The following is a 45,303-nucleotide window of genomic DNA, read 5'->3' as shown; positions in this document are numbered from 1 at the left end:
TGTGGGCACTATTGACTCATGCACGCGAGTTCCGAAGTGACTACATGGCGAGCGCGAGTGCGGCATAAACTTCGATGCACCTATAAATTGTAACGAACAGCAGGAGACTTCAGCCGATTGCACAGGCTATCAAGATGTGATGGCGAGATAGGTAAGACCGTGGTCAAGAAAATCTGATTGATCCAGTGTGCGCGAGAGCACGCCAAACTGATGAGACCTTGACCAGCAAATTCCATCAGGGACCGCCGGCGAGTGCCGTGCGAAGTCCGAATGCATGGCTGCAATCTTGACCTATAACCTGTCACAAACTGAGCGCTTGGCAAACTGGGGGCGTCCATGCATGGATCAAGGACGCGAAGAATCGCGACCGGTTCCTGATTTACAAATAGATCACCTCGGCGGGCATCGATAACAATTGCATGCCCGCGGCCAATACTTGAATAAAAGCCATTCCTGTTTGCGGGCCCACCCGCCACGATTCGGAAAGATATGAGACGCATATTCGAGTTGCTCGGTGCAGGAATTTAGTCTCATTAATGTCAGTGGGAGCAAAGCGCCCTGGCATGTCCGTATGGCGCTTCCCCGCGTCCCGGGCGCCTGATCAAGTGTGACGGACAGGGCCGCGTCGCTTCATCCCCATGGCAGACCCTTGCACGCAGCGCAGCCATTCGTTATTATTTTTATAACGAATGGAGATCAGCATGGCTACGCTGCACCCGGGCCTTCCGGAATTGAATCTGCCTTCGCGTCAGGGTGGCAGTCCGTCAGTCAGTTCATGGCTGCTGTCCTACCCGATGTTTCGCGACGCCCTGCAACGCGAGGAAACGGATTTTGTCGCACTGCCGTCGTACGTCAGGCTTCCCGTTCCGAGAAGGATGACGGAGCCGACGGATGCGTCGTCTGCCCGGTGGGCAGATCTGGGTGGGGTGCGCGTCTCCTATATCGAGCTCTGTACATCCTGTGTTGCGGACGTCGTGCGGGATCACCTGTTGGCCGGTGCAAACAAACCGGAGACTGCCAATGAAGCCGCGGACGAACTTGAAACGCTCTGTTCGATATTTCCTGCGGCCCGGGTGCCTCTTGTGGCGAGACCTCCGTGCCTGCTCAGTCCCGGCGTGGGCTTTTTCCTCGAGGGTTGGGCGCGCTTTCTCGCGTACTGGTCCCGCAATGACAGGACGATCCCGTTGCTTGCCGTCGACTGGCAGGCCCTGTATGGGCGCCTGACTGACGATCCGCCCAACGGCGCCAAAGCCGCGGCGAAAATCCGGCCATCGCTTTTCTGCATGGCGTGAGGCGACGTAACTACGTCTGGTCCGCGGCGGTGGGCGCTCCTGCAGGCGTTACATCGGGTCTGGATGTTCTGGAACCTGCTTTTGTCGAAACCAGATGCACTTGCTGGCGGCTCACCGCAGCCTCGAGACGGTAGCGGGGCCCTTTTTGTGACAGGCGCAAAAATACCGAACTGAGCTTCCCCTGGGCGTTGTTTTAAGCCACTGCCAGGTTGCCTTGGCCTCGCAAACCCGGTATGTTTACTGTTCCAAAAGTTATGACGGTTTGTGAAAACCCGAGCTTTTGGCGTGTGTTTGCGAACCCACTGCCCGATATGGTCCGTGGGTTCTTTTTTGGTTACTTCGGATCGCGAACGATTTCTGTGCGATTGGGAAGGCCGCTCGCAATCACGCAGCACGGCTGAACGGGGACAACTGCCTTGATTAGCCGATCCGGGCAGAACGCCCTCTATTGGCGGGCTCGGGATCGCGGGGTATGCCGCCGGCTCAGGTGCCCTTCGCTGCCTTCGAGAGCGCTTCGGCGAGCTTGTCGAAGTAGCGCAGCGCGGCAGGCGTGAGTTCGATCTGCTTGCGCCGGGTGTCCTCGGTGTCGGAGAGGGTGAGCCATCCTTTCTCGCGCATGGACGCGATGCGACCGTGAAGTGTCGCAGGAGAGCCCAGTTCACCGTGTCCAATCATGTCCCGGACCGACAACCGGTCCTTGTTCTGTGACGCGCGAGCCACGAACTCGAGAATCTTCTCTTCAAGCGGATCAAGCGCTGGCAGCGTGGGCAAGCCACGAATGGCTTCAGTCAGTTGCAGGAAACGAAGATAGATGTCTGCAGGTCGTTTCATTGCTTTCGCCCATACGCGATGGGTGCGCACGCCGCGAAGGCGCGGGTCAGCTATGATTGGGGAAGGAAAAGCGAATGGAACAATTATACCGTCGTGGGAAGCTTGCGCTTACATTTCTGGTCCATAGCTGGCGGCTGGCCGCACTGTCGCGAAACAGGCGGGCAGCGATGACGCCAGTGACCAGTCCGGGCATCACGAGATCGCTCAGGCATCGCTGCAAATCCAGCAGTGAATCAGCTGCATGCTGTTGCTGAACCAGCAACACGCATGCGGTTTTCCCGACCTGCGCACACCTGATCCCCGGCCAACGATTGGCATGGCTTCTGCTTTATCGGTAAGGAACGAGGCCCGAACACGGGCCACCCATCAAGCCGGTACCTGGAGCCCCTATTACCGCATTGAATCTCGCCAGCACGGTGGCACTTGCTCCCGTTCTTTCTCCCGGTACGGATTACGAGCGTCTCGCTTCACGTTTTCGACCCGTTTTCGCCCGCATCGCAGAGGGCGTGCTCGAGCGTGAGCGCGATCGCAGCCTGCCCTATGAGCAGATCGAATGGCTCAAGGCCGCCGGATTCGGCGCCGTTCGCGTGCCGGTCGAGCATGGTGGCGCGGGGGCTTCGCTGCCGCAACTGATTCAGCTGCTGATCGAACTGGCCGAGGCGGACTCGAATCTGCCGCAGGCACTGCGCGGCCACTTCGCGTTCGTCGAGGACCGGCTCAACGCGGAGCCAGGCCCGGCGCGCGACGTCTGGTTCAGGCGATTTGTCGACGGCGAACTGGTGGGAAACGCCTGGACCGAAGTCGGCAGCGTGGCGATCGGCGACGTGATCACGCGCGTGTCACGTGATGGCGCACGCTGGGTGGTGAACGGAGAGAAGTACTACAGCACGGGCAGCATCTTCGCTGACTGGATTGACGTGTTTGCGCGCCGCGACGACACGGGCGAAGACGTGATCGCGGCCGTGCGCGCGAGGCAGCCCGGCGTGACACATCACGACGACTGGGATGGCTTTGGCCAGCGCACGACGGGCAGCGGCACGACCACGTTTGTCGCCGCCGAGGTGGACGAGATCGACATCATCGATTTTTCGACGCGCTTCAAATACCAGACCGCGTTCTACCAGCTGGTGCTGCTCGCCGTGCTCGCGGGCACGGGCCGCGCCGCGCTGCGCGACATCTCGCAGGAGGTGCGTTCGCGCCGGCGCATCTTTAGTCATGGCAATGCGCCTTCGTTCGCGCAAGATCCGCAGGTCCAGCCACGAGGCGAACGTCGACGCCGAACTGGATTCCGCACGCGGCCAGAGCGCGATTGCCGAGGTCGCTGCGGAAATGCCCGGCCGCCACCGCGTGCTGCAGGTGGACATTCGTCGCCGCCACCACGCGCACGTCGATCGGAATACCGTGCTGGGATCCAAGCCGCACGACCTCGCGCTCCTGCATCACGCGCAGCAGCTTGACCTGCATCGACAGCGGCAGGTCGCCGATCTCGTCGAGGAAGAGCGTGCCGCCGTTGGCCGCCTCGAACCAGCCCGGCTTGGCGTTGAACGCCCCCGTGAAGGCGCCTTTCTCGTGGCCGAACAGTTCGCTTTCGACCAGCGTTTCAGAAAACGCGCCGCAGTTGACCGCGACAAACGGCTTGTCGCGCCGCCCGCTCAGGCTGTGGACGTGGCGCGCGATCAGTTCCTTGCCCGTGCCGGTCTCGCCGATGATCAGGATATTTGCGTCGCTGGGCGCGACCAGCTGGATCCGCTCAAGCAGTTCGATCGAGCGGGGATCGACGAAGACCTGCGCGCGTGCACGGATCGAGGCTGATGCCCAGCAGACGCGGCGTGCCGCCCTACGAATGCTGACGCGGCACCAAACCCAGCCATGCAGCAAGTTCGCGGCCGCTGCGAAAAGATCCGGCGTTGCCGATCGAGGCTGCGAGGGCCGACGCGGTAAGTGGCCCGATCCCGGGTATTGTTTCGAGAAGCCGACCGGGCGCATCCGTGCGATGGATCGCGCGGATACGACCTTTGAGCTCAGCCACCTTGCTGCCAAGTTCGCGCAAGTGCTCGACGAGCATTTGGATTAACGCCCGGAACGGCTGAGAATGTCCATCATCACGTGTGGAAGGAGCGGCCATGGCCCGTTGGCCACGCAGTTGGATACCCTGTGGCAGCACGATGCCGAATTCGCCAAGAAGCCCGCGTATTTGGTTGGCAAGTGCTGTGCGTGATTTGACTAGGCCGGCGCGTGCGCGATGCAGCGACAGCACTGTCTGTTGCGCCTGCGTCTTGAGCGGTACAAAGCGCATGTTTGGTCGCGTTATCGCCTCGCAGATTGCTTCGGCGTCGGCCGCGTCGGTCTTGTTGCTCTTTACGTAAGGCCGGACGAACTGCGGGGCGATCAGTCGAACGGTGTGTCCGAGCTTGGTGAGCTCAAGGCCCCAGTAGTGCGACGAGGCGCACGCTTCCATGCCGATTACACACGGTTCGAGCGTAGCAAAATACCGAAGTACATTCGCGCGTCTTAGCTGTTTGCGTACAACGATTTCGCCTTGCGAATTCACTGCGTGAGCCTGCATCACGCTCTTGGCCAGATCCAGTCCAACAGTCGCTATATTCATGATGAACGCTCCTTTGCCGTGAACGTCACGACTTCTCCACTTTGGCATAAACCCCTCGCTGGGTAGCGGGGGTCGTCCATCACATCAGAGCCGACGGCTGGCCTGCCGGTAGGGCTTATCGACGCCCGGACTGCGCGAGAAGGGCTTCCACCACGTTGAAGCCGACGCAGTCGGCCGGATCCAGCCGGCGCAGCTTCGCAAGGAGCCTCAGGGCAACCGCGCGTTCGCAGCGGCGAACGCTGATAAAGGCCAGCGCCTTCAGCGTGAAGAGCCAAAAGCGTGCCGGTCCAGGAATCGTGAAATCTGTGTCGCCTGGCTGTACGGCACACCAGTCAATGTCAATTGACGCTTCCCGGGCTGCAGCTGTCAAAGCCTTGGTTGCAACTTCCTTCGCCTCGCCAAGTTCGCCCCGGTTCGCGTGAAACTTGTATAGCAGATAGTAGGGTGGCAGGCAGCGCGGGTGAGAAAGAACGGCGGTCCACAATGCAGCGGTCACATCGTCCCAGCGGCCGCCACGTGTGTCCTCGATTAAGCGCAATACGGAAGGAGGCACGGCGCCGCCAAACAGATCTGCCGACTCAATGCCAGTAAGGATATTCATTGATTTGCTCCGAAGCGATAAGCCTTCTGCACCTTCCTGTGGTAGGCGGAAGCCGAAATGACGAGGTCGTTTTCGTCTATCCGAACTTGAACTGGATTCCGTGACCACCCCTCGGATACTCCCAGGAAAGGTTGTGGTGTTCCCCGCATAGAATGCGACAACTGCCGCATTCAAGGCAACCGTCGGTAATTAGTGTCACGGCGCCGTTGTTCTCATTCCGATAACAGGAAGCGGGGCAGACGAACGTACAGCTTTTATCGCTACATTCATTAATGCAGGTTTCGGGATTTCTTATTTGGACGTGTGGCCGGCCAACGTCAACGCGGTAACGGTTTTGGAATAGCTTCTCGTCGATGTTCACAGTAAGTCTGGTCATCGGAAGGCCCTCCAGAGTTTGTATGCGTCGCCCACCAGGCCTGTTAGTGAGCGACTTTTGCGGAAGCTCGCCATGACATCCACTTTCTTTGTCTGCTTGTCCACGCCGTCGACCGTAATCATTGTCCGAGCCGCTTTAGCGACTAGATCAGGATATGTCGTGAAAAACTGCGGATTGTGATGCAAGATCTTCGGCATGTCTCGGTACTTGAACAGGTCCTTCATCACGAAACTCTTGTCGAGCGCGGCCTTGTACCCGGAGAGGGCGCTAGCCCGATAGCTGTGGCCTCCGGAGGCTTTTGTGGCTATCGCGGTCTCCGCGGCGAGACGTCCTGTCGTCATGGCAAGATTAGAACCTTCGCGATGTACGGAATTGACGAAGCCACCGGAATCGCCGACGATCATCCAGCCGTTCCCGTACACTTCCGGGATTGCATTGAAGCCCCCCTCGGGGATCAGATGCGCACAGTACTCCTTCATTTCACCGCCGGCGATGAGCGGGGCGATGGACGGATGACGCTTCATTTTTTCAAGTAACACATATGGGCTTGTACGGTTCGAGTTGTTTTTGAAGTCGCTCAGCATACAGCCGACGCCGATTGTCAGCGACTCCTTGTTAGTGTACAAGAAGCCGGTTCCAGCCATGCCATCGGTGATTCGGCCGACCATCTCAATGACGACGCCTTCGTTATCGGCAACATTAAACCGCTGGCAAATTGTTTCCTCAGGCATAAAGAGAATCTCCTTCACAGCCAGCGCGACATTGCCCGCCTTGATTTCGCCGTGAAAACCTGCCTTACGCGCCAATGTCGAATTGACGCCGTCCGCGAGGACCACGATGTCCGCATAAACTTCACCGTGTTGGCGGTCGCATTGCACGCCGACAACCTGGTCTCCGTCCATTATCAGGCGATTCACGGTGGTCTCGCAGATCAGCAAAGCGCCTGCTTCACGTACTTTCGACGAAAACCACTTGTCGAACTGTGCCCGTATGATCGTGTAACGGTTATATGGGGGATTGTTGTAGTCTTCGCTGCGCGCGTGCGTGCCCACAAACGAGGTATCGTCGAGCATCCACAGGCGTTGCTCGATGATGTGGCGCTCGAGAGGGGCATCGTCACGGAAGTCCGGAATGATCTGTTCCAGTGCATTGGCGTAAAGGATCGCGCCCTGAACGTTTTTGCTTCCGGGATACTCGCCGCGTTCAATCTGAAGCACTTTCAGGCCGCCTTTCGCCATAACGTAGGCTGCGGCGTTGCCTGATGGTCCAGCTCCGACCACAATGGCGTCGAATTTGGGGGAGGTTATCATGTTTGTTTTCCTTACGAGTCTAGCCGCTGCGGTATCAGGTGCTGCTTAAAGGCCTGTGTTAGTTCCGGTAGTACGCGCATTGCGTCCCCCACAACGCCGTAGTGTGCGTAATCAAAAATCGGTGCGTTTGGGTCGGTGTTGATCGCGACGATGACGTCAGAGCTTTCCATTCCGACCCGATGCTGGATCGCACCAGAGATTCCCGCGGCGATATAAAGCTTGGGCCTGACAGTTTTGCCGGTCTGTCCGATCTGGCGTTCGGCTCGGACCCAACCCGCCTGAACGCATGGGCGGCTCGCGCCGACTTCGCCACCGAGCACCTGCGCCAGCTCGAATAGCAGCATGAAGTTCTCGCGATTCTTGAGTCCCTTGCCGCCGCTCACGATCACGTCCGCGTAGGCAAGGTTGATTTGATCACTTGTCTCGTCAGGGATGAAGTCAAGCAATTTGGTTACTATATTGGCCTCGATCATCCCGAGCGTTTCCTGCACGATCTCGCCACTGCGGCCTTGCTGCGCCGGCGGCATGGGCATGACTCGTGGACGCACAGTCGCCATCTGCGGGCGGGATTCGAGCGTCATGATCGTACAAAGCAGAGAGCCGCCGAAGGTCGGCCGCGTCGCAGCTAGTACACGCGAGGCGGGATCGATATTCAACTCAGTGCAGTCGGCTGTAAGGCCAGTCAGAAGCCGTGTTGCGACAGAGCCCGCGAGATCTCGGCCCATTGAAGTCGCACCGAGCAACAGTATCTCGGGGCAGTACTTGCTAGCCAGATCTGACAGGCCTTTCGTGAACGGTTCGTTGCGATAACCGCGCAACACCGGATCGTGGATGACATACGCTTTGTCCGCACCCAAGGTGAACGCCTCAGCGGCAAACTGCTCGAGTGGCTCTTCAGTACCACCGAGTACCGCGACAGCGACGTCGCTGCCGAGTTTATCGGCGAGCTTGCGAGCCTCACCGACCAGTTCCCACGATACGCTGTGCGCACGGCCACGATCGTGCTCGATGAAGACCCACACGCCCCGATAGTCTTTCATACGGTCGCGGAGTTCTACGTTGCAGCCGTTAGCGTGTGCGATCGGCTCGGCCGGTTTTTGTTTCCAAGCAACAAGCGAATTCATGCATTCCTCTCCGTGAGCCGCAGGTCCATCTCTAGCGTCGGATGGCGAGTAAAGATCTTACGCACAAGTTGAGCCGCCGCGTCCTGGAGACTCGACTCGTCGAATTCGATCATCTCGGTATCTTCTGCACGCGGCGTTGCGCCGAACACCTTACGTACGACGGTAGGTGAACCCTTCAGCCCGATCTTGCTGGCGTCATCGATCCCGGCCTGCTGGCGGTTCCACTTGCGCACGGGGAAGCCAGCGGCATGGATTACTCTGGGCAGTGTTGCGAAACGCAGATCGTTCGTGTTCTCAAGCATCGTGACAAGGCACGGCAACGCCGTCTCGAGTACCTGAACGCCCCCTTCAGCACGGCGTTCGGCCATGATCGTGCGTCTGCCGAGGTCGATCTCGAGGATTCTCGACACGTAGGTAAGCAGTTGGATGTCCATGCGCGTCGCGATGCCCGGGCCGACTTGGGCTGTATCACCGTCGATCGTTTGTTTGCCTGCAAAGATCATATCCACTGAGCGTTCACTCGCGATCTGGCGGATCGCGGCGGCCAACGCATAAGAAGTGGCGAGCGTGTCGGCGCCGGCGAACGACCGGTCGGTGATGAGCACGGCGTCGTCTGCACCGTAGCTGATGCATCTACGCAGTGCGTCCTCGGCCTGTGGTGGTCCCATAGAAAGTATCGTGACCCATGCGTCGAAGCGGTCTTTTAGCCGTAACGCTTCTTCTAGCGAGAAGAGATCGTAAGGATTGACGATTGCCGGCACGCCTTGCCGCATGATGGTGTTGGTCACAGGGTGAACCCGAATCTGGGCAGAATCCGGTACTTGCTTGATGCAAACGACAATATGCATTGAGATTCTCCTAATCAGACGCCGCTGGGTGCCGACTGCGACGCGCACAGGCTTTTCAGGAAGACGACATGGCGGTCGGCGGCCTTCTAAAGACTTTAAACACTCGTTGTTTAGGGGGCGCGGATACAACGAAGTCGTCGCAGGCCTTCCGCAGCAAGCCGTGATAGATCAGCCGTCGTGGAGGGCGGCGCGTCGTCCTGTTGTTCGATGTACCGAAAGAAACGTTTCATGATGTGCAGGCGGTTCAACTTCACTATCCTTTTGTCGAGGGCAATGCAAAAGAGACGCGGAAATCCTCCATAGATGAAAACGGACGAAGTCTCGGATAAGTCCTTCCATGGGTTTGCTCCTCCTAAGTCCGTTTCTCGCTATGAGCGGCCTCCAGGACGCTCTGACTCGCGTGCTCCGTACCTCACTCAAAAAGCGGCGGAGATCGATTGCGCTAGGCGCCTTCTTATGTCGCGTGGCGAAGGCGCGGATGTGCGGCGGCAGTAGCGGCACAAGCCGCTCCGATACCTTCAGGCCCGAAGCGTCATATGCGTCACGTTCGCCTTGAGACCCAGAATGGTTGCCTAGCACTGTAGACCGTTGCCGGCAGACCTCTGCAGGATCGAATCCTTCGTAGGTTGCGACGTGTTTGGAAAGGCCGTCTGTGTGAATTCCCGCTTCGTGAGTAAAAATGCCTCGACCGATGATGCTTTTTCCAAAGGAGACGGCTCGGCCCGACGCATGTTCGACCAGCAACGAAATACCGGGCGGCGCGTTAGTGTCGACGCCGGTATCTCGTCGCAGAAGATGACGTGCTCCCATCACGACTTCCTCTAGCGCCGCGTTGCCGGCTCGCTTGCCTAGACCGTTGACGGTGGTGCTGGCATGTGTTGCGCCTGCCGCAAGGGCCGTTAACGTGTTGGCTGTGGCAAGCCCGAGATCGTCGTGCGCGTGGATTTCGATCTCGAGGTCCACGGCAACGCGCAGCGCCGCAATCGCCTGGTATGTCTTAAACGGATCCAGCACGCCGACCGTGTCTGCGAAACGCAAGCGCTGAACCCCTTGCTGCTGTGCGCATTGAGCCACTTCGATGACAAAGGAAGGATCCGCGCGCGAGGCGTCTTCCATGCCGAGAGAAATGGTTGCGCGACTTCCGATTGCTATGTCGACTATGCGGTCAATTTGACGCAGAACGCACGTACGGGACTGCTGCAGCTTGTGGCGCAGATGAATATCCGAAACAGGGATGGAGAGGTGAGCGATATCGGCATTGCAACGCAATGCCGCCGCGAGGTCGCCTTCGGTGAGGCGTCCCCAAACGACTATACGAGAGTCGAGACTTAAGCCGGAAATTTCCGCTATGCACGCCATTCCCTCGTCGCCCATTGCGGGAACCCCGACTTCGAGTTCCGTCACGCCGGCCTGAGACACGGCGCTCGCGATCGCGCATTTTTTCTCGGCGCGAAATGCGACTCCTGCAGTCTGCTCATCATCGCGGAGCGTCGTGTCATTGATAATTGGAAGATGCATGTCAAGTCTCTCCAGAGGTGTCGATTGCGCCGCAAACATCGTGCCAATGGGACGTTCCGGCCGGAGTATGGTTCTGTTTGAACCTGAAAGGCATCATGTCGGGATTCGGAGTACTTGGTGTGATAAGTCGCGTCGGGAATGTGCCATTCCCAACAGTGTCGCGCTTGAATCTGGCCGATCGGGTTATCGGCGAACGCGAAAGCGGTTGCTTTGATCGCGAGTAATTCAAATGAATAAGAACTGAGACACAGCGCCAGCGTGGCTGGACTACCCATGTGTCATGGTGACGGAGCACACGGCGATGCTCTCGGCTTCAAGTATCGTCCACTCGCACATCGTGCGTTTTCGCGATGGCATGGATTTCGCTGGGAGCAATGGCACACCCACCGTTCATTGCGGAGAGATACCATGCACGACTGCGCGAATGCCGGCGCTCTGATCTTGGCCGACGGCGCCAGAGTCACACACATCATGCCATCGGTGTCGGCCGCGGATCCACTTGCCGGATACGGCCGCCCCGATTCAAATGGCGCACCAGCCGGGTCAAGTTGCTGTTCGACCGACGCACCAGAGAACATCAATGCGGAGGTGTGGGAAAGGATCAGAGATCACCCGTGTTATTCGGAGGAAGCGCATCGCCATTATGCGCGCATGCATGTCGCAGTGGCGCCCGCCTGCAATATCCAATGCAACTACTGCAACCGAAAGTATGATTGCTCGAACGAGTCGCGGCCTGGTGTGGTATCAGAGAAGCTCGCGCCGGATCAGGCCGTGAAAAAGGTGATGACCGTCGCCTCGAGGATTCCGCAATTGACTGTCGTCGGGATCGCGGGCCCGGGGGATGCACTGGCCAATCCGAACAAAACGTTCGACACCTTTCGTATGCTTCGCGAACTCGCGCCGAAAATTAAGCTATGTCTTTCGACGAACGGCCTTTCTCTGCCTGACTATGTCGACGAAATTTGCGATTACGGCATTGATCACGTGACGATCACTATCAACATGGTCGACCCTGTCATCGGCGAAAAGATCTATCCATGGATCTTTTGGGATCACAGCAGAGTCACGGGCGAAGAGGCCGCGCGAATTCTGCACGAGCGGCAGATGCTAGGGCTCGACATGTTGAGCGCGCGTGGCGTACTTACGAAGATCAACTCGGTACTCATCCCTGGCATCAATGACGAGCACCTGGTCGAAGTGAATCGTGAAGTAAAGCGGCGGGGTGCGTTTTTGCACAACATCATGCCGCTGATCTCGGATCCTACGCACGGCACGTATTTCGGTGGCCGTGGCCAGCGCGAGCCTACCGCTCGCGAGTTGAAGGCCGTGCAGGACGCCTGCATGGGCGGCGCGGCCCTAATGCGCCATTGCCGGCAATGTCGTGCAGATGCCGTAGGCCTTCTGGGCGAAGACCGCCATCACGAGTTTTCGCTTGCAAGCATCGAACACATGGACGCCGTGGACAAGCTTGATCTTGGCAGTACACGTCAACGCCGCGTGGACGCCGCAAGCGATGGAGAGCGCGAAATGAAACATAAGACACGAAGCTTGTCAGGAGCGACCCAGGTGCTAGGCGATGTCGAGGTGCGGATTGCCGTTGCGACGAAGGGAGATGGACTCGTCAACGCACATTTCGGCCACGCTTCCGAGTTCCAGATTTTCCAGGTCAGCGCCGCTGGAGCCCTCTTTGTCGCGCACCGCCGCGTGGGCGCCTATTGCCGCGGCGGCGATGGCGATGAGGATGACTTGCGGCCGATCGTACACGCGATCAACGATTGCCATGCTGTGCTGGTTGCAAAGATTGGCTTGTGCCCACGGAAGTCGCTATTAGAAGCGGGAATCGAACCCGTGGATATGTACGCCCACGAACCAATCGAAAAAGCCGCGCTTGCATGGCTCACCGATTATTGTGGCCGTCTCACGACTGGCGAAATTGACCACGCGGACCGCGGCGACGCGACAATCCCACAGATCGGGTTGACTAGGGTGGGAGAAGACGCCCCTGTTTGAGCGGCAGGTAGCGCAGTCGTCCTGACGTGCTCGGTTACACCGAAAATCATCACAAGGAGTGCATGGTATGGCCCTAAAGATCATTTCCTCCGCCTGCACTGGCTGCTCGGCTTGCGAGCCACAATGCCCAAACGTCGCCATCATCGAGAAAGGCGGCGTCTTCGCAATTGATCCGAGAAAATGTACCGTGTGCGAGGGGCAATTCGATAGTCCGCAATGCGTGGCGGCGTGCCCTGTGGACGGGTGCATCGTGCCGGCCTAGCGCTCTGTTCCGCTTGCCTTGCGCAGTGTACCCGACGATTGTTCAATTCGACGATTTTTAAATCATGTTGCCAAATTTTGCAGTGACACCCGCCGCCGAAGAGTTCCTTCACCGTATCGTGCGCTTTTCCGGTCTGCCATCCGGTGCGGGCGTTCGTATTTGTGTGAGTACTTGCGGTTGCTCCAGATACGAAGCCGGACTGAGCGCCACGGCCGATGCGCAGCCCGGTGATGAGACTACGGAGATCAATGGACTGCGGATTCTCTTGCCGGCAGAAACTCGGCTGTTGCTCGACGGCTTTACCGTCGACTTCGTCGAAACACAAGACAGGTGTGGCCTTGCATTCAAGAGTGGCAATCATGCATTTGGCGCCGCCGCGCGCGCGCGGCGGCGCAGGCGAGTTGAGCGTCTCGCGCATCGATCGGACGCCGACGTAACTCATTGCCACGGGAGGTGTCATGAAGCGTGCATCCCGGTATTTAAATGAGCTGGGCGTGAGGGACGTCGAGAGCGACGATGCAGTCGAACTTGCTTTTCCACCACGGTTCGCCGTTGGCGAGCGAGTGATTGCACGTGCCGTGATTCGTAACGACGGTACATACAACGGTAAGGCTATGGGGGAGCTGCTCGTGAGCCAGGGCGATGCCGGTTATGTCACTGCAATCGGCACGTTTCTGCAGCGGTTCTACGTCTATGCGGTTCACTTTTTCGAAGGAGACCGCCGCGTTGGAATGCGCGCGAAGGAGCTCTGCACGCTCGATCGCCTGCCGCAGGACGTGCTCGCCCAACTGGGGAGGCGCGCCGACGCGCTTCGCTGGATCGGTTCGTGGCACGCCGATATGGAGAAGGAGAACTGCGCGCAGATGCCGACGCTAAGCGCTGAGCGCATTAGCGAGCCGTTCGATGATGGTGGACTCCCTTAACTCAGCCAGTTTGTGTGGGATAAGGCGGGATCGTACTGCGCACGTGCGGCATGTCCGCCGGTTGTTGCAGCCATACGTCTGGTGGCGCGAATCGCTTAACCAACCCGGGAGATATCAACGTGAAGGTCACAATCCGAAAGGATGACAATGGCGTATTCAGGGCCTATGTTCCGAAGAAGGATGTCGAGGAGCCAATCGTCTACATCGATGGAGCGCAGCTTTGGGGTGGACGTATTACGCTTGCTAACGGCTGGGAGTTTCAGTTGCCCGAACTTGCGAGCGACACCTCGCTTCCGGTAACTGTCGAGGCGCGGCGGGTGTCAGGCGGGTGGGAATGACATGGGCCTTACTGTGGAACAGATTCATGCGATAACTGAGCTGGTTTGTACCGAACCGACGCTGCAGGAAGCCGCGGTAATTTGGCGAAAGCGCTATCCCGATGTGCGTATCATTCGGATCACCGCAGTCGAGCTAAGCGATGAGAAGCCCTTCCTCGAGTTCCGTGGTCGCCGGGTCTATCTAGCGACATGGACCGGCTTTTGCATTAATGTGACCACGGAGGCAGCGCAAGCGGATATGCTAATATTGGCAGAAGAGGCGTTTTGCGATGGCGACTGAAGAATTCGCACTTTGCGAGCTTGCATACCACACTACGGCGATCTAGTGTTTTCCCGGGCTTTTGAGTCGTTGGAGCGGTGGTCCGACGCTCGATTCGTTCGAGCTTACGGTCGCTCGGCGCAGCGATGCCGTTGTCGCGGTGAATCGACGCTCGGCAGCTCGATGACCCTGCGTGTGCTGGGCATCGGGCTGGGTGACGCAATTACCAGCGCACCCTGCACATCTCATCCCATAGATTGCACATGGATTATCTTGGCCGGCTTAGGGCCTCGCATGTATTTGCCGATATCAACTGCCTCGACGTGAGGAGGACAGTGCAGAATATCGGTGAGCGGACGTACGCAATTAGTCAGTGACGGCGAACGCTTGGCCTACGAATTGCAATACCGGTTTTCGGTCACGGGAAGGTGGGTTGACCGTCGGTGTCTCGCGGTTTTCGTGTGCCGTTTAAGGCTGGCTCCGGGTCAGCTCGCCGCCTCGTTCGGCATCGCGCACGTAGGATGCCTCGATGAACCAACTGCCAAACGCAACATGTGGAAACCTCGCTAGCGCGAGGCGTCGGGATGTTAGGCGGGGCTATGCATCATAGAACAATAGGAATCACGCGCTCTATGCCGTCTTCACCTGCACTGTGTTCCGCCTGGGCCGCCAACGAAGACGTATCGGGTCCACCAACTTGGATTGTGGTTATCGGCGGAAATATAACCGCCATCTCCGTTGCTGAATGGACCGGCCGCGTGGTAGCAGGTCGATCGCACCGACAAGTGCGGATCATCCCAGGCAGCAGTGTCAGCGAGGTTGTAGTAGTAGAGGTTGCGCTGATAAGCTGCGTGGCCATATAGTGGGCTGTCCCAATTACCACTACCGGCGCCTGGCCAAGACGTAAGCCCAGTTGTTTCTGTACCAAACGAAATCAAGGTCGCGTTATGACTGTTCTGTCCGCCTTGATAGAACTCCGCGGGGTAGTAACCAATCGCCACGCCGTCACGAAAGAGCCACCAGTTCCCGTGTGCGTCGCGATGATATCCGGCACTGAACTCGTGCTGTTGACCGCCGGGAGAACTGATGTCAACTAACGCGCCCCCGAGTACCGCTTTCTCCGAAACCTGCACGAAATCCCCGCAGCTGTTGTTCCAGCATCCGGTGTTCACGTAGTTATCGGCGGTGCTGTAGATGAAGAAGTGCGGCAGATTGTCCCCAAACTTGGAAGGCGAGACTACCCAGCCAGTCTCTTCTGACTGTAAAGGGTTTGCACCGCCGGCTCTGTCTCCACCAATAATCCAGATCTGGGACAAACTAAAGAACTGACCCGCCGCAGCATCCACTTTCGGATTCCAGACATTGAACGTGACGTTGCCCCCGAGATTCTCGACGTTTTGCTCGAATGTCGCATATTTGTGTGTATAGGTATCCGCGGAGAGTAATTGACTCGCGATAAAGGGTGCATTCGCTGATTCGCTGCTTGACGGGAGCCTGGTCATCGGTGGAGGCGCCTTTCTGTGATATGCATCTACTGTCGGAAATCGACTAAGCTCTTCCAGTGTGACTCTATTCAAGGGGACGCTGCCCGTACCACAGCTTGGCGTATTCACGCCGTTTTGCAACTGTTCCGACGACCCTACCGATCGGCTGGATAAGTCACCGTTGAGGTTTGTCGCTGACGCTAACTGTGGAGGTGTTGCGATTTTCCTTATTTGATATCTCCGGACAGCAGGTTGCTCCATCACCGGAACGCAGTCATAGGTTTGGCCGTTCGCAATAAAGCTCCCTGAGACGTGTACTCCGTTGTAACGTTCAATAATCGCTTGGCGCATCACTTCGAAAGCAGACGGATCATTGACTTTGTAGGTGCGCGATATTGGAGGCTGATTGTCTGACTCAAGATGCGCCCCGGACCCTCGCCAAGGGTGGCCAATAAAATCCTGAGCGGCGGCAGCTTTCGTGTCAGCCATGAATCTGTCAAATGATTCCATATGGGAATCCATGCTCTGCGAGTATGCGGGCATTGTCCATGTTGATATCCCGATCAGGAACGCAGAAGAGACATATTGAATTGTGTTTGCAAGTCTACCGAGTTGTTTCCCGTTGCGAGGATTTACAACGAGGAATTCTTGTGCACAGAGGTAAATAGACTGCGGCGACATATGATTTTCCTTGGACTTAACTTTTTTGCAAGCCAGATATGGAATGACAGGCGCCGGCTCATTGTGGCGTTTCAAGGTCGATTCAATAATTGCATGCGCTCAGCCGCGGAATAATTGCTCAAATGCCCTTCACGAGCGGCCTGGCGGCGTGCTGCCGTAATGAGTGCCTTGTTGCGTGGAGGGGCGGACGGTGCGCTGACCTGCTTATCCATCGCATTACTGCTACAGCGCGGACAAGACGCCAACGAATTGGTGCGTACAAGTGTCTCGAACCGAAAATTGCAGTTGCGGCATACATAGTCGTAAAGCGGCATGAGAAGTTTTCCTCAATGGGCAAGGTTGTGCGACGGAGCATCATCGGCGAAACGCGACGATTCGCACATGCCGTTTTTGAGTCGGTCTACCGTTAGCAGCAGCTGTAGTCCAAAATCCGTGGCCATGTCGAAAGCGGTTCGCCCATCTGGCGCGACCAAGCTGTTACTCGCACCAAGGGATATTAGCAACCACATGACGTCGACTCTGCCGTTGGCGGCTGCCTGCATCAGGTATGTGACGTCGTGCGCATTGGCATGATCGACATTAAGACCGGCACTGATCAACCGTAGAATCGGTCCGGGCGTTCCGCATAGACATGCGTACCATAGCGCATCGTTTCCGTTGTCGTCGAGCGCACTGACGGGTGCACCTTCGTCGAGCAACGCGGCGACGATACGGTCTTCCCCATGCATCGCTGCGAGCATCAGCGGCGTTATTCCGTCAACGCTGCAGGAATGGGCATCCGGAAAGTCGTGTGCCGACAGCCATCTAGCGACTGACGAACGTGCACGAGCTTGCAGACCCTCATCAGCGTGCGGGAGGCTTTGAGCGTTCCCTTTTCGACGTGCGGCATCATCGATTAGCAGTGCCATGGAAATTCTCCAGTTAGATTACGTGAGCGTTGTGATAGCTTGTGTGCATGGTGGATTCTTCATGAGGAAGCACCGCTGCGGAATGCAACCTAGACCGGTCTGTTTTCGTTAGGATCACGGACTGGGCCCATCAGTTCGAGTCCATGCGCGTAACTGATGGGATCGAAACACAAGTCGAACTTCGACCCGGCGTCGGCGACGGCGTCGAGTTTTCCCGCTGTGTCCTTTTTCTTCAGCTCTGCCTTGTCGAGATACAGGAGCTCAAGTATTTCGTTGTAGACCGTCGATTCCACGATAGGGAGGACATAGAATACTGCGCCCTGATAGTGCGCCTGATAGCGGCTCGAGAGATCGATGTTGTCGCAGAACAGAAAGTACTTTCCGTTGGGCGAGAGTGCGTCTCCCAACACTTCGGCGACGTCTTTCAGATGTTCGAAGCTCAATAACCACCCCGCGAAAAATATGAGATGCGGGTTGCCGACGTCGGCCACTGCCATGACCTGCTCGCAAGACAGCTCTGGCGGGCGCGCTTCATCAGCGAGTTGCGGTCCGAAGCGCAGCGCGAGTTCGCCGCGAAAACCGATGCGCCGAGGTGTACTGGTGGGACCCTTGAACACTGCATTGAGTAAACGGCCCTCGAGTTGCAAGCGGGCGAAAACGGTCTGGTCAAGTTCCTTGTCAATAGTCATATCGTTCATTAGGTTCTCCTCTTAAGTTTGAATAACTTGTGAATTGGCAGTGACAGTTCGCAATCGGTCAAGAAGGATGGAGTTTCACTTGCAACTTTCGTACCACCACATCCCTCCCTCCCTCCCTTTCTGGCCCACTGCCATTGAGCGAGGTGGGCCGAAAATGGTGGTGAAAATCTGGTTTGCGACAACAACGCACGATTTGTCAGGAAGCCGACGCTGCGAACGTCGGTAGGCGCCATGCCGACATGTTTTCTCAAAGCGCGATGTGCATGGCATTTCAACGATTCTGGAGTGTTGGCATAGAAACTGCACTATAGCGATCCGCGCGGACACCATCCGGCCAATGCGTGACTCCACAGAAGAAGATCATATGGACACTGCACGCTGAGGACATGATCGCGGCTTTGCAGCCTTGATTGGCAACCTTGGTTTAATCCTTCTATCTCAATGGAGTACCACGATGGCTCAACTTCGGCAGATCGCATTCTACGGAAAGGGCGGGATTGGAAAATCGACCACGTCGCAAAACACGCTCGCGGCGCTCAGCGACCTTGGGCAAAAGATCCTCATTGTCGGCTGCGATCCGAAGGCAGACTCGACACGGCTGATACTGCACGCGAAGGCGCAGGACACAATTCTCTCTCTCGCGGCGGAAGCCGGCTCTGTGGAGGACCTCGAACTCGAGGATGTCATGAAGATTGGCTACAAAGACATACGCTGTGTGGAGTCGGGCGGTCCCGAGCCGGGTGTCGGCTGCGCGGGTCGCGGTGTGATTACGTCGATCAATTTCCTGGAGGAGAATGGCGCCTACGACGGAGTGGACTACGTCTCATACGATGTGCTGGGCGACGTGGTGTGCGGAGGCTTTGCAATGCCAATTCGCGAGAACAAGGCACAGGAGATTTATATCGTGATGTCAGGCGAGATGATGGCTATGTACGCTGCGAACAATATCTCAAAAGGGATTCTCAAGTATGCCAACAGCGGTGGTGTGCGTTTGGGCGGCCTCATTTGCAACGAGCGCAAGACCGACAAGGAACTCGAGCTTGCGGAATCGCTCGCAGCGATGCTCGGCACACGTCTGATCCACTTCGTGCCGCGCGACAACGTCGTGCAACATGCGGAACTACGCCGCATGACTGTGATCGAGTACGCGCCAGAGAGCGCACAGGCCGGCCAGTATCGTGCGCTTGCAGAGAAGGTGCATAACAACGCCGGCAATGGCGTGATCCCAACGCCGATCACGATGGACGAACTCGAAGATCTCCTGATGGAAAAAGGAATCATGTCGCAGGTCGATGAGGCGAAGGTTGGCAAGACAGCGGCTGAGCTGACCGCTTGACGGCTGCGGGGATGACGGTTGCCGTGCGGCGTACGGCAACCGATCCCGGCGATCCCATTTCTCCACTTATGGATATGTAATGACCGAAACGGTTGAAGAACGTAAGGCCGCTCACAAGGCTCTCATTGACGAAGTGCTGCGAGCTTACCCGGAGAAGATGGCCAAGCGGCGGGCCAAGCATTTATGCACTTTCGAGCAGGGTAAGCCGGACTGTGGGGTGAAGTCCAACATTAAGTCGCTGCCTGGTGTGATGACGATTCGCGGCTGCGCATATGCCGGTTCGAAGGGCGTGGTCTGGGGGCCGATCAAGGACATGATTCACATCAGTCACGGACCAGTCGGCTGCGGCCAGTATTCGTGGGGTTCGCGCCGCAATTATTATGTCGGAACAACCGGAGTCGATACGTTTGTCACAATGCAATTTACTTCTGACTTTCAGGAGAAGGACATTGTGTTCGGTGGCGACAAGAAACTCGACAAAATCGTCGATGAGATTCAGGAGCTGTTTCCGCTCAACAGAGGCATATCAGTTCAAACCGAATGCCCGATCGGTCTGATCGGCGATGACATCGAGGCAGTTTCGAAGAAGAAGAGCGCACAGTATGGCGGGCACACAATCGTACCCGTACGCTGCGAGGGATTTCGCGGCGTATCGCAGTCGCTTGGGCATCATCTCGCAAACGATGCGATTCGCGATTGCGTGTTCGACCGTGTCGATCCGAATAAATATTCCGCGCTCGAGTCAACTCCGTACGACGTTGCGATCATCGGTGACTACAATATCGGTGGCGACGCATGGTCAAGCCGCATTCTCCTTGAGGAGATGGGTTTGCGCGTTATTGCGCAGTGGTCGGGCGACGGCACGCTCGCTGAACTGGAGAATACGCCGCGCTCAAAGCTTAACCTGCTCCACTGCTACCGGTCAATGAATTACATAAGCCGGCATATGGAAGAGAAGTATGGTGTCCCTTGGCTCGAATACAACTTTTTTGGTCCCACAATGATTGAAAGGAGCTTGAGAGAGATTGCGAGCCGATTTGACGACACGATCAAGACCAAGGCCGAGAAAGTGATCGCCAAATACCGTCTGCTCACGGATGCGGTAATCGCGAGATATAAGCCACGCCTCGAGGGTAAGAAAGTGATGCTTTTTGTAGGCGGCCTTCGCCCGCGCCACGTCATCGGGGCGTACGAAGACCTCGGCATGGAAGTCATTGGCACAGGCTACGAGTTTGCCCACAACGATGACTATCAGCGCACTACGCATCACATTCACGACGGCACGCTAATTTACGACGACGTGACCGGCTACGAATTCGAGCGGTTCGTCGAATGCATGCGGCCGGACCTCGTAGGTTCAGGAATCAAGGAAAAGTACGTCTTTCAGAAGATGGGTGTTCCTTTCCGCCAGATGCACAGTTGGGATTATTCAGGACCGTACCACGGCTACGACGGATTCGCGATCTTTGCGCGCGACATGGACATGGCAATTTCGAGTCCTGTCTGGAATCTCTCCAAGTCACCTTGGAAAAAGGCAGCGTGAGCCAGGTGGCCCCGTTGGCGGTACGGCCGTGTCGCCGGACGGCTCTTCAGGAAATCGATTCAGGAGCGAGTCATGCCCCAATCAAGCGACAAAATTCTCGATCACGAACTGCTCTTTCGCGAGCCGGAATATCAGGAGCTTTTGCGAAACAAGAAGCAACATTTTGAGTTTAACCATCCTGATGAGGCGGTGAGAGAGGTTGCCGAATGGACAAAGACTGAAGACTACAAGCAGAAAAACTTCGCGCGCGACTCGCTAACCATCAATCCAGCGAAGGCCTGCCAGCCTCTGGGGGCGGTATTTGTGGCAAACGGCTTTCATAAGACACTGCCGTTCGTGCACGGCTCTCAGGGCTGCGTGGCCTATTATCGCTCACACTTTTCGCGGCACTTCAAGGAGCCGACGTCGTGCGTGAGTTCGTCAATGACCGAAGACGCGGCGGTTTTCGGGGGTCTCAATAATATGATCGACGGTCTGGCGAATGCATACAACCTTTATAAGCCCGAGATGATCGCCGTATCGACGACCTGCATGGCAGAGGTCATCGGTGACGACCTCGATGCATTCATCAAGAATAGTAAGCAGAAGGGAAGCGTTCCGCAAGACTACGACGTGCCGTTCGCTCACACGCCCGCGTTTGTCGGCAGTCATGTGACGGGTTACGACAACGCTCTACTGGGCATTCTCAAACACTTCTGGGACGGCAAGACCGGTACCGCAACACCACTCATACGTGTGCAGGACGAGAGTGTAAACTTTATCGGTGGCTTTGACGGTTTCGTGGTGGGCAACATCAAGGAGGTTCGACGTATCTTCGATCTGTTCGGCGTGAACGTCAACATCATCTGCGATCCTTCCGACACATGGAACACACCAACGGATGGCGAATTCCGCATGTACGAGGGTGGGACCACGAAGGAAGAAGTTGAACGTGCCCTGAATGCGAAAGCAACGTTCATTTTTCAAGAATATTGCTGCGAAAAGACGGCGAAGTATATCGCGGAACACGGCCAAGAGGTAATTGTGCTTAATTCGCCAGTCGGCGTTTCTGGTACCGACCATTTCCTCATGGAGATATCGCGTGTCACGGGCCGACCGATTCCGCCTGAACTGGAAAGGGAGCGGGGGCAACTCGTTGATGCAATGGCGGACAGTCAGGCTATTCTCCATGGCAAACGCTATGCGCTCTACGGCGATCCCGATCAGATGCTAGGTTACACGCAATTCCTGCTCGAGCTCGGTGCAGAGCCGGTGCATATTGTGTCGACAAACGGTAACGACGGCTGGGCCGAGAAGGTCAAGGCGTTGTTGGACGCGTCGCCATACGGTGCGGGATGCAGCGCCTATCCGAAGCGCGATCTCTGGCATCTGCGCTCGCTGCTATTTACCGAACCAGTCGATTTCCTGATCGGCAACACTCATGGGAAATACTTGGAGCGTGATACGCGAACACCGCTAGTGCGACTCGTGTTTCCTATTTTTGACCGGCACCACTATCACCGTTTCCCGACGTGGGGATATGAGGGAGGATTGCGCGTTCTATTGGCACTACTTGACGAATTCTTCGAAAAGCTCGATGCAAGTACAATCGACATTGCAAAGACTGATTACAGTTATGACATTGTTCGCTGATGACAGAATGATTGTTGCCTAGACTTGGTTTGCCCAGGCCCTCGACGTGGGCGATCGTGCGCGGCCGCTCGGCGGATCGCGGTCCGCACGATTTTTTACTAGTTGTCCACAGCACGCGGGTATGGCCGCGCTCCGTAGTCCGATTAGCAACTATCCTCTAAAAGCCCCTGCTGGAAGTTGTAAATCTCGATGAATTGACTTGATGCAATGAAAGAGGGCAGGGGAAGTAAGCCCTGCTGGTGTAGAGCGGGATTCGCGCGCTCATCTTCTCCGAGGAGCACGCAAACGGACGCGTCTGACACAGCCCTCCGTGGACGAATACGACGCTAGGTGTCCGCCTGGACATGGTTCTTGAGCTGGGCGAGAAGAACTGGAAGCTCCGCCCGTTCGCCACGTCGATCCCGATCAATTTGATCGCCGTGAAGTTTGTTGCGATTTCGAACCGTCGTCCAGGACTGAGGTGCAGCTGCCTATTTCCGGCGAGTTGAGCGGCCGTTTTGGTGAAGTCGACCAGGCTAGGGGGAGTGCGGCGTAGAGTTCAATTCTACCGCGACTGTTCGAGATCGGACTAGGCGCGTCATTCTTGCACATCGAATCGCCTCTTCGCTGCAAGCTTGGGTGCTCAATGGATGCTCAATTCGTATCGGGAAGCGTGGGCGATTTGAGCCGGGCGCGCCAGTGCTTGGGGGAAATTGGTTGGTAATGATCGAGTACCGCGTGCCGGCGTGATTGTCGCTTCAATACCTCAAATAGCCGGGCGAAGCCCACGTAAAGCACGGAAAGGCACGTGTCGGCAAGTCTGCTGGCCGAAGGCGCAGGCAAGCAGTCTTTTCCGGCGCCAGTGGCCCTGTCAGGATCAGGTTCTGTGCATTGCGGATCCAATCAAAGCTGGCGAGCGACGAGACCCTTGTCGAGTCCGCGGCTCTTGCCGACAGCGTCTGGCATCGAGATTGAACCCGGTACGCGTGTGCGCGCCACGGTATGGCGTCAATCCAGCGCAGTTGCGACTGGTGCTCCGCAGGCTGATGCCAGCATGATTGCTTGCCCAGCGGTACTCACATATGGCTGGGCAACGGGTGTTAGGTGACTGAATGAACCCGTAAGTGCGTTCATTCTGGTACTGTTGATACCAGCGCGCAAACCAACCTAGGCTTGCACGACTCTCATTGCATTCGGTGGTCCGCGCGTCGCCGATTCACCATCTTGTTCTGCATCGAGACCACGTGCAAGCGGGATAAATATCAGGCTGCTACGATGTTAGCGCGGACATGAGGAAAATGATTCACTTCGGCCGCAGGATGTTGATGCGATCGGACTTTCAATCACGAAGCGCGGAAGCGGGGTATCTTCCTCATAGTCGATCTGCGTGCCGATAAAATAACGTAGGTTAGTCTCGTCCACGAACACAGTGAGGCCCTGTGTAAGCACCTTCGTGTCGGAATCGCTTACGGAGTCAACCAGGACAATAAAATATTCCGGCTGTCTTCCCGCATGAAATTCGGCACGCAGTCGAATATAAAGCGGCGCTTCGTGGCTCTGCGCGACAAGCTCGGCGGCTTCTTTTGCTGCTCGGGCCGTGAACGTAAAAAATTCACACGCGGGTTCTGTCGATATGCTTGATCGTTGGGAGATCATAGATTTTCCTGGAAAATTAATAGAGAACTATATCCGTCTCTACAATGTGAATCTGCACGAGGAAGGAAAGCAAGTACTGCGCCACATCGCTCGCAATACTATCGCTCAGATACGGAATTAGATTGCTGAGGTGAGTGTGCAAGAGTGAAGCAATGCGCGGAACGGCAAGGTGCAGATCTCCTTGCGCCATAGCAAACAAGTGAGCGAGATCCGGGGCGCGAGCCTTGCGACTCATCGCGAGTCGATACACGTCCTCTTTAACCAGTTGAAGTTTGCGATCTTGGACGTCTACATTCGACGTTAAACTAAGTTTATCCTATACACAGAGAAACTAGCGCCACGCTCGGGAAACGCAGGCGGAACAACGGCGCGAAGTTAGCAGAAATAGAATGGTTGGCGCAGGCGACTCTCGCTTGGGGAGAGCGAGTTGCACGGATAACGCATGAAACAACGATACATTTTTCGGATGACATCTAATTCTTCGGATGGGAGATGAGTGAAATGAAATTGATAGAGCATCCAGTCGTGGCCCAGAAGGGCATAGCCGTCTTGGATTCCGTAGACCGCGCGATCCTCAGACACTTGCAGCAAGACGCCTCGCTATCGATTGTCAGCCTTGCAGCGAAAGTGAAACGCAGTGCTCCTGCGTGCCTGCGGCGTGTGGAACGACTCAAGGAGACGGGACTGATACGAAGAGTCGTCGCACTGCTCGACGCGAAGGCTCTAGGCGCGGGCATGTTCGCCGTAATCGGGATCGTGCTGGACGGCTCGACGCCCGAGGCGTTTGCCTCATTCGAGAAAGCGGCGCAGAAGGTGTCTGGCTGCGTAGCGTGCCACGCAGTGAGCGGGAGGTTTGACTATATCTTGCTCGTTCGAGCGCGCGGCAACGAAAGCTTCAACCGGTTGCATGCTGCACAAGCGTTGCAACTGCCGGGAGTACGGGAACTGCATAGCTTCAAGGTGTTAAAGGAAGTCTTATCGACGCAGGCGATACCGCTGTAACCGCAAACGCTTGGAAAGGTAGTCTTGACCTGTGTCACTCATCAGACAGGTTCTAGTCGTAACCAAACGACACGCTTCGAATCGCCCCGCTGGCTTTCGCAGACCAAACTCGTGACGGATAAACTATTGACCTATCCGGCGACCAAGTCCGTTCTTAGTGGCCCGAGCAGACTGAGTTGCGCCAGCAACGTCCCAACTCATGTTCAGTAAAGTTTCGCCGGCAACCGAAGCGGATGCGCTTCGCGCAACGCGCCACGCTGTCACAATCCAGACAATCCCGACGATTCAGACAAAGGCAACGTGAGACCGGCCCCCCCTGTTACGGTGATCGGGAATGGCGATGCATGCCACAACACCTTCCAGGTTTAGGTGGGACAGGCACGGACCTTGCGTGCCGTCGGCCGCTAAGTTAGAAGGCGCAGACAAGTTAATACCTTTCGTCAATTTGAAAGCGCTTAACGATGGCATATAAAACTCGCCGCCTCGCTACGCACGGCTTTGCGGCCAACTTTGTCATGCGGAGCAACAACATGAAAGTACTGATCGATAAACTGCACCGGCTTTCGTCGGCTGAGGACTTCTTCCGATTCTTCGCCATCTCATATGACGACAAGGTGGTGGACGTAAGTCGATTACATATACTAAGGCGTTTCTTCCAGTACATCAGACAGTCGGAGGACCTGTCCGCGGATCACGACGCAACCTTATTCTTGGTTTATCGAAATCTCCTGCTGAAAGCGTACAACGACTTTGTCATTTCCACGCCCGCTGAGCAAAAGGTGTTCAGAGTTCTTCAGGAAGCCGACGGAGAGCGTCATATCTCTCTTGATAGCCTGCGTGAATCCCTGCCGGCTCGGGCTAACAATTGAAGTTGGTGAGCGAGTCATATTGGTGCTTGTCTGAGTCGTCACGATGCGACTCATCGCTTGATGCACGTTGTGACTTCGGTTGACTTGTCTTTTGAACATCTGCCGGGAGTGGTCCATCAGCACTCAAGTCCGGCTGACGAGCGGACAGGAGCGGTTTCGATGCTTTCATTGCCGTCTTCGTCCCCGCACGTCATTTCTGTTGGCGGAACAGCGCTTTACACAACTCATAGCGGAGCTTATGCGTCTGGAACGATGGGTGGAAGAAGGAGTCCTGTGGGCGACAGGGGGCGGCACTCGCCCCTACGGACCAATGCCGCCGTGGCAATCTGCGCTAAGGTCCTCTGCGGGTCCATCTGGGCGCGGCGTGCCCGACATTCCCTTTGATGCAAAGGCGGAAACTGGGGCGCTTATCTACGGCACGGCAATGCCTCGCCGTTTGGCGGAACAAGCTTGGCCTCACCGAGATTCGTCGGGCTCTTCGCTCGCTTGCTGTCAGCCAGTGACAATACATTCGGTTTCCCCGGCGCATCGATATATAAGACTGCGGCCGCTAATCCGCCGGCGTTTCACGATGTAGTCAAAGGTAACCACGGCTTTCTGGGTCACGGGTACCGCGTCGGCCTAGGCTGGGATTATCCGACCGGTTGGGAGTATTGATTTCGCGGGGGGCAGGGATCGGTGCCAGCGAACGTGCCTTGTGCGGCTCCGGATTGGACTTCTTCGGCACGTTCAACGGGAACAGGAAAAGCATTGCGGTCGATGTGAAAGACCCGCGTTGCGTGGAAATCGTCCACAAGCTGCTTGCCGCGGCTGCGGTGTTCAGCGAAAACTTCAAGAGTGGACAAGCTAGGCCTCGGGTATGTCGCGCTTTCCAGGGTCAATCCACGTCTCGTCTATGCGTCGCACAAGGGGTTTCTGCCCGGCCCGTACGATCATCGCACCGCGCTCGACGAAGTCGTGCAAATGATGGGCGGACTCGCTTACATGACGGGGCCCGAGGGCAGACCGCTAAGCGCCGGGACGAGCGTCAACGACATCATGGGCGGTATGTTCGGCGCAATGGCGGCGCTGGCTCAACGCGAAGGCACGGGCCGCGGTCAGGAAGTGCCCTGCGCGTTGTTCGAGAACAATGTGTTCCTCGTAGCCCAGCACATGATGCAGTTTGCCGTGACGGGCCAGGCCGCGGCGCCGATGCCGAACCGCATTTTCGCGTGGGCTGTCTACGACGTGTTTTCGGTCAAGAACGGGGAGCAGATTTTTTGGTGGTGGTCTCCGATACCCAATGGGCACTGTTCTGCGACGCTTTCGGGCTCGCCGAGGTGACTTTGCCGTCCGATGCCAGTGGCGCAGGGCGGCCCATCGAGACGAGGACGCCGCTGCGGCCCTTGACGCTCGGCGGCGAGCGCTTGCAACTGCGCGCGGGACCGCCCTCACTGGGTGAGGACACGCGAGCGCTTCTGATGGGTCTCGAATACAGGCCGGAGGATGTGAGGCAATTGACCGAGTTCGGTGTCCTCAAGTGTGCGTACAGGCAGCCTGGCGATGCGTCGAAGCCTTCGGCGAACGAACTCGCCAGCGCCTGAAGCAGCCACGTAACACGAAAGACACATGGAATCATCGAGCCGCGGAAGCAGGAGAGGCCGCCGCGCGGAGAAACGACATGACATCCATCTCATCAAACATCGCAACGGGCAGCGCGTTCGCGTCCGCTCATGTGCAGTCCGCGGTCAGGAAGGCGGCGTGGCGTTTCATTCCGCTGATCGCGCTTGCGTACTTCTTCAACGACCTGGATCGCACGAGCGTCGGTTTCGCGGCGTTGACGATGAATCGCGATCTTGGTTTGACCGCCACACAGTTCGGGTGGGGCGCGGGCATCATGTTCGCCGGGTACTGCGTGTTCGAGGTTCCGAGCAACCTGGCGTTGTACCGCTTCGGTGGGCCGCGCTGGCTCGCGCGAATCGTGATCACGTGGGGCTTCTTCGCAGCGGCAACAGCGCTGGCCGTGGGCCCAAAGAGCTTTTACGCGATCCGGCTGCTGCTGGGCATCGGCGAGGCCGGCTTCTGGTCTTTCGATCGTGCTGGGTATCACGACCTTGCTGACCTTTTCCCTCTACGCCTTCGGTCGCGGAGATTAAGAATGGAGCCACGTCCCTCGTTCCGACGCCCTCAGGTCCTCGGCGCTCTCGCAACATCGATGTTGTTGCCCGCTATCAGCGCGCGTCTTGCATTTGCAAAAGAGGAAACGCATTCCGTGAGTATAACCAACAACTAGCTGCCCCGTTAGTGCCGACTGGCTCGCCTCCGGTGGCGAAGGGGCGCTCGAACCCGATATGCCGATCATCGACGCGCATCATCACTTTTACGAACGACCGGGCTGGACCTACCTTCTCGACGAGTACCTCGAGGACGCGCGCACGGGTCATAACATCACCGCCTCCGTGTTCATGCAGGCGCTGACACGGTATCGCGCCTCTGGTCCGGAGTCGTTGCGCCCGGTCGGCGAAATCGAATACGTGGCTGGCGTCACCGCGGCGTTGCAAGGCGGCAAGCCACAGGTAGCGAAAGGTATGATCGGCTACGCGGATCTTCGACGGGGCGCGGCGGTGCGCGATGTTCTCGGAGCGGAACTGCACGCCGGCGATGGCCGGTTCTGTGGCATTCGACATCTCGTTACATGGGACGCGGACCAGACACTCGCCAATCCCTTTTCGGCGCCGCCGCGAGGGCTGCTGCTTGACCCCGACTATCGGGCGGGCGTTGCACAGCTGGCTCCGCTGGGCCTGTCGTACGACGCATGGCTATTCTTTCCGCAATTGCCGGAGCTGTTCGACATGGCAAAGGCCTTTCCGGATACACCTTTCATCATCAACCATTGCGGCGGTGTCGTCCGCATCGCGTGCTATGCGAATCAGCGCGTGGAAGTGTTCGATGCCTGGTCCCGTTCGATGCGCATGCTCGCCGGGTTGCCGAATGTTTATGTGAAGCTTGGTGGCCTCGGCATGCGTATGAATGGCTTCGCGTTTGAAAAGGGCGAACGTCCGCCGTCATCGGATGAGCTGGCGCACGCGTGGAAGCCTTGGATGCATACGTGTATCGAAGCGTTCGGTGCGGAGCGCTGCATGTGCGAGAGCAATTTCCCTGTCGATAAGGGATGCCACCCATTCAGAAACGGTTGGAACGCTTTCAGGAAATTGACTGCGCAAGCTGGCGCCGATGAGCGCGAAGCACTGTTCCAGGGAACGGTGAGCAAGGTCTACTGCCTTACGTAGCGCGGCGGATGCCTGCCGCGTGGACGGACACGCTGCGCTAGTAGTGGAACGGATTGAGCGGATTTGATGAGCAAATCGCCCGGATCGAGCGACGTATGCGCGAGTGGAAAAAGGAAGACAGGAATGTCAAGAAGGCATTTCGCGGCGGGCGCGAGTGTGCTGCCTGGACGGGGGACTGGTGCCAAACAGGTACTGTTTCCGGCACGGAAGCTAGCATGCAAGACGATAGCACGTTGTATGTAGGGCGCGACGTTCATAAGGATTCGATCATGGTTGCCTATGCGGTCGGTATGAGCGATGTGGAACTGCTCGGCAAGATCGGCACGTCACAGATGGAAGATGATCGCTTATGCAAACGACTGCAGTTCAAAGCGACGCGCATCCGCATCGTCTACGAAGCAGTTCCACGCGGCTATGGCCTTTGCCGGCGACTGATGCAGAAGGCCTCGACATGTTGTATGTGCACCATCGCTCATCCCGCGCAAACCCGGCGAGCCCGTCAAGACCGACCGGCGTGACGCCATCAAGCTGGTGCGTTCGCTGCGAGCGGGCGATCTGTCCGCGGTGCATGTGCCATGCGGCGGAAGATGAAGCGTGTCGCGATCTGGCCAGTGCTTGGTCATCGGCGCGAGAAGACCTTAAACAGCTGCGATGCGGGCTGAAATCGTTCCTGCTCCAGCATGGTGTGAACTACATTGGACGTGCGGATTGGGGGCCGACACACCGACGCCGCTTGAGCACGCGCAAGTTCGACAGCGGCTGGCGTTCAATGAACACCGCAACACGATCGAGGATCGCCTAGCGCAATGCGAACGGCTGGAAACCGCGTTCCGTGATGGTGGCGATTGTTTCAGTCCGGTCCATCAGCATTTCGCTCTCAAGCGACGCGTCCTACGTGCCTCACTTTATCGCAAACAGCTTGCCGGCGCGCATTTATTCATTGGGGCCACAAGATTGCGGTGCGATCGAGCCGGCATTCGGTCACATGAATGCCGGCGCAAGTTCGATTTGTTTAATGACAAAGCGACCGGAAGCCAGTCCATCCCAGAAAGCTTACTTTGCGCGATCCGTTACATAGTAGGACACCGGTGCATCAATAATCTCATGAGCTATGCCAGTCACCATTCCATTTGCAGAAGCCTCATCTGGACTGAGAACCTTTCTGTTATTTTCACTGTAAATCATTGAATTTATTTCCTTGCCGTTCAGGTTGGTGCAACTTCTGTAGATATCTGAAAGCATTTGCTTGACGGTATCCAAATTTTCCGTGGCAACATTGAGCTGATCCGGCTGAAACCTGTTGCTCAGGTCTATGCTTGGCGGGTGCAGAATAAAGCGTCCCCCAGGAAAGGAGAGGCGATCCTGAGCGCCGCAAAACATCATCGTAGCAGCCGACATCACCGTGGCTAAATTAACTGTTATTACCGGAACCCTCGAACTCTGGATGGCGCGGTAAGTAATATACCCCGCGTCCGTATCTCCACCACCGCTGTCGATGTATAGATAGATCGATTTTAGCTTCGGGTACTTCGCGTTCAACTCGTCCAGCGCCGCTATCAAGTCATTCGCCTTTTGAATTGTAACGGGCCCTGTATAGAATATTTTGCTATTCAATACGTCGTATCTTCGATCCGCTTCCGGGATAACTTTTGAGAGGCAAGCATGGGCCGGCACCCCATAAAGAAAAGATAGCAGCAACGTGCCACGAATAAGAATTTCACAAAGAACTCTCATATTTTTCCTATTTGGAAAGGAAATACTGATTAATTAGCCCGTCGCTTATGTCGGAGCAGACGGACGGATCCTACAAACGATAGACATCGACACGCCCAGGGAAACTTGCCGCTTGGCTCGGGCTCACGCCGCAACATCATTCATTCGGAGCAAGGGCTAGCCGGGATCATCAAGCCACGACACCGATACATTTGCTCGAAGCGTGCCCGCCTCCGTGAGCCCGCTGCCGATGGTCTTGGCTTAGGTAATCGTGCAGATGGGTGCATACAATCGCCGAAGCTGCAAGGATTGTCCTCATGATCTAAAGCTCCGCTCTAGGTGTTGTTACGTTTGACGTTCCCCAAATTGTCGGAGCGGGCGGGCTTCCGACGACACTTCCTTCATTCAAGGCCTATTGACTCACAGTCGGATCGAACGCCGGAATTCGCGCGTGGCTACCTTCGCGCGTGCGCTAGCTCCGCGTGCGTCCGGCAAGACGGCGCACCATGCTGTTATGGCGTCAATGGCAAGCGGCTCCCATTTGTGCACCCACGCACGCAGCACGGCGTGATTGCCTTCCTGTTCGATGGCCATGCGAACGAGCTCCTTGGCCCAACGCCGATGCCGCTCGGTGTCAATGAGCTGCGCATCGGTAAGAAGGCCGAGTAGGATATCGCCGTTTTGGCGCGCCGTGACGCCGAGGCCGCGCAATACGGTCTCTTCCACTGCCGGGCGTACCACGAGATTTAGCGCGACAAAGCATTCAGCCCAGTCCCACGCGGTGAGTGCTTCTTCAACTAGTTTTCGCCAGCCCTGCCAAGGCGGGTCGAGTTCCCAGCGGCGCCGCTCATCGCTGCCGAAGCCGAGGTCCGCAAAAGTCAGGGACAGTTCTTTGGTGCGATACGCGGTGTGCGTGAGCCAGCGCAGAGAGTCAGCGGTCTGGTATGCGGCACAGTTGGAGATCGTGGAAGCGGGGGCCATCTGGACCAGATACGCTGAGCCCATCTGCAGCGCATGAAACAGGAAGCGAGCGGGGGTATAGACGCGTGCGAGCGAGGCCGCCCATGGCCGGGCGAGTTGGGCGTCGTGACCGCGCGTGGAGAACTGGTCGAGGAGACCATATACGTAAGTTTCCTGACCATCCTGCAGCAGGTTGTACGTGCGATAGACGATCTGGTCTGGATCACGAAATGCGTTCCAGTCGGGATGTCGCAGCGGCGAGGCGTTGCGGTTGCGCTTGAACCATTGCGCCATTTCGAAGTTAGGGTCCAGTTCGAAGGGGGCGTCGGGGTTGTCGGTGGTATAGTGCAAGTTCGTCGAGACGATCTCATACTCGCTTGGCTTGCGCCGCCGCGCGGCTAGATGGCTCCATGTTTTCAGCGGCTTGAGGACTTCGGGCTCAGTCATGCTCGTCTCCGGTTAAAGCGTTTTCTCGTAGTAAAACCGCACGTAGCATTCGGTTGTTTCGATGCGGCCTGAAAACGAGCTGAGGCTGACTTCCAGCTCGCACATCATGAACGGTCGGCCAAGCGTTTCCTCAAGCGTGGAGCGGCGGAGGATCAGTTCGCCATCCGTATCGATGCGCACATACGCGAATTTGTCGTCCACGCGGATCGTCTTGCCGGGGTTGTCTTCGTGCGCGGCTTCGATGACGCCCGCCGTAATGCTGCCCGCACGAAGCACGGGACCCACGCGGTTGTTGCGGTAAGCCAAGGCGGTGGTTTCGGTGGTCATGATCGGTTCTCTGTGACGTTCAGGAATGGGCAAAGAGGGTTTCAACGCTGCCCACCGCAACGAGAACGTCTTCGCCCTCGATCTTTGCGGGGTATTCGCGAAGCCGGGAGTCGCCAGGATTGATTCCTTTGCCGGTATTCACGTCGAAGGTCCATTGATGCGCGCGGCACATCAGCACGCGGCCGTCGAACTTTCCTTCCCCGAGCGGAATCGCCTGATGCGGACAAGCGCCCCGAAAGGCGTGCGGCTCGCCGCCTTCTGAGTTCACCACCACAATCACGCGGCCATCCACCTCCGCTTCGATCATCTCGCCTGCCCAAAGGTCGTCGAGCGTGCAGACTTTCTGGTACTTCATTTCGACCTCATTCGTCGCAAAAGATGAATTCGAGCGTTTCCATCGGCTTGATATCCGTCTCGCCGAGCTTTGCGTCGCGCGCGTAGAACTGCCCGGCGCCCTGGCGCCGCACGCGCACAACCTTGTCAGGCCGTGGGATGACGCGTCGGCCCACGGAATGGAACGCGGCGGCGGCCGCAACTTCATCCATCGTATTGCCGGTATCCACCGGCAACAGCTGCAATACGAAGTCGTATTGAAAATTTGAGATCACATGGAAGAGTGCCATGTCGTCCTCGTTTGCGTGGCAGCCTCAGGCGGCTTGTTTTGTTGTCACGGGTCCTCGGTACGATTCGACCCATGCATACTGGTGCGCGTCGTCGCCCATTTCGCCCGGCGCGAGCCCCATGTAGTTCAACGCGCCCAACAGGTCGGGTGGCTGGATATGACCGGCGAGGAGGCGATCGACGAGCGTGAGGTGATCGCGGTAACGAACCGGGTCCTGCTGGAAGACCCAGCGGTCGATTTCCGAATTGAAGTGATACCTGCGGCCGTTATGGTCTAGAGGGTAGTCCTTCACGTTCCAGCCATCGCCCGGAATGGCGCAAATGGGCAACTGGCTCATGTTGCAGAGGACAGGCAGCGTTTCGGGCATCGTAAGTTCCCGGCGGCCGAGGAGCAGGTTTTCGATAATGACGTCCCATACCTTGCCGAACGAGTTGTTCCAGCCGGGATATTTTTCTTCCAGCCAGTCGCGGCATTCGGGCGTCACGCCAGCTGCGGGGTCCCACCAAACCGTGGGACGCCAAAACCAGATGCCTAGCTGATAGGCGTGGTGCTGGTAATCGAATTCATTGATCAACTGGTCCCAGTACCAGGGCAAATCGAGGCCGAGATCGATGAGTGTCCGCTCAAACTGACTGACGATCCACTCGCGCGCGAATTCCTTGAACGACTGGTTGCGGTGCTCGATCGGCGTGGCGTAGTCCATCGACGATCCCGTGAGCAGACAGAACAGGCGCCATGTCCGTGCGATTGCGACATCCACGAGCTTCTGGGCCTCCGTCTTACGGCCGTTTGCAATCAGAATGTGCAGCGCCGGGCCGCCGATTTGCGCATGTCGCGATTCGTCCGTTTGAATGCTGGAGATCAGGCTTGCGAAAGTGAAATCGCCGACGTTGACTGCGTCGGCTGCCAGACCGAGGAACTGTACATTGGTGAAGCCCGTTTCGAACGCGAAGGTGAGCATAACCGCGATCTCGATCGCGCTGCGGGACATAAAAAGGTCGTCAAATGTGTTGCGGGCGGCAATTGCACCCCACTGGTTCGTGTGACAGGCCTTGTGCGCCCAGTCAAACTGCCTGTCTTTTGCACAGTAGTCGTGAGGGAAGTAGAGCTGCAACTGCCCGTGACGGTTTTCGTCGAGCATGCCGAAGGTGGCCATGTTGCGCATCCCTGGTGCACGGCCGAAGCGAACCATGCGTGCTTCGGCGCTCATTGCCGCATACTCGCCGAGTGCAATGGCGCCGTAATGGGCCTTAAGGATGGAAAGCCAGCCTGGATCGGTATCCTCGAAGCTGCGGCAGCAATTCAGGGCTGCCTTCACAGCATAGGCACCAGCGTCTTTTTCGCGCTGGATACGGACGTACTCGGGATACGACGTCTTGTACGGCTCGTCGTAGCTCTCCCATTGGACCATCGGAATACCTTGTGCGCCAGACATGATGTCGGGAAAGAGATCCGAATCCGACACGTAGGACGGGGTCCAATTGTTGGCGCGGGCGATGTCGTACCAGTCGACGCGTTCCAATAACGCCATGGTCAAGTCTCCTTCGTAAGTCGCGATTTGGTTTGCCGGAGCACTATTGCATCCGCCGGGCGGGTTACCTCAGAGCAAAATCGGTGCCAATGTGCCGACCTGATTGCATCGGCGAGGAAGAAGTCCCGGGAAAGGGAGATCGAAGATATACGCGCCCGTTGCCGGGGGGCGATCCGAATGCGCTAGTTTCCACGGGCGAGGAGTTAGAAAACCAGCAACGCGGGCAAGCGCGAAAGCTGCCGCGTGACACAAGGCCGGTACCAGGTCTTTTTTCGCAGGACCGAATCCACTCGGCATTAACTGAGAGTGCGTCCCGGGTCCTTCTCGTCGAGGGATTGTTCTGTCTGCCGGCATAACCACAGACCCAAGCCCCCGATCCTTGATTCCGAATGAGTTAGCGCGTCTGCCGCGACCTGAATGCACTAGGCGGGAATGTCTGGATTGTTATATAGATAACGCGCAATGTGGCACTTCTTCGACAAAAACTCGGACAACGTTAAAGCGAACTGTCGCGGTCAACTGATTCCGGGGAAGAAGGGTCTTTCGGTGACGGTGTTGCCTTGTAGGCGGTGGGCAACAGGCGAGCCAGCGTGGAGTGCAAGCACGGGAATGTTCGAGAAGACGAATACTGGTAGCTATTGCGCCGGGCCTCATTGTGGTTTCTGAGCTGCAATGCGGAGCTCTGACATGGGGAGGCGTTCAGCGACTACAGGCAGCCGTGTATCCAATAAGAACATCGGCAGTACTGGTCTGCGCGTAGCGTTGACAGTAATCGAGATTGACTTAGCTAGCTCAACGAGCCGATAGATCCGGTCGCCACCGAGCCGCACGGCGATTTCGATCAGCGTGGGACCGTCGCGCGTCATGCGCACTTCCGCATGAAACACGCCCAGCGTCAAGCCGATCTGTCTCGCCACCGTTTCGACATACGCGCTCAGCCGAGCTGGGTCGCGCTCGTCGAGCGTAGCGTCGACCACATGTCCCATCTCGACGAAGTACGGCTCGGGCCCGAGGATCTTTTCGGTAACGGCAAGCACGCGCGGACCGAGTGGACCGACGTAGCCTTCTACGCTGTACTCGGGGCCGTCGAGATACTTTCAAGCATCATCGCTTGACCGACTTCGCGGCCCATGTCCGGCACAGATCGATTCGCAACGCTGCGGATTATCGCGTGCAACGGCGCGAGGGAATCGACGCGGCGCACCAGTAGGCTGCCGCAACCATCGACCGCCTTCACTATGGCAGGAAATCCGACGTGCGCCGCCGCGCGGGCGACGTCGCCACGCTTCGCGATCGACGCGAAACGCGGGACGGCGAGCCCGGACATGCTAAGTCGCCGACGGCAACGGTATTTGTCGCGTTGTGAGCGCGGCCGCTTCGGGCGCTAGATGAGGTAAGCCCAATTGTGCGGCCGTCTGCGCGACGATGTCGACCGCGTACTCAAAGCCGGCAACGAGCGCGTCGATGCCTCCGACTGTCCGCACCGCCGCAGCGACGTCATCAGCCGAGCCAGTGTCGACACTCGTCAGCGACGCGACGGTCCGTAGGTGCGTTGGCGGCACGATGCGAGTATCTGCGCAGAACGCGTGTACCGGATGCCCGAGCCGCTGCGCTGCAGCGACCGGCGCGGTGCCCGATGAGACGGGCTCTACTACGACAGTAGCCATGATGCGCTCCTCATGCGACGACCACCTCCGACTGGCGCCCGGTTTCTGCCTTCAGTTCGTCGAAGTAATCGCCGACCAAGCAAGTTGCGCAGATGCATTTCGGCCTTGTCGATGCCACCCCATCCGTCGATCGCCCGCTGGAGGGAGGCGCACATCAGACCGTCGCGGTCGCGCGGTTTGTCGTATTGGATATGGCCAAGTGAACCCTTAACGGTGTGGTGGCCGAAGGCTCGACCCGCAGCCTCGGTGATCGTCTTATTGTAGCGGCCCGAATACCATTCGACGAACCAGTTCCACACCATCGTCGGCAACGGGCCATCGCGTTCGATGCTGAGATACAAGTAATTGATCAGCTTGCTGGTCGAGTGGAGCGGCTGAATGGTGTCAATCCGTTCGGCGGTGAGGCCAAATTTTTTGATGTCGCGCAGAAAGAGTCCTTCGTGGCCGTATTGCTCGGCGAGGTATTGCGAGAGGATCTGCGCGAGTTGATTGTCCTTGAAGCCAATCTTGTAGAGCGCGAATGCATCGATTTCATTGTTCAGGCGGATGCGCAGCACTGTCTCGACGAGATGCCGCCGATAGTATTCGCGGTCGATCCGTTCGCCGCGGTGAAACGCGGCGGTGTCGGGCGAGGCGGAAAAGAGCGCCTGCATTTCACAGTCTGCAACCGGTTCGAAACGGGCACGATCTTGGTGGGCCATTTTCAGTCTCCAGTAAAACTACATGAAGGGAAACAGCATCGCGAGCGCGACACATACAACGACGAAGCGAACCATCCCTAGTTAGTGTCTCGGCAACATTCGAAGACTTGGAAAAAAATGCAGTGCGAGACGACGATCCAATTGCCGGCAACACTGGCCTATTTTTGGCGACAGCAGGCTGTACTGGCGCAGACCACGAGCAACGTGCCGATGCTTTGCAAGCCCGTCATAGGCTGACCGAAGACGATAAAACCGATTGCGGCGGCAATGGCGGGTTCGACGCTCATCAGAATGCCGAACGCGGACGCCGTCATGCGCCGCAGCGCGAACATTTCGAGTACGTAGGGCAGGAGCGGCACGAGTACCGCGAGATATGCGGCGTCAATCAGTTGAGCGGCGGGGCAGATGGCCACCGCTTTGCGCAAGACCAAACGGCGTGGTGACAAGGGCCGCGACGATCAGCGACATTGAGAGCCCCTGCAGGCCATCGAACAGCGTGCCGACTCGTTTCATCATCACGATGTAGGTTGCGCAGCCGAGCGCAGCCCCAATCGGAAAGACCAGCGCGGCGAGCGAGGTGGTCCATATGCCGCCCTGCCGCGCAATCAGGACGACGCCGACCATCGCCACCATGGGCCACACCACACTAGCATCCGGAATTTGCGGATGCCGGCCATCGCGACGAAGAGGGGGCCAATGAAGCTGATGGCGACTCCGAGACCAAGGGGCACGCGTTGCACGGCTTCGAAGTAGCACAGCATCATGCCGGCCATGGCGCTACCGAGAACGAGAGCGGCGATCCAGCGCTGTCGGGAGTAGGCATGGAGCGGCGGTCGCATCGCGATCGCGAGTACCAATCCCGCGAAACAAAGACGCAGCCAAGTCGTGCTGAGCGTACCGTATCGGATCATCACGGGTCGCGACAATGCAGCACCAAGCTGCACGCTGCTGCACATCGATGCGATAGCCATGGCAGGCGCGAGCACGCTGGAAAAACGTTGCGAAGACGGCTCAGAACCAAGGGCGTTAGCATCAAACGCATCGCCGTTAACTGGCTCAAGCCCGGTGTCGATACGATTCGCTTGGACGGCATCTAAATCTTCGCTCATACTCGGCTTCGTGGCAACGACGGGAGAATCCTAACAGCGCAGATCCGCTTCGTATGAGCCATTAATATTTTTGAGCGCATCAATCATATCGATGATTCGCGATCCAGAAAAAGCTTGTTCTGCAGGTAAATGGTTTTGTCGCGGTAAGATCGGAGCGCTAGAATGCACGTCTTGTGAAGTGACGGAACCGACCGCACGCTTCTCGGCAGGAGTGGGCTTGCGCGGGAGCGCCCGGTAACAAATCGACACAAACCCAACCGACGCAGCGACTCTTTGGAAAGGCATCCCGCGCATCAGTGAGGTGTATTTCAACAGCCTGCTAGATACTAGGGAAGGGCCGCGGAAGTAAGCCTCCTGGAGTAAAACGAGGATTCCGACACCCGTTTTCCGAGGTGGTACGCAAATGAATGCGCCTCGCACGGCCCTTCATGGGCAGGATACAACCATCACCGGATCGCTGTACGTCGCCTTTGAACTGGGTGACAAGAACTGGAAGCTCTCGCTGGGCGATGGAGTGCACTCCCGAGCCGCTGCACAGTGGCCGCTGGCGATACGGCCGCGGTCTTTACGGCGATTTCAAAAGCCAAAGCGCGCTGTCATCTGACCATCGATGCCCCGGTGCGCAGCTGTTATGAAGCCGGGCGTGACGGCTTCTGGCTTCGCCGCTGCCTGGAAGCACATCAGATCACGAACCTGGTGGTGGATTCAGCCAGTATCGAAGTGAACCGGCGCAGACGTCGCGTCAAGACCGACCGTCTCGACAGCGACAAGCTTCTGTCGATGCTGATGCGTTACTACGGTGGTGAGCGCCGGGCTTGGGCGGTCGCACGTATCCCCACCCCCGAACAGGAAGATGAGCGGCGGGTACACCGTGAACTCGCTCGCCTGAGGCAGGAGCGCACTGCCCATAGCAACCGCATCCGCTCGCTGCTGTACTCCACAACCTGCGGCCCGAGCGAATCGGTGGCCGCGCGTGGGCGCACTGGTGGACGCAGCACACTGCACAGCTGTTGCCTGCCCTGCGCTCCGAGATCGAACGCGAATTCGAACGGCTGTTGCTCGCTGCCAGGCCAGATCAGGGCGCTCGAGGTACAGCAGCAGCGCGAAGTGCGCAGCGGTGCGCAACCCGCGATTGCGCGGCTCGCGCTCCTTGCGGGTATCGGCACCGGCAGTGCCTGGGTCCTGATCAGGGAACTGTTTGGTTGGCGGCAGTTTCACAACCGCCGTGAAGTGGCCGGCTGCCTGGGCTTAGCCCCGACGCCCTATGCCAGCGGCACCAGTGAAGTTGAGCAGGGCATCAGCAAGATCGGCAACAAGCGAGCGCGATGGCTGATGGTGGAACTGGTTGCGCTTCCAGCCCAGCAGCCAGCTAAGCGATTGGTTCAACGAGCGCTTTGCAGGCGGCGACAAGCGTATGCGACGCATCGGCATTGTGGCACTTGCCAGACGTCTGGCGGTCGCGCTATGGCGCATTCGGCGAGATTCCCCTCGGGGCAACCCTCAAGCCCCTGCGAAGAAGGTGACAGCGACCTGAGTAGCCAACGTCGAGCGGCAGCAGCGTTTGAAGGTTCGGCGCGCCCGGACAGTAAGCGGGTCACCTTCGCAGGTGACCGTAGTTCTAGATGGGGCGCGTCCATAAGGGGCGGTTCCAGCGCCTTGCGCATGCGGTATGTGGTGCCCGGTCTCGTGCCGGAACGGATAGAAGTTGGTCCGGTCAAGTGCCCGGACTTCAGACACCCCGACCTCACTACTGTTCTCGCTTGATATGGAGGATTGCAAAACATCTGATCGAGCAGGTTGTCCACGGCCAGCGTCGTGGTCGTAACAGACGACCCCGCCGGCCGGCCGTGGATAACCACCTGTCGCGCTCGGGAGATAACTGACGGGAAAACGGATCGCGAAAGGGCTTGACTTCCATTGCACCATAGAAGTCTTACTGTGTCACAAAATCTGTTTGCGGCAAAGCGATACCTGGTCGCATTGAATACTATAGACTTCGGGCGATCGATGAGAGAAGATGTCGACGAATTTGAGACATATCCGAATCATCTTGGGCAGGCGTTAGGGCATGCCGATCGCCATGCCGGCCTCAGCGGCTACTGTTCGGGCTTGGTTTTGCCCCTGTCGCGCAAGAGTGTCGAGCCAATGGCCGCGCACATTGACCCACTTCACGCGAGTGCGAAGCACTAGTCTCTCCACCACTTTGTAGCCAGGGCAGACTGGTCTGACCGTGCGGTCTTGCAGCGGGTACGAGAATGGGTGATGCCTGCGTTAGACGCACACGCAGCCGAAGAGAACGGTTATTACTGGATTATTGACGACACCGGTTTTCCAAAGAAGGGACGTCATTCGGTCGAGGTGGCACGTCAGTACGGCGGGCAGCTCGGAAAGCAGGACAACTGTCAGGTCGCCGTAAGCCTGTCGATCGCGACGCAACGCGGCAGTCTGCTGATTGCCTGGCAGCTGTATGTCCCCAAGGAATGGATTGACGACCGTGAACGAGCGCGTTATGCCGGCACTCCCGACGATCTCACCTTCGAGACGAAACCACAGATTGCGCTGGCCCAACTTCGAGAGGCTATAGCATCCGGCATTGCACCGGGCATTGTGCTCGCAGATGCCGGGTACGGCGATAAAACCGCTTTTCGGGAAAGCATAACTGAACTGGGTTTGTTGTATGCGGTAGGGATCCGGCCTGGCACTTCAGTGTGGGCGCCCGGTATGGAGCCGCTTCCGCCCAAGCCCTGGAGCGGGCGCGGCAAGCCGCCGACATTGTTGCGCCGTGCGCCCGGCCACGAGCCGATCGCCGTGAAGGAGCTGGACATGCAATTACCCGTGAACGCCTGGCAATCCGTAACCTGGCGGGAAGGCAGCAACGCAGCACTATCCTCACGCTTTGCCGCCGTACGGGTTCGTCCCGCACATCGCGACTATTGGCGAAGCGCCGTCCGCGACGAAGAATGGCTGCTCATCGAATGGCCCGATGGCAAAACGGAGCCGCTCAAATACTTTCTCGCTACCGCCCCCGAGGAAGCGACACTTGAGCAGCTTGTGTTCGTGACCAAGATGCGCTGGCGCATCGAGCGCGACTATCAGGACCTGAAACAGGAATTTGGGCTCGGTCATCATGAAGGGAGGGGCTGGCGTGGCTTTCACCACCACGCCACACTGAGTATCGCCTCGTATGCGTTTCTGATGGCTCAGCGACTCCGAATGCGACCAGATGGACGCGATAAAAAACTTCCTTGAACGCGCGCTGCCTGCCCTTCCTCCGGATTACATCCCGCGGGGCAGTCCAGCGCGCTCAACGCCACATTCCTGATTCCATCACTACGTTGCGCATCCTGCTTGGACAAAGACTCATGCAACGATGGCTCTCTTCCTGCGCGGCAATAGAGCGCGCAACTAATTATGTGACACAGTAAGACATAAGGATATATGAGCTTCCCCAGAATTTTCGCCTTCCAGTAGGTCATGTGTAAACTCGACCCGAAGGAAGGAAAGAATCGATGTTCAAGGTACCAAAGCAGGCATACACCGCTGAGTTCAGGACGATCGCGGTAAAGCGAGTGAAGGACGGGCAAAGCGCGCGGGATGTTGCTCGTGAACTGGGGATTTCCCACCAGTCGCTGCGCAACTGGGTCAAGGCCGATGAGGCAGGCACACTCAATGTCCCGGGGACAAAGGCTGCCACGCCGGAACAGATGGAGTTCTCACGCCTGGGGGCTGAGGACAAGCGTCTGCAGATGGAACTTGAAATCGGAAAAAAAAGCGGCGGCGTTGTTCGTGAAGGACCTCCTGTGAAGTATGCCCGGATTGATTCGCATCGCCGGCACTATCCGCTGTCGGCGCTGTGCGGGTCCTGTCGGTATCGGACGTGGATGCGCGGCGGCACGCCCGGGCGCGAGCGTCTCACAGAGGCCCAGTTGCTCGCCCTGATCCAGTCTATCCACGCCGCGGTCAAGAACGCCTATGGCTCACCACGGATGACCGAGGAAGTTTGCGCACGCGGCTTTCCGGCCTGCAAGGAGCGGGTCGAGCGGCTCATGCGCGAGAACGGCATGCGGGCTCGGCACAAGCGACGTTACCCTGTCACGACGAACTCGAAGCACAAGCTCCCGGTCGCGGAAAATCTGCTGGGGCGCGATTTTCACGCCGACAGCGCCGAATCAGGTCTATACATCGGACATCACGTACATCTAGACCGATGAGGGCTGGCTGTATCTTGCGATCGTGCTGGACCTGTTTAAGCGGGAAGTTGTCAGCTGATCGATCAAGCCGCGCATGACGGCTGACATCGTGACGGACGCGCTGACAATGGCATGGTTCCGACGCCAGCCCGAGCCCGGCGCGCTGCACCATTCGGACAGGGGTGGCGAATATGCCAGCGACGACTTCCAGCGCAAGCTGGCGCAATACGGTATGTGCTGCTCGATGAGCCGCAAGGGAAACTGTTGGGACACGCCCCGACGGAGAGCTTCTTCAACAGCCTGAAGAACGAACGGGGGCATGCTACGCGATACCGTACCCATCAGGAAGCGATGGTGGACCTGTTCGGATACTTTGAAGTGTTTTACAACCGCGGTCGTCCTCATTCGTCGCTCGGCTTTGTATCGCCGGTTCAGTTGCTGCAAGACTGCATCAAAGCTCAGCAGGCCAAGGATGTGGCCGCGTAACCAGAAAACTCTGGAAGGCGAAAAACCGAGGGAACCTCAATGCTGGCGTCAGATTTGAGAGACAATAACAACCATTCGGCCAACCAAACGCTCGATCAAATCGAATTGCCAAGGGCGGCCACGCCATAGCCTCGAAATTCCTTGACGATGGCGAAATCCCGCCACGATCAAACCAGCATTCAATCGCTCCGCGTAGTGCACGACACTGTCGACCACTGTACCGTGAGAAAGGTAGCCGCTCGCCCTAATGCCTTCGCTTTTCAGACGACAAAGCGCGTTGTCCAGCAACTGTGATGTATTGCTTAAATATGTTGAATAAGCAAGGTCGGTCACGATCCCAGCTGTCGATATGAGTGCAGTGGAAATGTCGGCAACAGCAAGCACATGGAGTTCACCCGCTCCTTGCCAGCGCAGCTCGGGAATACGATTCAGAGCTTGCTGGCTTTCTTCCGATCCGTCGTAATAAACAAGAATGCTTTGATAGTCAGACACTAGGAGTCCGTTAGACTTGTGAAGTTGATAATTCGCGAATCAATCGTATTACTTCGTCGAAATCCGGCGTCCGATGCTATGGGAGAGGGCTGCGGCGGTAGGCCAGACTGGGGAAACTAACCCCCAATGACTTTCCGCCTTGGGAGACGGTCTACCAGTAGACGCAGCGCTGGTTCCAGGCAGGCTGTTTCAAATAAATGGTAAGTGTCTGCGGTTGATTATCTGCGTGACGCACGATCGCCGGGGTCAGTGGGGGCATTCTCGATGGACGCGCTCTGCAGTCGAAGTGGTAGCGTGGTCCACGCGCAGGCTATGACGGGTAGTAAGCTCATATACCCTGCCCGTGCGTACATTTGGGCAACCACTGGGCGCGCATGTCACGCCGCCGAGTGAACAGGAGCGTGCATAGATCGGGAACTGGCGCGACAGGTCGAGCAGGCTACGGGGGAGACGGTGAGAATCGCGTTCGCTGACCAAGGCTACACCGGCGAAGAGCCCACAGAAGCCGCTCGCGATGAAGGCATCGAGCTTCGCGTGGTCAGGTTGCCGGAGGCAAATGAAGGCTTTGTACTGTTGCGGCGTCGTTGGGTGGGGGAGCGCAGTTTCGGCTGGCTCAACCGCCTCAGACGACTGGCCAGAAACTACGAGGGTTTGCCCAAAACCTTGGCTGGTTTGCATTTCGTCGTGTTCTCCCTGCTTATTCTCTTCCACTGCGCAGCCCTTAACAGAGCTGCAAAGCGCCTTCTAAGCTGGCTGTTGGGTGATCTGCTGGAACACCTTTCAGCAAGCCCAACAATTTTATGAAGCCGTCTCTAAGCCTTTGAACAATTCCGTGCCAGAACGCTGTGCATCCTCGCCCAAGTCATTGTTGTCTCAGAATTCGCCACGTGTACTAGTTTCTCATGAAGTTCAGAAGCTGACGAAGGATCGATTATTCCGTTTTTGATCATCTGCGGCGCGAGGTCACTCAAGCTCATCGCGTAAAGCAACCTATCTTTGGCTGAATTGAGTAACGGGTGATATAAGCGGTAATGTTCAATTGTCAAACCGAGATTCCTGATAACACTCTCCATACGGAAGGCGATATTGTAATCACGGCCGTTCACGATAAAACAAGATCTTAAGATTCTTATAAACTCATCGATTGCTTCAGACGGTGGAAAAGAGAATGAGCCGTCATGAATCACCGGCTCTTCGCACAGCAAATGGCCATCTGGGCGGAGCGCATTCACCATTTCACGAATCGCGTGATCAGCATCCGCCACATGATGGAGCACCATCCGACAATAGACTAAGTCATATGAGTTATCCAAATGATTTAGGCAATTAACGTCACCTTCGAAAAAGCGAACATTCTTGAAACCATTTTCTCTTACCAATTCGCGGGACGCATCTAGCTGCGCCGGACTGTTATCTATAGCCGTCACCGTTCCTTGATGTCCAACCGCGCGCGCCAGATTCAGTGTCATTGCGCCACTACCGCAGCCAACTTCAAGGATCTTCCTTCCGCGAAGCGTGCCGGCTCTGCTTATAAGGTCGACACTGGACTGTTCGTATAACCGGCTTTGGATGCCGAGTCTTAGCCTGGCACTGTCATCCGTTTTTATGATGTAGCCCATATTGCCTCATTGAGAATTCTTAATTTCGATTGAGTGACGCGGCTTTTGCAACCGTTATGCTCTCGTCTTGGCCCCTGGTGAT

Annotated in this window: 39 protein-coding genes and 12 pseudogenes; 22 read left to right on the top strand and 29 right to left on the bottom strand. The window is 57.4% G+C overall.

What is annotated here, in order from left to right; translation table 11 throughout:
• Positions 1-701 precede the first annotated feature (701 nt).
• On the top strand, positions 702-1,292 hold the full coding sequence (locus AB3X99_RS36025; protein ID WP_368619638.1) for a hypothetical protein: 591 nt from the start codon (positions 702-704) through the stop codon (positions 1,290-1,292).
• A 483-nt stretch (positions 1,293-1,775) separates the two neighbouring features.
• On the opposite strand, the gene AB3X99_RS36020 is transcribed toward AB3X99_RS36025, so the two are convergent.
• Complete coding sequence (locus tag AB3X99_RS36020; RefSeq protein ID WP_069268351.1) at positions 1,776-2,123, bottom strand: transcriptional regulator; 348 nt, start codon at positions 2,121-2,123, stop codon at positions 1,776-1,778.
• A gap of 416 nt (positions 2,124-2,539) precedes the next feature.
• Between AB3X99_RS36020 and AB3X99_RS36015 the strand changes: the two are divergent.
• Positions 2,540-3,391: pseudogene (locus AB3X99_RS36015) on the top strand (acyl-CoA dehydrogenase family protein); the annotation flags it as partial.
• A 46-nt stretch (positions 3,392-3,437) separates the two neighbouring features.
• On the opposite strand, the pseudogene AB3X99_RS36010 reads toward AB3X99_RS36015, so the two are convergent.
• The 9 genes and pseudogenes from AB3X99_RS36010 to AB3X99_RS35970 all read right to left on the bottom strand — a co-directional run.
• Positions 3,438-3,968, bottom strand: a pseudogene (locus tag AB3X99_RS36010) (sigma 54-interacting transcriptional regulator); the annotation flags it as partial.
• The gene (locus AB3X99_RS36005) at positions 3,961-4,731 is read right to left on the bottom strand and encodes an IS110 family transposase (protein ID WP_368619637.1); all 771 of its coding nucleotides are present in this window, start codon (positions 4,729-4,731) and stop codon (positions 3,961-3,963) included. The gene AB3X99_RS36005 and the pseudogene AB3X99_RS36010, both read right to left, overlap by 8 nt.
• A 115-nt stretch (positions 4,732-4,846) precedes the next feature.
• A complete protein-coding gene (locus tag AB3X99_RS36000; RefSeq protein ID WP_069268286.1) occupies positions 4,847-5,332 on the bottom strand; it encodes a hypothetical protein in 486 nt (161 codons plus the stop codon).
• Positions 5,333-5,408: 76 nt separating this feature from the next.
• Positions 5,409-5,708: a ferredoxin family protein gene (locus tag AB3X99_RS35995; protein ID WP_083245578.1), complete on the bottom strand. Its 300-nt coding sequence runs from the start codon at positions 5,706-5,708 to the stop codon at positions 5,409-5,411.
• The gene (locus tag AB3X99_RS35990) at positions 5,705-7,018 is read right to left on the bottom strand and encodes an FAD-dependent monooxygenase (protein WP_368619636.1); all 1,314 of its coding nucleotides are present in this window, start codon (positions 7,016-7,018) and stop codon (positions 5,705-5,707) included. The genes AB3X99_RS35995 and AB3X99_RS35990 overlap by 4 nt, the downstream gene beginning before the upstream one ends.
• Before the next feature lie 11 nt (positions 7,019-7,029).
• On the bottom strand, positions 7,030-8,142 hold the full coding sequence (locus AB3X99_RS35985) for an electron transfer flavoprotein subunit alpha/FixB family protein (RefSeq protein WP_069268288.1): 1,113 nt from the start codon (positions 8,140-8,142) through the stop codon (positions 7,030-7,032).
• Positions 8,139-8,990, bottom strand: coding sequence for an electron transfer flavoprotein subunit beta/FixA family protein (locus AB3X99_RS35980; RefSeq protein WP_069268289.1), 852 nt, complete (start codon positions 8,988-8,990; stop codon positions 8,139-8,141). The genes AB3X99_RS35985 and AB3X99_RS35980 overlap by 4 nt, the downstream gene beginning before the upstream one ends.
• A 55-nt stretch (positions 8,991-9,045) precedes the next feature.
• Positions 9,046-9,244: pseudogene (locus AB3X99_RS35975) on the bottom strand (nitrogenase-stabilizing/protective protein NifW).
• Positions 9,245-9,389: 145 nt separating this feature from the next.
• A pseudogene (locus AB3X99_RS35970) lies at positions 9,390-10,508 on the bottom strand (homocitrate synthase); the annotation flags it as partial.
• A 408-nt stretch (positions 10,509-10,916) separates the two neighbouring features.
• On the opposite strand from AB3X99_RS35970, the gene nifB reads away from it, so the two are divergent.
• The 6 genes from nifB to AB3X99_RS35940 all read left to right on the top strand — a co-directional run bounded on the left by nifB (position 10,917) and on the right by AB3X99_RS35940 (position 14,321).
• Positions 10,917-12,518, top strand: coding sequence for a nitrogenase cofactor biosynthesis protein NifB (nifB, locus tag AB3X99_RS35965; RefSeq protein ID WP_368619635.1), 1,602 nt, complete (start codon positions 10,917-10,919; stop codon positions 12,516-12,518).
• Positions 12,519-12,585: 67 nt separating this feature from the next.
• Entirely contained in the window at positions 12,586-12,780 is a 195-nt protein-coding gene (locus AB3X99_RS35960) for a 4Fe-4S binding protein (protein WP_083245579.1), read from the top strand.
• Positions 12,781-12,844: 64 nt separating this feature from the next.
• Positions 12,845-13,267, top strand: a complete 423-nt coding sequence (locus AB3X99_RS35955) for a HesB/IscA family protein (protein ID WP_368619634.1) — start codon at positions 12,845-12,847, stop codon at positions 13,265-13,267.
• Entirely contained in the window at positions 13,239-13,703 is a 465-nt protein-coding gene (locus AB3X99_RS35950; RefSeq protein WP_368619633.1) for a nitrogen fixation protein NifZ, read from the top strand. Before AB3X99_RS35955 ends, AB3X99_RS35950 begins: the two co-directional genes overlap by 29 nt.
• Before the next feature lie 119 nt (positions 13,704-13,822).
• The gene (nifT, locus tag AB3X99_RS35945; protein WP_069268344.1) at positions 13,823-14,041 is read left to right on the top strand and encodes a putative nitrogen fixation protein NifT; all 219 of its coding nucleotides are present in this window, start codon (positions 13,823-13,825) and stop codon (positions 14,039-14,041) included.
• 1 nt (position 14,042) lies between these two features.
• Complete coding sequence (locus AB3X99_RS35940) at positions 14,043-14,321, top strand: hypothetical protein (RefSeq protein WP_069268291.1); 279 nt, start codon at positions 14,043-14,045, stop codon at positions 14,319-14,321.
• A 620-nt stretch (positions 14,322-14,941) separates the two neighbouring features.
• Here the strand turns inward: AB3X99_RS35940 and AB3X99_RS35935 are convergent.
• From AB3X99_RS35935 to AB3X99_RS35920, 4 genes are all read right to left on the bottom strand, one after another.
• The gene (locus tag AB3X99_RS35935) at positions 14,942-16,540 is read right to left on the bottom strand and encodes a neprosin family prolyl endopeptidase (RefSeq protein ID WP_368619632.1); all 1,599 of its coding nucleotides are present in this window, start codon (positions 16,538-16,540) and stop codon (positions 14,942-14,944) included.
• A complete protein-coding gene (locus AB3X99_RS35930) occupies positions 16,537-16,779 on the bottom strand; it encodes a zinc ribbon domain-containing protein (RefSeq protein ID WP_083245582.1) in 243 nt (80 codons plus the stop codon). The genes AB3X99_RS35935 and AB3X99_RS35930 overlap by 4 nt, the downstream gene beginning before the upstream one ends.
• 12 nt (positions 16,780-16,791) lie before the next feature.
• Positions 16,792-17,373 carry an ankyrin repeat domain-containing protein gene (locus AB3X99_RS35925; protein ID WP_069268293.1) on the bottom strand — a complete coding sequence of 194 codons (582 nt, stop codon included), beginning with the start codon at positions 17,371-17,373 and terminating at the stop codon, positions 16,792-16,794.
• 89 nt (positions 17,374-17,462) lie between these two features.
• Positions 17,463-18,071 carry a hypothetical protein gene (locus AB3X99_RS35920; RefSeq protein ID WP_069268294.1) on the bottom strand — a complete coding sequence of 203 codons (609 nt, stop codon included), beginning with the start codon at positions 18,069-18,071 and terminating at the stop codon, positions 17,463-17,465.
• A 454-nt stretch (positions 18,072-18,525) separates the two neighbouring features.
• Between AB3X99_RS35920 and nifH the strand changes: the two genes are divergently transcribed.
• The 3 genes from nifH (at position 18,526) to nifK (ending at position 22,582) form a co-directional block, all read left to right on the top strand.
• Complete coding sequence (nifH, locus tag AB3X99_RS35915) at positions 18,526-19,407, top strand: nitrogenase iron protein (protein WP_069268295.1); 882 nt, start codon at positions 18,526-18,528, stop codon at positions 19,405-19,407.
• A gap of 79 nt (positions 19,408-19,486) precedes the next feature.
• Positions 19,487-20,950 (top strand): nitrogenase molybdenum-iron protein alpha chain, encoded by a 1,464-nt coding sequence (gene nifD / locus AB3X99_RS35910; RefSeq protein WP_069268296.1) that lies wholly within the window; start codon positions 19,487-19,489, stop codon positions 20,948-20,950.
• Between the two features lie 72 nt (positions 20,951-21,022).
• Positions 21,023-22,582: a nitrogenase molybdenum-iron protein subunit beta gene (nifK, locus tag AB3X99_RS35905; RefSeq protein ID WP_368619631.1), complete on the top strand. Its 1,560-nt coding sequence runs from the start codon at positions 21,023-21,025 to the stop codon at positions 22,580-22,582.
• A gap of 1,257 nt (positions 22,583-23,839) precedes the next feature.
• On the opposite strand, the gene AB3X99_RS35900 is transcribed toward nifK, so the two are convergent.
• On the bottom strand, positions 23,840-24,217 hold the full coding sequence (locus tag AB3X99_RS35900) for an iron-sulfur cluster assembly accessory protein (protein ID WP_083245583.1): 378 nt from the start codon (positions 24,215-24,217) through the stop codon (positions 23,840-23,842).
• A 501-nt stretch (positions 24,218-24,718) separates the two neighbouring features.
• On the opposite strand from AB3X99_RS35900, the gene AB3X99_RS35895 reads away from it, so the two are divergent.
• The 7 genes and pseudogenes from AB3X99_RS35895 to AB3X99_RS35865 form a co-directional block, all read left to right on the top strand.
• On the top strand, positions 24,719-25,219 hold the full coding sequence (locus tag AB3X99_RS35895) for an Lrp/AsnC family transcriptional regulator (protein ID WP_069268299.1): 501 nt from the start codon (positions 24,719-24,721) through the stop codon (positions 25,217-25,219).
• Positions 25,220-25,749: 530 nt separating this feature from the next.
• Positions 25,750-26,088, top strand: coding sequence for a nitrogenase stabilizing/protective protein NifW (nifW, locus tag AB3X99_RS35890; protein WP_069268345.1), 339 nt, complete (start codon positions 25,750-25,752; stop codon positions 26,086-26,088).
• Positions 26,089-26,765: 677 nt separating this feature from the next.
• Positions 26,766-27,671: pseudogene (locus AB3X99_RS35885) on the top strand (CoA transferase); the annotation flags it as partial.
• A 77-nt stretch (positions 27,672-27,748) separates the two neighbouring features.
• Positions 27,749-28,153 (top strand): annotated as a pseudogene (locus tag AB3X99_RS35880) (MFS transporter); the annotation flags it as partial.
• 72 nt (positions 28,154-28,225) lie between these two features.
• Positions 28,226-29,357, top strand: a pseudogene (locus tag AB3X99_RS35875) (amidohydrolase).
• Positions 29,342-29,530: pseudogene (locus AB3X99_RS35870) on the top strand (IS110 family transposase); the annotation flags it as partial. The pseudogenes AB3X99_RS35875 and AB3X99_RS35870, both read left to right, overlap by 16 nt.
• Positions 29,531-29,572: 42 nt before the next feature.
• A pseudogene (locus tag AB3X99_RS35865) lies at positions 29,573-30,182 on the top strand (IS110 family transposase); the annotation flags it as partial.
• 228 nt (positions 30,183-30,410) lie between these two features.
• Here the strand turns inward: AB3X99_RS35865 and AB3X99_RS35860 are convergent.
• The 12 genes from AB3X99_RS35860 to AB3X99_RS35805 all read right to left on the bottom strand — a co-directional run bounded on the left by AB3X99_RS35860 (position 30,411) and on the right by AB3X99_RS35805 (position 38,434).
• Positions 30,411-31,091 (bottom strand): ATP-dependent Clp protease proteolytic subunit, encoded by a 681-nt coding sequence (locus AB3X99_RS35860; RefSeq protein ID WP_342925257.1) that lies wholly within the window; start codon positions 31,089-31,091, stop codon positions 30,411-30,413.
• Positions 31,092-31,490: 399 nt separating this feature from the next.
• Positions 31,491-32,477 carry an aromatic/alkene monooxygenase hydroxylase subunit beta gene (locus AB3X99_RS35855; protein WP_069268302.1) on the bottom strand — a complete coding sequence of 329 codons (987 nt, stop codon included), beginning with the start codon at positions 32,475-32,477 and terminating at the stop codon, positions 31,491-31,493.
• A 12-nt stretch (positions 32,478-32,489) separates the two neighbouring features.
• On the bottom strand, positions 32,490-32,804 hold the full coding sequence (locus AB3X99_RS35850; RefSeq protein WP_368619630.1) for an MmoB/DmpM family protein: 315 nt from the start codon (positions 32,802-32,804) through the stop codon (positions 32,490-32,492).
• A 19-nt stretch (positions 32,805-32,823) separates the two neighbouring features.
• A complete protein-coding gene (locus tag AB3X99_RS35845; protein ID WP_069268304.1) occupies positions 32,824-33,159 on the bottom strand; it encodes a Rieske 2Fe-2S domain-containing protein in 336 nt (111 codons plus the stop codon).
• 7 nt (positions 33,160-33,166) lie between these two features.
• Positions 33,167-33,427: a toluene-4-monooxygenase system B family protein gene (locus AB3X99_RS35840; RefSeq protein WP_342925261.1), complete on the bottom strand. Its 261-nt coding sequence runs from the start codon at positions 33,425-33,427 to the stop codon at positions 33,167-33,169.
• 24 nt (positions 33,428-33,451) lie between these two features.
• Complete coding sequence (locus AB3X99_RS35835) at positions 33,452-34,957, bottom strand: toluene monooxygenase (protein WP_368619629.1); 1,506 nt, start codon at positions 34,955-34,957, stop codon at positions 33,452-33,454.
• 650 nt (positions 34,958-35,607) lie between these two features.
• Positions 35,608-35,994, bottom strand: coding sequence for an ATP-grasp domain-containing protein (locus tag AB3X99_RS35830; RefSeq protein WP_069268307.1), 387 nt, complete (start codon positions 35,992-35,994; stop codon positions 35,608-35,610).
• A 29-nt stretch (positions 35,995-36,023) separates the two neighbouring features.
• Positions 36,024-36,284 carry a hypothetical protein gene (locus AB3X99_RS35825; protein WP_368619628.1) on the bottom strand — a complete coding sequence of 87 codons (261 nt, stop codon included), beginning with the start codon at positions 36,282-36,284 and terminating at the stop codon, positions 36,024-36,026.
• A 324-nt stretch (positions 36,285-36,608) separates the two neighbouring features.
• Positions 36,609-37,325 carry a hypothetical protein gene (locus AB3X99_RS35820; RefSeq protein WP_368619627.1) on the bottom strand — a complete coding sequence of 239 codons (717 nt, stop codon included), beginning with the start codon at positions 37,323-37,325 and terminating at the stop codon, positions 36,609-36,611.
• A gap of 158 nt (positions 37,326-37,483) precedes the next feature.
• Complete coding sequence (locus AB3X99_RS35815; protein WP_368619626.1) at positions 37,484-37,684, bottom strand: EamA family transporter; 201 nt, start codon at positions 37,682-37,684, stop codon at positions 37,484-37,486.
• Between the two features lie 22 nt (positions 37,685-37,706).
• Positions 37,707-37,958, bottom strand: a complete 252-nt coding sequence (locus tag AB3X99_RS35810) for a hypothetical protein (RefSeq protein ID WP_342950270.1) — start codon at positions 37,956-37,958, stop codon at positions 37,707-37,709.
• Positions 37,931-38,434 carry a hypothetical protein gene (locus AB3X99_RS35805; protein WP_342950269.1) on the bottom strand — a complete coding sequence of 168 codons (504 nt, stop codon included), beginning with the start codon at positions 38,432-38,434 and terminating at the stop codon, positions 37,931-37,933. The genes AB3X99_RS35810 and AB3X99_RS35805 overlap by 28 nt, the downstream gene beginning before the upstream one ends.
• Before the next feature lie 537 nt (positions 38,435-38,971).
• Between AB3X99_RS35805 and AB3X99_RS35800 the strand changes: the two genes are divergently transcribed.
• The 3 genes and pseudogenes from AB3X99_RS35800 to AB3X99_RS35790 all read left to right on the top strand — a co-directional run bounded on the left by AB3X99_RS35800 (position 38,972) and on the right by AB3X99_RS35790 (position 43,110).
• Positions 38,972-40,198, top strand: a complete 1,227-nt coding sequence (locus AB3X99_RS35800; RefSeq protein WP_368619625.1) for a transposase — start codon at positions 38,972-38,974, stop codon at positions 40,196-40,198.
• Between the two features lie 243 nt (positions 40,199-40,441).
• Positions 40,442-41,756: pseudogene (locus AB3X99_RS35795) on the top strand (IS701 family transposase).
• 187 nt (positions 41,757-41,943) lie between these two features.
• Positions 41,944-43,110 (top strand): annotated as a pseudogene (locus AB3X99_RS35790) (IS3 family transposase).
• A 48-nt stretch (positions 43,111-43,158) separates the two neighbouring features.
• On the opposite strand, the gene AB3X99_RS35785 reads toward AB3X99_RS35790, so the two are convergent.
• Positions 43,159-43,602, bottom strand: a complete 444-nt coding sequence (locus AB3X99_RS35785) for a universal stress protein (protein ID WP_368619624.1) — start codon at positions 43,600-43,602, stop codon at positions 43,159-43,161.
• A 113-nt stretch (positions 43,603-43,715) separates the two neighbouring features.
• Here AB3X99_RS35785 and AB3X99_RS35780 point away from each other — a divergent pair.
• A pseudogene (locus AB3X99_RS35780) lies at positions 43,716-44,337 on the top strand (transposase); the annotation flags it as partial.
• A 77-nt stretch (positions 44,338-44,414) separates the two neighbouring features.
• Here AB3X99_RS35780 and AB3X99_RS35775 read toward each other — a convergent pair.
• On the bottom strand, positions 44,415-45,221 hold the full coding sequence (locus tag AB3X99_RS35775; protein WP_083245587.1) for a class I SAM-dependent methyltransferase: 807 nt from the start codon (positions 45,219-45,221) through the stop codon (positions 44,415-44,417).
• Positions 45,222-45,303 lie beyond the last annotated feature (82 nt).

This window comes from Paraburkholderia sp. BR10882, assembly GCF_040948855.1.
Taxonomy (GTDB): domain Bacteria; phylum Pseudomonadota; class Gammaproteobacteria; order Burkholderiales; family Burkholderiaceae; genus Paraburkholderia; species Paraburkholderia nodosa_A.
This window is presented reverse-complemented; position numbering and strand designations above follow the sequence as displayed.

Excerpts from the sequence above, each read along its gene's own strand:
- AB3X99_RS36025 (WP_368619638.1), top strand. The coding sequence starts at position 702 with ATGGCTACGCTGCACCCGGGCCTTCCGGAATTGAATCTGCCTTCGCGT.
- AB3X99_RS36020 (WP_069268351.1), bottom strand. The coding sequence starts at position 2,123 with ATGAAACGACCTGCAGACATCTATCTTCGTTTCCTGCAACTGACTGAA.
- AB3X99_RS36005 (WP_368619637.1), bottom strand. The coding sequence starts at position 4,731 with ATGAATATAGCGACTGTTGGACTGGATCTGGCCAAGAGCGTGATGCAG.
- AB3X99_RS36000 (WP_069268286.1), bottom strand. The coding sequence starts at position 5,332 with ATGAATATCCTTACTGGCATTGAGTCGGCAGATCTGTTTGGCGGCGCC.
- AB3X99_RS35995 (WP_083245578.1), bottom strand. The coding sequence starts at position 5,708 with ATGACCAGACTTACTGTGAACATCGACGAGAAGCTATTCCAAAACCGT.
- AB3X99_RS35990 (WP_368619636.1), bottom strand. The coding sequence starts at position 7,018 with ATGATAACCTCCCCCAAATTCGACGCCATTGTGGTCGGAGCTGGACCA.
- AB3X99_RS35985 (WP_069268288.1), bottom strand. The coding sequence starts at position 8,142 with ATGAATTCGCTTGTTGCTTGGAAACAAAAACCGGCCGAGCCGATCGCA.
- AB3X99_RS35980 (WP_069268289.1), bottom strand. The coding sequence starts at position 8,990 with ATGCATATTGTCGTTTGCATCAAGCAAGTACCGGATTCTGCCCAGATT.
- nifB (WP_368619635.1), top strand. The coding sequence starts at position 10,917 with ATGCACGACTGCGCGAATGCCGGCGCTCTGATCTTGGCCGACGGCGCC.
- AB3X99_RS35960 (WP_083245579.1), top strand. The coding sequence starts at position 12,586 with ATGGCCCTAAAGATCATTTCCTCCGCCTGCACTGGCTGCTCGGCTTGC.
- AB3X99_RS35955 (WP_368619634.1), top strand. The coding sequence starts at position 12,845 with ATGTTGCCAAATTTTGCAGTGACACCCGCCGCCGAAGAGTTCCTTCAC.
- AB3X99_RS35950 (WP_368619633.1), top strand. The coding sequence starts at position 13,239 with ATGAAGCGTGCATCCCGGTATTTAAATGAGCTGGGCGTGAGGGACGTC.
- AB3X99_RS35940 (WP_069268291.1), top strand. The coding sequence starts at position 14,043 with ATGGGCCTTACTGTGGAACAGATTCATGCGATAACTGAGCTGGTTTGT.
- AB3X99_RS35930 (WP_083245582.1), bottom strand. The coding sequence starts at position 16,779 with ATGCCGCTTTACGACTATGTATGCCGCAACTGCAATTTTCGGTTCGAG.
- AB3X99_RS35925 (WP_069268293.1), bottom strand. The coding sequence starts at position 17,373 with ATGGCACTGCTAATCGATGATGCCGCACGTCGAAAAGGGAACGCTCAA.
- AB3X99_RS35920 (WP_069268294.1), bottom strand. The coding sequence starts at position 18,071 with ATGAACGATATGACTATTGACAAGGAACTTGACCAGACCGTTTTCGCC.
- nifH (WP_069268295.1), top strand. The coding sequence starts at position 18,526 with ATGGCTCAACTTCGGCAGATCGCATTCTACGGAAAGGGCGGGATTGGA.
- nifD (WP_069268296.1), top strand. The coding sequence starts at position 19,487 with ATGACCGAAACGGTTGAAGAACGTAAGGCCGCTCACAAGGCTCTCATT.
- nifK (WP_368619631.1), top strand. The coding sequence starts at position 21,023 with ATGCCCCAATCAAGCGACAAAATTCTCGATCACGAACTGCTCTTTCGC.
- AB3X99_RS35900 (WP_083245583.1), bottom strand. The coding sequence starts at position 24,217 with ATGATCTCCCAACGATCAAGCATATCGACAGAACCCGCGTGTGAATTT.
- AB3X99_RS35895 (WP_069268299.1), top strand. The coding sequence starts at position 24,719 with ATGAAATTGATAGAGCATCCAGTCGTGGCCCAGAAGGGCATAGCCGTC.
- nifW (WP_069268345.1), top strand. The coding sequence starts at position 25,750 with ATGAAAGTACTGATCGATAAACTGCACCGGCTTTCGTCGGCTGAGGAC.
- AB3X99_RS35860 (WP_342925257.1), bottom strand. The coding sequence starts at position 31,091 with ATGAGAGTTCTTTGTGAAATTCTTATTCGTGGCACGTTGCTGCTATCT.
- AB3X99_RS35855 (WP_069268302.1), bottom strand. The coding sequence starts at position 32,477 with ATGACTGAGCCCGAAGTCCTCAAGCCGCTGAAAACATGGAGCCATCTA.
- AB3X99_RS35850 (WP_368619630.1), bottom strand. The coding sequence starts at position 32,804 with ATGACCACCGAAACCACCGCCTTGGCTTACCGCAACAACCGCGTGGGT.
- AB3X99_RS35845 (WP_069268304.1), bottom strand. The coding sequence starts at position 33,159 with ATGAAGTACCAGAAAGTCTGCACGCTCGACGACCTTTGGGCAGGCGAG.
- AB3X99_RS35840 (WP_342925261.1), bottom strand. The coding sequence starts at position 33,427 with ATGGCACTCTTCCATGTGATCTCAAATTTTCAATACGACTTCGTATTG.
- AB3X99_RS35835 (WP_368619629.1), bottom strand. The coding sequence starts at position 34,957 with ATGGCGTTATTGGAACGCGTCGACTGGTACGACATCGCCCGCGCCAAC.
- AB3X99_RS35825 (WP_368619628.1), bottom strand. The coding sequence starts at position 36,284 with ATGTCCGGGCTCGCCGTCCCGCGTTTCGCGTCGATCGCGAAGCGTGGC.
- AB3X99_RS35820 (WP_368619627.1), bottom strand. The coding sequence starts at position 37,325 with ATGGCCCACCAAGATCGTGCCCGTTTCGAACCGGTTGCAGACTGTGAA.
- AB3X99_RS35810 (WP_342950270.1), bottom strand. The coding sequence starts at position 37,958 with ATGGTGGCGATGGTCGGCGTCGTCCTGATTGCGCGGCAGGGCGGCATA.
- AB3X99_RS35805 (WP_342950269.1), bottom strand. The coding sequence starts at position 38,434 with ATGAGCGAAGATTTAGATGCCGTCCAAGCGAATCGTATCGACACCGGG.
- AB3X99_RS35775 (WP_083245587.1), bottom strand. The coding sequence starts at position 45,221 with ATGGGCTACATCATAAAAACGGATGACAGTGCCAGGCTAAGACTCGGC.